Below are 53747 nucleotides of genomic sequence, written 5' to 3'. Positions count from 1 at the left end.
CGCGCGGCCGATCGCCAGCACCTTGCCGTGTGACTCCTCGGCGACCGCGACCAGGTCGCCCGGCTCGATGTCCGCGTCAGCCTCGACGATGCCGGGGCGCATCACGTCCGCGCCGTCGCTGACGAACGACACCGCGCCGGCGTCGACGGTGACGACGCGGTTCTCCGGCGGGTACTCGTTTGCGCCCCGAACCGTCAGGAACGGCTCCTCGTCGACGTACAGCACCGCGGGCTCGCCGTCGACCAGCACGAGCTCGTCGTCGCTGTCCTCGAACTCGACGAGCTCGTACGTGTCGCCGTCGATCGCCACGTCCAGCTGTGCCGCGACGTGGTCCTCGATCTCGGCGATCTCGTCGCTCCGGAGGTGGTGCCGGGACTTGACCTGCATGGACGGGGGAAACACCGCGGCGCGCATAAATCGCCCGTTCCCGCGGCGGCCGCCCCCGGCCGCCGCCGTCAGTCGGGTCCTGTCACGATTCGACCCGAAAAGGGCTAAGTACGATCCCGCCTACAGTACGGGTATGTGGTCCTCCCGGACAGACCGGGACGAGACGGAGACCTGCATCGCCTGCGGGGACTCGGTCCGCCGGTCGGACGCGCGGGAATACGACAAGTACGGCGACCGCTGGGAGCGCGAGGGCAAGGAGTTCGAGTACCTCTGCAAGCCCTGCTACCGCGAGCTCTGTCACCAGCCGCGGGACGAGCTCGAGGACCTGCTCGTGGACGTAGACGCCGGCGAACGCGGCCGCGCGGAGTTTCTGCAGTGGTACAGCGCGACCGTCGAGGAGCGGTACGGCACGCTGGAGGAACAGTAGTCCAGCGGCCTCTCCCGGTCGACGCGCGTACCCGATAGGTTAACTGTGCGACCCCCGTACCCCAGGGCATGAGCGACTCGCAAGCCGAGGCGGGCACCGCCGAGGCGCAGGGACCCGTCGAGATCGACGAGGAGATGGCCCGCCACCTGGAGAACAAGCGGGAGGAGCTCTTCGAGAAATTCGAGATCCGCGACGGCTTCCCGCAGGAAGTGCTTGACGAGGCCGAGGAACGCACGGAGGGGATCACCCAGGAGATACAGGACGAGGTCGACGAGCGCGAGGACCTCCGGGAGATGACGACGTGGACCGTCGACCCCATCGACGCCCAGGACTTCGACGACGCCATCAGCGTCGAGGAGCGGGACGACGAGTTCGTGCTGTGGGTCCACATCGCCGACGTGACCCACTACGTCAACCCCGACACGGCGATGTGGGAGGAGGCCGTCGAGCGCGGCAACACCGTCTACCTGCCGGGCTACACGGTCCACATGCTCCCGCCGGTGCTGGCCGAGACGGTCTGCTCGCTCGTGCCCAACGAGGACCGGCTGGCCCACACCGTCGAGATGCACCTCGACAAGGAGACGCTCTCCTACGAGACCATCGACATCTACAAGTCCGTCATCGAGAGCGACGAGCGGCTCACCTACACGCAGGCCGAGGACCGGCTCGACGACCCCGACTCCCACCTCCACGACGAGATATCGCTCGTCTTCAAACTGGCCGACCGGATGCACGAGCAGCGCAAGGACGACGGCAGCCTCGTGCTCAACCCGCGACGGGACCGCGCCCACACCATCATCGAGGAGTGCATGCTGAAGGCGAACAAGGCCGTCACGCACGAGCTGATGTGGGACCGCGGCGTCGAGGCGATGTACCGCGTCCACCCCCAGCCCAGCCCGGACGAGTGGGACGAGGCGCTCCGGGAGATCCAGGACCTAAACGGCGTCTCGATCCCCGGCGCGGCGTGGGACGACCCGCGGAAGGCCGTCAACGCGACCCTGGAGGAGGCCCCCGACCGTCAACTCGACAAGATCCAGTGGGCCGTGATGAAGGTGATGCCCCGGGCGAAGTACATGAACGACCCGTTCGGCGGCCACCACGCGCTGAACTTCGAGATATACGGCCACTTCACCAGCCCGATCCGCCGGCTCAGCGACCTCATCAACCACTGGATCGTCTACACCAACGACGTGCCCGAGGACCTGGTCGCGCTGTGTGACCGCGCCTCCGACCGCCAGAAGGAGGCCGAGTCCTGCGAGCGCGAGTACAAGGACTTCCTCCAGGAGGTCGGCCTCGACCCCGACGCGGTCAACAGCCGCGGGATCGAGGTCGTTGACGACGACTGAGCCCGGACCGAATCCCGCCGTTTCGGGGCCGGTAATCCGGGCTTTCCCCGCCACCTCCGCGGGCCGATAGTTCTCAGCGGCCGCCGGCCAGCGCCGCGCCGCGCCGAAACCGCCCCCCGGCCTCGATATCAGAATTATTACTAACTGAAAACCACATCCGTCGTTCCCGATATCTGGCACGTGGCAAAAATATTAACCGTGGCATTATCGTACCTGATATCGACATGGGTGGGGGGACGAACGTGGTGCTCGTCGTCGCGGACACGACGCGGTACGACGACGCACTGCGACCGGACGTGGCACCGACGATAACCGACCTGGGAGCGCGGGGGACGACGTTCACGCGAGCGGTCGCGCCGGCACCGTGGACCCTCCCCTCGCACGGCTCGCTGTTCACCGGCCAGTACCCGTCGAAACACGGCGCACACGCCGGCCACGAACGGCTGGACGCCGACCGGACGACGCTGCCGGAGCTGTTCCACGCGGCCGGCTACGACACCGCAGGGGTGTCGGGCAACACGTGGATCAGCCAGGAGGGCGGGTTCGCCCGCGGCTTCGACGAGTTCCACCAGACCTGGCAGTACGTCCAGTCCGAGACGGCGATGGGCGAACTCGTCGAGGTGACCGAGGAGAGCCGGCTCCGCGCGGCGGGCCGGAAGCTGTTCGACGGCAACCCGCTGGCGAACGCGGCCAACGCCGTCTACCGGACCCTCGTCCGTGAGCGGGGTGACGAGGGCGCAAAGCGGGCGACCGCGTGGGTCGAGAACTGGCTCGCCGAACGGGAGCGCGACGACCCGTTCTTCCTCTTCGCCAACTACCTCGAACCGCACTTGGAGTACCGCCCACCCAAGCGCCTCGCCGAGCGGTTCCTCCCCGACGGGATGAGCTACGAGGCGGCGATGGACGTGCCCCAGGAGCCCTGGGAGTACCTCGCCGGCCACGTCGAACTGAGCGACCGGGACTTCGCGGCCCTCCGCGGGCTCTACCGCGCGGAGATCGCGTACCTCGACGAGCACCTCGCCCGCCTGCGCGCGGCGCTCGAAGCCGCCGGCGAGTGGGACGACACTGTGTTCGTCCTCGTCGGCGACCACGGCGAGAACTTCGGCGAGCACGGGCTGATGGACCACCAGTACTGCCTGTACGACACGCTGCTGCACGTCCCGCTGGTCGTCGCCGGCGGCGCGTTCCAGGGCCGCGGCGAGGACGACCGGCTGGTGAGCCTCGTCGACATGCCGCCGACGCTGCTCGACGCGGCCGACGTCGCCGCGCCCGCGGCCCGCGACGGGTTCCAGGGGCGGTCGGTCCACCCCGACGCGGACGCCGACCCGAACGAGCACGTGTTCGCCGAGTACCTCGAACCGCAGCCGTCGATGGCGGCGCTGGAGGAACACGTCGACGACCTGCCTCCCGAGGTGTACGAGTACGACCGCTCGCTCCGGGCCGTCCGCACGGCGGAGCACAAGCTGGTCAGGGGCTCCGACGGCTCCCGGGAACTGTACAGCGTCGCCGACGACCCCGGGGAGCAGCGCGACCTGGTCCGCCGCCGGCCCGAACGCGCCGAACAACTGGAGTCCGTCCTCGACAGGTGGCTCGACTCCTTCGAGGCCGCCGACGCAGACGGCGAGGTCGACATCGACGCCGGGCGACAGGAGCAACTGGAACAGTTGGGCTACCTGCAGTAACGGCGCGGACCGGCGGCGGTTCGACGCGGGCCGGCCGAGTCGCTGTCCCGCCCGGAACGCCCGCCGACAGGAGTTGGTAAGTACCCTTTTGCGCCGGGGCGTGAACCGTTGCCACCGTGATCGAGTACTGTCTCACCAACGTCGACGGGGCGGCGCGTGACCGGCTCGCAGCCCGGGACGATACCCGCGAGGCGGCCTGTCTCGACCGCTGTGGCCGGTGCTACGCGGGGCCGTTCCTCGTCGTCGACGGGCGCGTCGTGACCGGCGAGTCCCACGCGGCGGTCCTCGACCGGGTCGACCGATGAACGTCCTCCTGCTCTCCATCGACAGCCTGCGCCGCGACTTCCTCACCGCCTACCGCGACGCGCCGCGCTGTCTCGACCGGCCGGTCGAGACGGACAACCTGGACCGCTTCGCCGAGCGGGCGGCGACGTTCGACGCGCACTACGCCGGCAGCCTCCCGTGCATGCCGGCCCGCCGGGAGTGGCTGACCGGGACGCGGGAGTTCCTCTGGCGGCCGTGGGGGCCGACCGAGCCGTTCGACGAGACGGTCCCGGAACTCGCCCGGCGGGAGGGCGTCCTGACCCACCTCGTCACCGACCACTACCACTACTTCCAGCACGGGAGCCACGGCTACTACGAGGACTTCAACGGCTTCGACTTCCTGCGGGGCCACGAGTACGACGCCTGGCGCACCGCGCCGCGGGACCCGGACGACCGGCTCCTCGCCCAGTCGCTCGACCCCGAGACCGACGACCCGCGCGGCGTTGGCTACGTCAACCGGGCCGCCTACCCCCGGAACGCCGCGGCGCTGGGGCTCGACGACCCCGACGCCGACGAGGCCGACTTCTTCGGGCCGCGCGTCCTCTCGCGGGCCGCCGAGTGGCTCCGCGGGACCGACCGGGACGACTGGTTCCTCTACGTCGACAGCTTCGACGTCCACGAGCCGTTCCACTGCCCCGAGCCGTACGCGTCGATGTACACCGACGAGGATCCGACCGACCCGGACCTCCCGTTCTGGCCCTACTACGGGCCGGTCGACGAGGGGCAAAGCGAACTGACCGACCGCGAACTCGACTTCGTCCGCGCGCAGTTCGCCGGGAAGGTGACGATGGTCGACCGCTGGTTCGGCCGCGTGCTCGACGCGCTGGACGACGGCGACCTGTGGGACGACACGATGGTCGTCGTCACCAGCGACCACGGCTTCTTCCTCGGCGAGCACGGCTGGGTCGGGAAGAACGAGCCCCCCTGCTACGACGTGCTGGCCCGGACGCCGCTGTTCGTCCGCCACCCCGACGGCGAGCGCAACGGCGAGCGCGTCGACGCGCTCACCTCCGCCGTGGACCTGTACCCGACCGTGCTGGACGCCCTCGACGCCGACGTGCCCGAGGGGACCCACGGCCGGAGCCTCGCCCCGCTGCTCGCCGGCGAGGCCGACGGCGTCCGCGACAGCGCGCTGTACGGCTACTGGGGGTCGTCGGTCTGCGTCACCGACGGCCGGTACGCCTACCTCCACCCCTGCGACCCGTCGGTCGACGCCGACTGCTTCTCGGCGGGGATGATGAACGCCCGCGGGTTCCCGCTGCCGCGCGAGCCGAAGGTCGACGCCGAGGCCGGCAAGTTCCTGCCGTACGCGGAGTCTCCGGTGTGGCGCTACGCCGCGCCGTCGTTCCGGCAGCACGCGGAGCCGCTGCTGTTCGACACCCGCGAGGACCCCGAGCAGACCGAGAACCTGGCCGACTGCGGCGACCCGGCCGCGGCCGAGCGCATGCGCGGCCTGCTCGTCGACGCGCTGGACGACCTCGGCGCGCCCGACGGCCAGTACGAGCGCCTCGGGCTGAACTGAGGGCCGCCGGTCAGGCGTCCGCCCCCGCCTCGGCCGCGAGCCGGCGGAAGTTCTCGAAGACGCGCCCCGTCGTCGCGTCGGCGAACGACAGGTCGGTCCGCTCCCAGTCGAAGTCGTCGGCGAGGCGCTCGCGGTGTTCGGCCCCGAACTCCGGGTGGAACTGGACGGTCCACAGCGGCGCGGTCCGGTGGCGCGTCCCGAACGTCCGGGCGTGGGGTGCCGACGCGACGACCTCCATCCCCTCCCCCGGCTCGGTGACCACGTCGCCGTGGACGGCCGGGACGACCGGCGCGACGCCGTCGAACAGTGGGTCGTCGGTCAGGTCCGCCTCGACGAGGCGGGCCGTCGTGCCGACCGCCTCGACGGTGCCGCCGAGCGCCGCGTTGACGACCTGGTGGCCGAAACAGACCCCCAGCGTCGGCACCGAGCGGTCCACGAGGTCGCGGACCAGCGCCGCCTGGTCGTCGATCCACGGCCGGTCGTCGGCCTCGTACACGCCCGCGGTGCTGCCGGTGAGGACGACGCCGTCCGCGTCTGCCGGGTCGAACCGCTCGCCGCGCGCGAAGTCGATCTCCGCCGCGTCCGGGAAGTGCGACGCGAGCGCGTCGCAGTGGTACTCGCAGTCGGCGTCGACCTCGTTGCGAACGACGTACAGCGTCGGCGTCTCCATGCCCGGTGATACGCCTCGCGGGGCGAAAACCTGCCGGTGCGGTCGGCTCCTGACGGGATGGAGTTGATAAATATTGTTAGAAATCGGAAAAGAACTTTGTATCCGCGTACTGGCCACTGTCAACGTATGACAACTGACCGATTACAGGACGTCCCCGGGTTCGACATCGACGACGTCGCCGACGCCGCCGGTGACGACCCGGAGGTCCTGCGCCTCGAGAACCTCGACGTGAACCTGATGGCGGAACTCCTGCCCGAGGAGGTGAAAGCCGCCACCCGGGACGCCGTCGGTACGTTCGACGCCAACAGCTACCTCCCGTTCATCGGCAAGGAGGACCTCCGCGCGGCCGTGGCCGAGCAGACCAACGAGCGCTCGGGCCACGACTACGACGCCGAGAACGTCGTCATCACCTGTAGCACGGGCGAGAGCGTGCTCGACTCGCTGCTCGCGATGATCGACCCCGGGGACGAGGTCGTCCTCACCGACCCCATCTACGCCGGCATGATAAACCGGACGCGCCTTGCCGGCGGGGAGCCGTCGTTCGTCCCCTACGAGAACGCCGGCGACGAGTGGCGGCTCGACGTCGACGCGCTCCGCGAGACAGTCACCGACGACACCGAGGTCCTCCTGCTGGTCAACCCGTCGATGCCGTCCGGGGCCGTGTTGAACCGCGACGAGTGGGAGACCATCAGCGAGGTCTGCCAGCAACACGACGTCTGGCTGCTCTACAACGCCATCTGGGAGTCCGTCCTGTTCGACGACCTCCCGCTGATCCACCCGTCCTCCATCCCGGGGATGGCCGAGCGGACGGTGATCGCCGGCTCCGTCACGAAGTCCTACGGCATGATCGGCTGGCGCGTCGGCTGGGTCGTCGGCCCCGAGGAGTTCATGGACGACGCCGCCCGAACGCACATCTACAACACGACGACGCCGGGCGGGATCGGGCAGGCCGGGGCGCTGGCGGCCCTCGAGTCCGACTTCGAACCGTCCGAGTACGTCCCCGAACTCCAGCGGCGGCGCGACACCGTGACCGAACAGCTCCGGGACGTCGGCGTCACCACGATCCCCTCGAAGGGCGGCTGGATGCAGTTGATGAACGTCGAGGAACTGGGCTACGACTCCGCGACCGCGTCGGACCTCCTCTTGGAGGAGAGCAAGGTCGCCGCGACGCCGATGCGCCACTGGGGCGACGAGAACAGCGACCAGTACGTCCGGATCGTGTTCAGCAACGAACCCGTCGAACGGCTGGAGGAACTCGGGGAGCGCGTCGAAACCGCGCTCCTGTAAAGCTGCCCGCACGGTGCGCTTCCACCTTCCAGCGCCTGCGCGCCGTCATCGTTTTTTCTATACTAAACGAAAGTCGCCAACCATAGATGTCGATGAATTCAATCCATTGGTATTTCAGGAAATCACCTCCATCTTAGATAGTCCCACCCAGACAGGAACTGGAGTAAGTGCCCAGACTGGGCGAAAAGGCTGGATTTTAAGAACACATTCTAGTGAGTGTGGATGCGGTCATCCACGTACGCGTTGGAGTTGAAGGCTGTCGCTCATGTTGGTATAGAAGAAAGAATTTATTGGACTCTATTTATTCAGTCATTTTCGCATGGGATACCATGGATCTCGGAGGGAGTTTTTGCTGGCCAGTAGTGCCGGGATCGGATTGCTAGCCGGATGTCAGAGTACAGATTCATCAGGCTCCGAGAGCCCCGAATCGGATTCAGAAGAATCGATGGTGAATACATCAGAATCCGGGGACTCCGAATCGGATTCAGAAGAATCGAAATTGGGGACATCTGAATGGCCCAGTCGACACGGATCGTCAGCAAACGCGGGGCTCAGTTTATCCGGTGGACCGACTGCTGACGCAACTCATAGCTTCACCGCCTCACTTCGAGATGGAATTATTTTACCCCAGAACCCCCTAGCACCGCTAATCGGGGACAATGCGATGTATGAGGTCTCGGGGAATGCGTCCCCATATGAAAGTGACCCCCCGAAATTCAAACTGTATGCATATTCGCTCTCCCGCGAAGATGGGAGCGAGCGCTGGCGGCGTACTATCGTTGAACAAGAGGGTGGGGTCCGATCCGATGCGACCCGGTCGCCGACTAGGTGTCTCGGTCCGAACAATCTATATGTAGTTTGGGGCAGTAGCAGTGAGGACAGCGAAAAACTCCACTTCGCATCGCTGTCGCGGGAAAACGGAGAGATAGGTTGGCAAACAGACTTTCCTGGAGTAGCACATGGTGGATATTATCCAGTGGTCCATGATGGTGTATTGTACGTCTTTACCGAAGGACAGGTACTCGCGGTTTCAACGTCTGATGGGAGTGAAAAATGGAGCCGAGAGATCTCTCCCAACCAGCTGATTCCATCTGTCGGGAACAACGCGATTGCAGTGTATAATTCCGGGGTCGCTGGGTCTGACGGAAATAAGCAACTGACCGTTCTGAATACGGAGGACGGGTCGGTAAAGTGGACGGAAGAAATAGCTCATTCGATATCTCCGATACCGACGATAGTTGACGATACTGTGTATATTTCCCAGAGGAGTTCCCGCGAGGACACCGCCGAAGCTCTGGGCATACCGGACCGGAAGATATACGCTCTATCGATCGAGGATGGGAGTGAACAGTGGACACACGCGTATGAGACAGACGCTATCGATGACGCTATTGGTGCTGGCGGTACATCGTTTGTGACGGTCGACCGCGACCACGTCTATTACGGACTTGGGTTTTTGACTCCGGAGGACATGACAATTTCACAGGAAGACACCGAGAGGTGGCGAGAACAGCTCTATACTGGACATAACCTCGTTGCATTAGATCGGAGCGATGGCTCCGTAGTATGGCGATCCCAGATTGGAACGTACGCTCGTGTGTTTACCCCCATGATCGTCGATAATGACCATCTCTACGCTCACGTCAGGCCATCACAAGAGCGTGAAAACTCTGAAGTCGCGGTAATCGATCGCGAAAACGGGGATGTCAAAGGCTCCTTCGGACCTGTGGAATCTCATTCCGATATCGCTGTTGCTGATGGGACACTCTACACGTTCAGCGCAGATGGGATTGTGGCTTGGAGCTAGGTCTGGTTGCGATCCCGCGTCCTTGTGATCTATCGTCCTTTTCCGATAGATCAGAACTACAATCACCTACTGCCGGAGAATTTTGGATCCTGCGACCAAGTGATCCAGAACTCCACATGGTAACGGATCTTTTTCAACGGCCACCTCGGCCGAGACATCGAATTCGACGGCGCGGGTTGACAGACTCTCGGCGATCTCTCGACGTTGCTCGAGCGTGAGGTCTTCGCGCTGGAGAACCTGCCGAGCAGCGGCGACCAGTTAACCGACGTCGCGTCCGGCAGCGGAACCCGCGTGAAGGCGTGCCCAGCAGTCACACTCGGGGCAGCGGTGCGCGCGGTCGTCTTGGTCTCCGTGGACACGCCGGAAGCGTTTGGATGCGCGTGCGCCGCAGTTGAGGCAGTTCTTCGACGGCGCTCTCGCGGCGGCGTGAGCGTCGTGGCTCACGTTGACCACCTCGTTTTCTTCGCATCTTCAGGAGTGGATCCTTCGACTGAGGCCGGGACGGCGTCGGGGTGGAAGCCGGCTCCTACAGGACTCACTCCGGAGAGGTGTTTCTGTTTCCTTGACTGGTGTTGTAAGATTCCGCGCCAGTACCCTGTAGAGGGGACTAAGCGGGGAACTCGAAATGTAAGAAATCCGGTATGGACTCGCCGGGATTTGAACCCGGGGCCTCTTCCTTGCGAAGGAAGCGATCTGCCACTGATCTACGAGCCCGCATCAACACGTAGCCCGGCGTGGTTATTTGTAGGTTGTGTTTTCCCGACGGCGGCGGGTGCCCCGGCTGACGTCGAGGACGCCGAGCCGCCCGGCGACCAGCCCGACGAGGAAGCCGGTGAAGTGGGCGACGAGCGCGACGCCGGGCGAGCCGGTGGCGACGGTGACGACCGCCGCGAGGCCGGCGAACGACGCCAGCTGCGCGCCGGGACCGAGGTCGAGCCGGGCGAGGAGGCCGCTCGCGATCCGGTTGCCCGTGAGCACGTAGCCGAGCATGGCGAAGACGGCCCCGCTGGCACCGAGCACGGGGACGGGTTCGGCGACCAGGCTCTTGGTCGCGACCTGAACGACGCCGGCGGTCGCGCCGGTGCTGATGAAAAACAGGTGGAAGCGAAACGGGGTGGTCGTGCGTTCAAGCGGGAGGCCGACGAACGCGAGGGCGACGCTGTTTGCCAACAGATGCGAGAGGTCGCTGTGAGCGTAAACGCTGGTGACGACGGTCCACGGCCGGACGTCGAGCGGCGGGGCGAGCGCGAACACGTCCACGGCGGGCGGGGCGAGCAGCGCGAGCAGCCGCTGTGCGAGGAAGACGACGGCGAAGACGAGCAGGGTGTCGACCGTCGGGCTCTTCGCGAGGAACTTCCGCATACCGGAGGGAACGACGCGGCGACACAAAACGGTACGCGACGCTGTCGCCGGGGAAAGCGCCGGTGAGAAGACGCCGACCGACTCAGTCCTCGAGGACGATCTCGATGCTGACGTCGTTCGGCACCTGGATGCGCATGAGCTGGCGCAGCGCGCGCTCGTCCGCGTCCAGATCGATCAGGCGCTTGTGGACGCGCATCTCCCAGTGCTCCCACGTCGCGGTCCCCTCGCCGTCCGGGGACTTGCGGGTCGGGATCTCCAGCGTCTTCGTCGGGAGCGGGATCGGACCGGACATCGAGACGCCGGTCTTGTTTGCGATCTCCCGGACGTCGGCGGTGATGTCGTCCAGGTCCTCGGGGTTGGTGCCCGCGAGGCGGACGCGTGCCTGCTGCATCTTAGCTCTCGTTGACGCTCAGCACTTTGCCGGCCGCGATGGTCTGACCCATGTCGCGGATGGCAAAGGAGCCGAGTTCCGGGATCTCCTGGGACGACTCGATGCTGAGCGGCTTCTGCGGGCGCACCGTGACGATGGCGGCGTCGCCGCTCTGGATGAAGTCGGGGTTCTCCTCGGCGACCTCGCCGGAGGACGGGTCCATCTTCTTGTCGATAGACTCGATCGTACAGGCGACCTGTGCGGTGTGGGCGTGGAACACCGGGGTGTAGCCCGCGGTGATCACGCTCGGGTGCTGCATGACGATGACCTGCGCCTGGAACGTCTCGGCGACCGACGGCGGGTCGTCGGCGGGGCCACAGACGTCGCCGCGGCGGATGTCGTCCTTGCCGATGCCGCGGACGTTGAACCCGACGTTGTCGCCGGGGCCGGCCTGGGGCACCTCCTCGTGGTGCATCTCGATGGTCTTGACCTCGCCGCCCTCGTCGCTGGGCTGGAACGAGACGTTGTCGCCCGTGTTGAGCATCCCCGTCTCGACGCGGCCGACCGGCACCGTACCGATGCCGTCGATGGTGTAGACGTCCTGGATCGGGAGGCGGAGCGGCGCGTCCGTCGGCGGCTCCGGCTCCTCGAGACCGTTGAGGGCCTCCAGCAGGATCTCGCCGTCGTACCAGTCCGTGTTCTCGCTCTCCTCGGCGATGTTGTCGCCCTCGAAGGCGGAGATCGGGATGAAGCTGGCGTCCTCGGTGTTGAACTGGACCTGCTTGAGGAGGTCCTCGACCTCGGAGACGACCTGCTTGTACTCGTCCTCGCCGTAGTCGACGAGGTCCATCTTGTTGACGCCGACGATCAGTTCGTTGATGCCGAGCGTGCGGGCCAGGAACACGTGCTCCTGGGTCTGGGGGGCGACGCCGTCGTCGGCGGCGACGACGAGGACGGCGTTGTCGGCCTGGGACGCGCCCGTGATCATGTTCTTCACGAAGTCACGGTGGCCCGGACAGTCGACGATGGTGAAGTAGTACTCGTCGGTGTCGAACTCCTGGTGGGCGATGTCGATGGTGACGCCGCGCTCGCGCTCCTCGGCGAGGTTGTCCATGACGTAGGCGAACTCGAAGCCGCCCTTGCCCTTCTGCTCCGCTTCTTCCTTGTGCTGCTCGATGACGTGCTCGGGAACGCTCCCCGTCTCGTAGAGGAGTCGCCCTACGAGTGTGCTCTTGCCGTGGTCGACGTGGCCGATGATGGCCAGGTTCTGGTGCGGTTTGTCTTCGCTCATTGGTATCTCACGCGCAGAGGCGCTATATCGGACTCTTTCGGCGGAAGCGGTTAAAACCATTTCGATACCGTACGCCCCCCACACCGACGCCGTCCGGCGGTTTGGTTACCTGTCACACGGATCTGCGGGGGTCGGCCGGGGGGTCAGCGCCCGAGGCGGCCGACGTCGGCCAGCACCGCGGTCGCCGTCTCCGGGCCGCCGGCACCGCGCCCGCTGACGTTCAGCCTGCCGGCGTGTTCGGTCTCCAGCTGGACGATGTTGCGCGTGCCCGTCACCGCGAGCGTGCCGTTCTCGGGGACGAGCCGCGGCCCGACGCGGACGCCGTCGGCCGCGGCCTCGCCGATGAGCCGCACCGTGCGGCCGTCCTCGGCGGCGAGTTCGAGCGCGCTCCCGGGCACGTCCGTGATCCCCTCGACCGCGGCGTCGTCCAGCGAGTACACGACGTCGTCGTCCGAGAGGACGTTCGCGAGGATGACGCATTTCAGCGCCGCGTCCGTGCCGTTCACGTCGAAGGAGGGGTCGGCCTCCGCGACGCCCAGGTCCTGGGCCTCCGCGAGCACGTGCTCGTAGTCCAGCCCCTCCGCGGCCATCCGGGAGAGGACGAAGTTGGCCGTCCCGTTCAACACGCCGCGGGCGGCGGTGACCTTCGACGGCCCGAAGTCGGCGATAGTCGACAGGACGGGGATCGCGCCGCCGACGGTCGCCTCGAACAGGGCGTCGCCCGCGCTCTCGCGTTCGAGCGCGCGCAGGTCGCCGTAGCGCTCGGCGACCGGCCCCTTGTTCGCCAGCACGACGTGGCGGTCCCGCTCCAGGGCCGCCCGGACGTGGCCGAAGCCGGGCTGTGCGTCGCCGAGCGTCGTCGGGGTCGCCTCGACGAGCGCGTCGTACTCCGCGGCGAGCGCGTCGTCGGGGTCGCCGTCGCCGACGACGCCCTCCCGTTCCTTGCGGGCCACCACCGCATCGGCGTCGATCCCGTCGGGGTCGACCGCCGCGCTCCCGGAGTCGGCGACCGCGGTCACGGTGTGGCCGTACTCGCCCGCGAGTTCGACGACCGAGCGGCCGACCGCACCTGCCCCCAGCACCGCGAGCTTCACGCCGCCTCACCCCCGCCGGTGAGCGGCTCGATGACCCGCAGGTCCTTGTCCTCGGCGACCGACCGCATCGCCGCCAGCACGTCGTCGACGCGGCCGGACTCGACGGCCAGCCGGAGCCGCGCGGCCGACGCGTCGGCGGTCCCCTCGGGCGACGACAGCGAGATGTCCGCGACCGACGCGCCCGAGCACTCCTCGATCCGGTTCAGCGTGTCCGAGAGGTCGGTGTCGATGAGGTGGCCGACGAGCAGGACGGTCATCTCCTCGCTGTACCGCTCCGCGCCGGCCTGGATGACGTTGACGCCGGCGTCCCGCAGCGCCGCGACGATGACGTCGAACCGGTCGGGCGTGCACTCGAGGTCGACCTCGACGGGGATGTGCCCCCGCGGCGTGAGGTTCCCCCGCTCATGGAAGATCGAGAGCAGGTTGCCGCCGTTGTCCGCGATCGGCTGGAGCGTCCGGAGCAGTTCGCCGGGCTCGTCGACCAGCTCCAGCCGGACGGTGTACGAGCGGACGCCGGCGACGGCGTCGTCGCCCTGCCGCCCCCCGTCGACGCCGGGTTCGGTGTCATCCGCCACGGGACCCACCCCGTACGACGTACATGTTCATGTGCCCTCTCTCTGTCCCGCCGGCTAAAGAGTTCACCCATTCGCAATTCTCTCCGCCGTCCGGCGGCCGCTCGTACACGCGCCGGCCTCGGCGCTCGCCGGGAGCCGAAGCGTCTACTCCCTCCCGCTCCAACGCCCGCGTATGTCAGCACTCAGGCAGCTGCTCGACGTGCTGGTCGCCGGCCTGATCGCCGGCAGTTCGACGTTCGTCGTCAGCGCCGTCGCGCCGGGCTACGCGATCACCATCGGCACCGTCCTCGCGAGCATGTACTACTTCTCCCGGTACCCGTGGGGGATCGAGGGTGGCGGGCGGTACAACGAGCGGATCGACGCGTTCTACGACCGGGTCCTGCCCGGCTGAGCGGTCGGGTGCCCGGCTCGGCTGCCGTCAGGCCGGTCCCGCCCGTGTTGCCGCGTGCCCGCTCAGTACCGCGGCGACTGCGATTCGATCACGTCGACGGCCGAGGACAGTTCGTCGGCGAGGACGACCAGCACGTCGTCCAGCGAGAGGATCCCCGACAGCCGCCCGTCGTCGTCGACGACCGGCACCCGGCGGATGTCGTGTTCCCGCAGCGTCCCGACGGCGTCGGACAGGTCGACGTCCGCGCCGACGGTGACGGGGCTCTCTTCCATCACCGACTCGACGGCGCGCTCGGTCAGGTCCGGCGTCTCCTCCAGGGCGAGCGCGATGTGCCGGTCCGTGATGATCCCGACCGGGCGGTCGTCCTCGGTGACGACGACCGTCCCGACGTCCCGCTCGGCCAGCATGGCGACCACCGTCGCGACGGGCGTGTCGGGGTCCGCGGTGACGACGTCGTCCGTCGACAGCCGCTCGGCCTCGACCGGCTCGATCGGAATCCGCCGTGCCGGCCCGCCCGGCTGCTGGGACATTCCGGTCGGCCGCCCGGCCGCCGCGGACTGGGGCGCGCCGGCCCGTGGCTCCGCGACCGGCGGTCCCGCCTCCGCGTGTCCGGACTGTCGCGTCCCGGATTGGCCGCCCGCTGCCTGTCGGGTCGGCTGTGGGCCGGCCGCACCGGCTGGAGGTGCCTCACGACCGCCGTCGGGCGGTCCCTGCCCGCGACGGTCGCGGCCGCCGTCGTAGCTCTCCCCGCCGGCTCTCCCCCTGCCGGCGCTTCGGTTCCCTCCGGGATTACGCGGCTCCCTCGCCCCTTGGCGGGGACCGGCCGGCCCCTGGGGCTCCTGGAACCCCCGTCCGCCCGCGCCGCCGCCGGACCCCGGCGGCCGTGACTCGGGCTGTCGTTGCGGCGGTGCGGACGCCTCGGGGTGCCCGCTCCGGGGGCGTCCGCCGTGCTGGTCGGTCGGCCCCTGGCCGCCGCTCGGGGGCTGCTGGCCCGGTTGCTCCGCCCTCCCGCCGCGGTGCCGTGTCGAGCCCGGGTCCTCCCGGAACTCGGGTCGGTTCGGGTCGCCTCGTCGGTCGGGTTCGCCCGTCGGTCGTCGGTCCGGCGTGTTGTTGTCTCTCATGAATATCACCGCTGACCCCGGCGTGGGCAGCGTCGGTGAGTGAGACGACGGGTCGGCGAATAAACCCCGCCGACCGTTTCGGTACGCCCCGCTCGAAACGGGCGGTAAGGCCGGATTAGCGCGCGGTAAGCGCGGCTGACCGGCGGGAAAACGGGAGAACGGTACCGCGGGTTAGATGTAGTCGACCGCTTCGGACAGCTCCAGCTTCATCCCCTTGCGCTCGCGGATCTCCATGATCTGGTCGCGCTGGAGGTTGTCGGCCATGACCTGGAACCCGGCGTTCTCGGTGTTCCAGGACGCGCGGCCCTCGGTGGCCGAGCGGATGTCGCTGGAGAAGCCGATCATCTCCTCGACGGGCGCGACGCCCTCGACGACCATCAGGTCGCCCTCCTGGTACATGTCGTCGACGCGGCCGCGGCGACCCTGGATCTCGCCGGAGGCCGAGCCCATGTACTCGTTGGGGACGTCGATGCGGACGTCCTGAATCGGTTCGAGCAGGCGGACCTCCGCGCGGATGAGCGCGCGGTGGACGGCCTCGCGGACGGCCGGGATGACCTGCGCCGGACCGCGGTGGATGGTGTCCTCGTGGAGCCGGGCGTCGTGGAGGCGGATGAGCGAGCCCTGAACCGGCTCGTTGGCCAGCGGGCCGTCGTCCAGCGCCTCCTCCAGCCCCTCGATGACGAGCTCCATCGTCTCGTTGAGGTGCTGGATACCCTTCGTGTCGTCGATGAGGATGTTCGTCCCGTGGATGTGCTCGACGTTCTGGGACGTGTCCTTGTCCATGCCGGCCTCCTGCAGGGCCTCGCGGCGCTCCTGCTCGGGCATGTTCATCGACACGTCGCCGAGCTGGATCTTCTCGACGATATCCTCGTTGAGCGGCTGCAGCGAGATGTAGAAGCGGTTGTGGCGGTTCGGCGAGATGCCCTCGACCTCCTCGGTCGCCTGCTGGGGGGCCTCGCGGAACACGACGATCGGCTCACCGGTGTTGACCGGGATGCCCTGGTTGCGCTCGATGCGCTGGGTCTGGACTTCGAGGTGGAGTTCGCCCTGTCCGCTGATGAGGTGCTCGCCCGTGTCCTCGTTGATCTCGATCTGGATCGTCGGGTCCTCCTTGGACACCTGGCGGAGCGTCTCGATGAGCTTCGGCAGGTCGTCCATGTTCTTGGCCTCGATGGACTTCGTGATGACCGGCTCCGAGATGTGCTCGATGGACTCGAACGGCGTCATCTCGACGCTGGACACCGTCGAGCCGGCGATGGCGTCCTTCAGGCCGGTGACGGCGGCGATGTTGCCGGCGGGGACGCGGTCGACCTCCTCGCGCTCGCCGCCCATGTAGATGCCGACGCTCTGGATCCGGTTCTTGCCGGCGGTGCCGGAGACGTACAGCTCCTGGCCCTTCTCCAGCGTGCCGGAGAAGACGCGGCCCGCGGCGATCTCCCCCGCGTGGGGGTCGACGCCGATGTCGGTGACCATCAGGACGACCTCGCCCTCCTCGTCGACCAGCCGCATCGTGTCGGCCAGCTCGGAGTCGGCGTCGCCGCGCCAGATGCGCGGGATACGACGGGGCTGGGCGTCGACGGGGTTCGGGAAGTGCTCACAGACCATGTCGAGCACGACGTCGGACAGCGGCGTCCGCTCGTGGAGCTCCTGGCGCTTGTCCGAGCGCTCCAGGTCCATGATGTCGCCGAAGTCCATCCCGGTGCGCTGCATCGACGGGAAGGAGACGCCCCACTTGTACAGGGCGGAGCCGAACCCGACCGTGCCGCCCTCGACGGAGACGGTCCAGTCCTCGTCGATGTCGTCCATCTCCTCGGTCATGCCGCGGATGAGGTCGTTGACCTCGCGGATGACCGCCAGCAGGCGCTCCTGCATCTCCTCGGGGCCCTCCTGGAGCTCCGAGATGAGGCGGTCGACCTTGTTGATGAACAGGGTCGGCTTGACGCCCTCGCGCAGCGCCTGGCGCAGCACCGTCTCCGTCTGGGGCATCGCGCCCTCGACGGCGTCGACCACCACGAGCGCGCCGTCGACGGCGCGCATCGCGCGGGTCACGTCGCCGCCGAAGTCGACGTGGCCCGGCGTGTCGATGAGGTTGATGAGGTAGTCGTCGTCCTCGTACTCGTGGGTCATCGACACGTTGGCGGCGTCGATGGTGATGCCGCGCTCCTGCTCGTCCTCCTCGGTGTCCATGGCGAGCTGTTCCCCGGCCGTCTCGTCGGAGATCATGCCCGCGCCGGCGAGCAGGTTGTCCGTCAGTGTCGTCTTGCCGTGGTCGACGTGTGCGGCGATGGCGATGTTCCGGATCTGCTCCGGCTCGTCCATCAGCCGTTCACACTGTTCGACGATCTTCTTGCGTCGGCCCATTACGTTCCCATATCGCCAGCGGGGTGAAAAGGGTAGTGTTTCGTTCGCGGGGTGTGGCAGGCCGAAACACGGGGTCAGCGCGGGGATTTGACGGGTTCCTGACTGGCTCAGCCGACGCTTCGGCGCGCGGGCGACGCGCCCCGCCTGCGAGCCACAGTTTTGAACGCGCCCGTCGTAGGTGGCTCCATGGCCGGGGAACTGCTCGTCTACGGGTCGTACGGCTACACGGGGGAACTGATAACCGACGCGGCGACGGAGCGCGGGCTGGACCCGACGGTCGCCGGCAGGGACGCCGCGGCGGTGGAGCAACAGGCGACGGAGTTGGGCCTCGCCCACCGGGTGTTCGGGCTGGACTACCCCGGCGTCGTCTGCGACGCGGTCGCCGACGCCGACGCCGTCCTCAACTGCGCCGGCCCGTTCGCCGCGACGACGGAGCCCCTCGTGCGAGCGTGTCTGGCGACGGGCACCGACTACCTCGACCTGACCGGCGAACTCGACGTCATCGAGTGGGTCGCCGAGCGCGACCGCGAGGCCGAGCGCGCGGGCGTCTCGCTGCTCCCCGGCGTCGGGTTCGACGTGGCGGCGACCGACTGCCTCGCGGCGTATCTGGAGTCGCAACTGCGCTCGGCCACGCGGCTCACGCTTGCCATCGACGGGTTCGGGTCGGCCTCGCCGGGGACGATGAAGTCGATGATCCGCGGGCTGCCCCGGGGCGGGGCGGTCCGGCGTAACGGGGTCGTCACCGACGTGCCGCCGGCGTGGCGGACCCGCGAGTTCGACTTCGGCGACGGGCCGGCACTCGCGGCAACCGTCCCCTGGGGCGACGTCTCCTCGGCGTACTACACGACCGGCATCCCGAATATCGATGTGTACGCCGCGATGCCGCGGGCCGCCGTGCGGGCGCTGCGCTGGAGCGCGCCGCTCCTGCCGCTTTTCGCGGCCGGCCCGGTCCAGTCCGCGCTGACCGCCGTGGTCGACGCCGCCGTCTCCGGCCCCACGGATCGGGAGCGCGCGAAAGGCACCGTCCGCATCCACGGTGAGGTGGCCGACGACGCCGGGAACCGCGTGGCAGCGCGCCTGGCGACGCCCGACCCGTACGACCTGACGACCGAGACGGCCGTCGCGGCCGCCGAGCGGACGCTGTCGGGCGACGCGCCCGACGGCTTCGGGACGCCGGCCTCCGCTTTCGGCGCCGACTTCGTGCTCGACGTCGACGGCGTCCGGCGGCTGGTCACCGACGCCGAGCGCGCGCCGGCGGCCCGATAGCGGGGCAAGAGTCATATCGCTCCGCACCCTGGTACGCGTAGACATGGACGTTCGCGTGCAGGGTCCGGGTCCCGCCGCGCCGTTTCTCGGCGCGCGGGACCTGTTCGAGACGGAGTACGACCTCGCCCGGCCGGTGCGCGTCCGCGTCCGCGAGGACCCGGACGAGCGGACCTGGACCGGCCACCACGACGACCACCACACCCTGAACATCTCCCGGCAGGCGGCGACGAGCGCGATGGCCCGCGAACTCGCGCTCCACGAGTACGCCCACATGCGCCGCCACGAGGCGGGCCACCCCTCCCACACCCAGTCGACGGAGGAGGCGCTGTACCTCGCGCTGGCGGGTAAGTCCGTCGAGCGCCGCCGCCTCACGCACTGCTACCAGATCGCCAACCACATGAAGGACATCTACGCCGACGACATCACGCTCTCCGTCGGCCCGCCGGACAAACTCGTCGCCTTCCTCGAATCGAGCCTGGCCCGCGCGCTCGCCGATGCGCCCGGGCGGCCGCCCGGCGGCGTGTCGCTCCCGGCCGACCCCGCGGCCGACCCTGAGATCACGGCGGTCAACGCCGCGTTCGCGCTTGCGATGGTCGAGCGCCACGACCTGGTCGGGTCGGACCACCGCCTGTACGACCTGGCCGCGGCCGCCGCCGAGGACGCGCCCGGCGTCGACCTCGACCGGTTCCGCCGCCGCTTCCGGTCGCTCGCCGACGACCCCGACACGAGCGAGTACCGGAAGGCGCTCGTCGACGCGACCCGCGACTACGCGGCCGGCGGCGGGTCGGCGGCCGCGGACTGAGCCCCCCGTCGGACCGCGTGGCGCGGCCGGCCGGCGCTCACAGTTCGGCGCGCACCTGCGACGTGAGCCGATCCGCGGCGTCGGCCCCCAGCGGCGTCCGGTCCAGCGCGATGTGGACCGTATCGTCGGCCTCCCGCGGGAGGAGGTGGACGTGGGCGTGCTCGACGTTGCCGACCAGCGGCCCGGAGGTGTGGAACGTGCTGAACCCCTCGGGGTCGAGCACCGTCTCCAGGGCGCGTGCAACCCGCTGGACCGTCCGCCATACCCCGACCGAGCCGTCGCCGACGAGCAGTTCCTCCCGGTGTCGCTTCGGCACCACCAGCGTGTGGCCCCGCACCGCCGGGTTGCGGTCGAGAAACGCGGCCGTCCGGTCGTCCCCGTACAGCAGGTCCACGTCCGACTCCCCGTGGACGACGCGACAGAACTCGCAGTCCCCGTTCATGTCGGCACCGACGGGACGAACCGTGAAAACGCTCCTCCCGAAAGCGATAGGTCGGCCCGCGAACAAGCGGTCGCCATGACGGACGACGCTGAAGACGACGGCGTGGTCGAGCACGTGTCGGCCGACGACGCCTTCGGCCTGCTCGGCGACGACACCCGCCTCGGCGTGCTCCGGGCGCTCTCCGACGCGGACGGCCGACTCGGCTTCGCCGACCTCCGCGCGGCGGTCGGCGTCGCCGACAGCGGGCAGTTCAACTACCACCTCGACCGGCTGGTCGGGCAGTTCGTCGCCAGGGACGAGGACGGCTACCGGCTGACCCCGGCTGGGCGACGGGTCGTCGGGACGGTCCTGGCGGGCCAGTACACGAAGGCGGTCGAGAGCGACCCCGTCCCGGTCGACGCCGACTGCACCCACTGTGGCGGCCCGCTCGCCGCCGACTTCGAGGGGTGGCACGCCCGGGTCGCCTGCGACGACTGCGACCGGAACGTGATCCGGCTCGAAGTGCCGCCCGGCGCGTTCGAGGAGTACCCCCGCGAGGAGTGGCCCCGCGTGGCGGAGCGCTGGACCCGCAACGAGTTCCGGTCGGTCGTCGACGGCTTCTGTCCCAACTGTCACGGGCCGATCACGAGCACGCTGCGCCGCGACCCGGAGGACGTCCTCGACGTCTACCCCTTCGGCGTGCACTACGCCTGTGACCGCTGCGACACGAGCATGTTCGCCAACGTGGAGGCCCACGTCCTGTTCCGCCCGGCGGTCGTCGCGTTCCACCACGAGCGGGGTATCGACGTGACCGAGACGGCGCTCTGGGACCTCGACTGGGCGGTCACGCCCCGCGCGGAGGCCGTCTCGACGGACCCGCTCCGCGTCGAGGTGCCGGTGGCGGTCGACGGCGACGAACTGCGGGTCACCGTCGACGCCGACGCCGCCGTCGTGGCCGAGCGCCGCGGGTGACCCGCGGCCGCCTCACTCGCCGCCGGGCGTGAAGCGGACGAGCACGTCGTCCTGCTCGGTCGGGAACCCCTCCCGCGACCGGCCGTCGCGGTTGCAGGTGATCGCGTACAGCTCGCCGTTCGGCCCCTGTTCGACGTGGCGGATGCGGCCGAGTTCGTTCTCGAACGTCCGGTGGGAGGTGGCGGTGTACGCGTCGTCGAAGTAGCCGGCGTCGAAGCGCGTGCCGTCCTCCGCGGGCGGGAGCTCCCCGCCCTCCGGCGTGAGCGTGACGACGTGGATGCGCTGGCCGGTCAGCGTCCCGATTATCATGCGGTTGGACCACTCCGGCACCGCGTCGCCCGTGTAGAACACCGACCCGCTGGGCGCGATCGAACGGGGGGTGTTCATCAGCGGCGGGTGGACGTCCTCGTTCGCCTCGTACTTCTCGCGTGTGCGCACGTCCGGCCAGCCGTAGTCGTCGCCGGCCACGAGGTGGTTCACCTCGTCGTGGGCCGACGGGCCGTGCTCGTCGATCACGGTGGTCGCGTCCGGGAGGAACGTGATGCCCTGCGGGTTGCGGTGGCCGTACGTGTACACCCGGGGGTCGCCGACGTCCGGGTTGTCCGGCGCGGGGTCGCCCTCGGGCGTCAGGCGGAGGATCTTCCCGGCGAGCGTCTCGGGGTCGCCGGCCAGCGACTTCTGTCCCGCGTCGCCCGCGCCGACCCAGAGGTAGTTCGCCGGGCCGAACGTGATCCGGCCGCCGTTGTGGATGTTGTCGGCCGGGATGCCGTCGACGAGCGTCCCGGCGTGCCGGCTCGGGTCGTCCGCGCTCACGTCGAAGTAGGCGACCTTGTTGTACCGCTCGTCGCCGTCCTGGTAGGTGTAGTAGGCGTAGACGACCGGCGGGTCCGGATACTCGGGGTGGGCGGCGACGCCGAGGGTACCGCCCTCGCCGCCCTCGATCCACCAGGTCTGTTCCTCCTCGCCCGGCTCGACCGATCCGGCGTCGATGGCGTCGACCGGTTCGGTGACGTTCTGTACCTCGCCGTCGGCGAAGGACTTGATCCGCCCGACGCGCTCGGTGATGAACACCTCCCCGTTGCCGGTGAAAGAGAGGTCCCACGGGATCTCGAGGTTCTCGACGAGCACCTCCGAGCCCACGCCGGTCAGCGGGGAGGTCGAGGGCGACTCCCACTCGGGGTCGTACCGGTCCCACGACTCGGCGTCGTGGTCGACCGACAGGTCGTACTCCGGCGGCTCCGGCTCCGCCGTCGTCTCGGTCCGGTTCGTCGTGTTCGTGGTGGAGGAGTCCGACGAGCTACATCCGGCCAGGCCGACCGCTCCGGCGACGGCGACGAAACGGCGACGGGACCAGCGTCTGTCCATGTCGAACCGGTGGGCGAGCGGCGTTAAATACTTTCCAGCCTCGAACCGCCGCCCCCGGCCCTTCCGTCACGACCCCTCGGCGACGCCGCCCGGCGACCCCGCCACGACGGGCGAGGCGAAGCGCCCGAGCAGCGCCGCCGCGACGAGGAAGGTCCCGCCGAACCCGGCGACTGCGGTCAGCGGCCCGGCGGCGTCCGCGACGACCCCGCCGGCCAGTATCAGCGGCACCCGGAGGACGGCGTACGCCATCGACGCGGCCGACAGCACCGTCGCCCGGCCCGCGCCCGCGACGCGGTCGTTGAGGTAGCCGCTCGCCATCGGCCGGAGCAGGGCGTCGGCGGCCCGCATGGCGAAAAACGCCGGGAGCGCGACCGCCGACAGCGACGCCGGGACGACGAGCGCGGCGGCGACGGCGACCGGCACGAAAAGCACCGCGCGGCGGACGCCCAGCGCGTCCTCGACCGTCCCCGCGTGGTAGCTCGCGACGCCGGCGACGCCGGTAAAGCCCGCGTACAGCACGCCGAGCGTCGCCTCCTCCGGGACCCCGAGGGCGGCGACGTGAGCCTCCAGCACGGCGACGGTCACCGGCTGGACGTACGTGTTCGACGCCGAGACGACGCCGAAGAAGAGGCCGACGTAGAGGAGGAACGTGCGCAGCGCCGGCCGGGTCAGCGCCCGCCGGACCACGCCGGCCGCCTCCGCGGCGGTGAGTCGGTCGCCCGCCCCGTCGGCGTACCCCTCGTTTCGCGGCATCGACAGCAACACCGGGATCCCGAGGGCGTTCACCGCCGCGGCCGCGACGAACGGGGCCGTCGGGTCGGCGGCGTACAGCAGCCCACCGGCGATCATCGTGACGACGCTCGCGCCGCGCCTGACCGACTGCCCCCGTCCGCGGACCCGCGTGAACGCGCCGGACTCGCCGCGCGCCGCCAGCGTGTCGTACAGCCACGCGCTGTCGCTGCCCGAGGCGAACGTCAGCCCGACCGCCCACAGCGCGTATAGGAGGACGAACGCGGGGAACGACCGCGCCCACACGAACCCGACCAGCGACGACACCAGCAGGGCCGCGCTCGCGACCAGGCTGTTCCGGCGGCCGACCCGATCGCCCACGTATCCGGTCGGGATCTCGCCGACCGTCACAAGCACCGCGACGACCGCCGACAGCGTCGCTATCTCGCTGTAGGACAGCCCCCGGGCGAGCATGAACAGCGTGAAGATCGGGGTGATAAAGCCCGCCGACGACAGCGCCTGGTAGGCGTAGTACCTTCGCACCGGCGGGGCGGCGTCACGCCACACGACTGGTCACGGCCGGGACCTCTCCCGGACGGGGAAAAAGCGTTCCCTGAACGCCGTTTTGGTAACGTACCAAACAGTTCGGGCGGCGCTCGGTGGGGCGAGAAAACGGAAGAGAGACTGCGGGCGTTACCGCGCTGCGGCGGCGACGCGCTCCTTCTCCTCTTTCTGGTTGATGGCGTACGTCTGGACGTCGTAGTTGGCCGCGCCGAGCAGCTGGTCGGCCAGCGCTTCCTCGACGTCGGTCGGCGTCTTGAACGACGCGCCGTAGACGCCCTCAGCGAGGAACTTCAGCGCCTGGTCGACGCGGCGCTGGGGCGCGACGTCGACGGCCTTCGGGACGGAGATCCCGCCGTACTTCAGGCGGACGGTCTCCTCCCGGGGCGCGGCGTTCTCGACGGCGGTGACGAGCACCTGCACGGGGTTCTCGTCGGTCCGCTCGTGGATGATCTCGAACGCGTCGCGGACGATGTTGAGCGTCTGCTGTTTCTTGCCCGTGTTCTCGTCGGTCTGCATCAGGCGGTTGATGAGCCGCTCGACGATCGAGATCTCGGACTTCTGGAACTGCTTGGACGCGTGGCGGCCCATCGTGTGGGCGACCGGCGTCACCGTGATGTACCGCTCGGTGGAGGGGTCGGCGTACTCGATGCCGGTGACCTCCCAGCGGCCGAACAGTTTCGCGCCGACTGTCTCCTCGTCCGTGCCCGCCGGTTCCTCCGGCTCGGGCTGGTCCTCTTCTGCCGCCATGGTTATCGCACCGGCTTCTCCGCGTTCCCGCGCACCAGTTCGATGAGCGAGACGCCGTTTACTTTCTCGACCTTGTAGTTCACGCCACCGATGTCGCCCATCGCGCGACCCTTCGCGCCGCCGATGCCGGCGATGGTGACCTCGTCGTGCTCGTCGATGAACGAGATCGCGCCGTCACCGGGACAGAACGCGGTGACCTGCTTCCCGTTCTTGATGAGCTGGACCCGGACACACTTCCGGATCGCGGAGTTGGGCTGTTTCGCCTCGATGCCGATCTTCTCCAGGACGATGCCGCGGCCCTGCGGCGCGCCCTCGAGGGGGTCGGACTTCTCCTCGAGCCCGCGCTCGCGTCGGGCGTACTCCGAGTCGGACCACCGGCGCTTCTGGCGGTCCCGCTTGAGCTTTCGCCCGGCGTACTTGCCGTTTGCCATAGTACCAGCCCGTAGCTGACGGAGCCACTTAAGCGTCCCCTTTCGTCGCGCCCGTTACGCGCTGAGGGAGCGCGAACGGGGTCGATTACGGGATCTGAGGGCGTTTCGGGGATCCACTAAGCCGTTCTGCGAGCGTTTCGGGAGGAAAGCGTCGGTTAGGCGTCGTCTGAGGGCGACCCGCTGTTGCCCCTCGGGCGGGCACGCCCGCTACGCCAGTTGGATGTCGTCGATGTCGTAGTGGCGCTTCGCCAGCGTCCGCGCCACCGCGATGTTCTCGCCGTCCGCGCCGATCGCCGCGCCGGTGTCCTCCTCGGCGACCTCGGCGTAGGCGACCGTCTCGTCGTCCTCGCTCACCGTCACGTTGTAGACGGCGGCGGGCGACAGCGCGTTGGCGACGAACGCCTCGGCGGTGTCGGCGTCCTCGACCAGCTTCACGTCCCTGCCGACCGCCTCCTCGACGCGCCGGACGTGCTGGCCGCCCGGGCCGATCGCCTCGGCCATCTCGCCGGCCGTCACGAGGATGACGACGCGGTCGTCGCCGTCGCGCTCCTGGACGACGCAGTCCCGCGCCGTCGCCCCCGTCTCCGTCTCGAAGGCGGCGATGTACTGGCGGGCGGCGTCGGTCAGGGTGCGGGTCGGCATCAGTCGGCCTGTTCGGACTGGCGGCTGAACGAGCCCATCTTCAGGTCCACGTCGCCGGTGCCGAGCTTGATCGGCTTGCCGACGATGACGTTCTCGGTGACGCCGTTGAGGTCGTCGACCTCGCCGTGGATCGCCGCGTCGAGCAGGTGGTTGACCGTCACCTCGAACGCGGCCCGGGCCAGCACGGAGTCCTTCGAGCCGGAGATGCCGTGGCGGCCGATGGACTCGATGGTCCCCTCGTTGGTCATGATGTCGGCGACCAGCATCAGGTGCCGGATGTTCACGTCGTCCAGGCCCTGCTCCTCCAGCGTATCCATCGTCTCCTCGATGATCGCCTCGCGGGCGGCCTCGACGCCGAGGTTGCGGTAGATCTCGTGGATGTTGTTGCAGGTGGTCCGGGAGGCGTCGACGCCCTCGATGGAGAGCACGTCGCCGAACGCCGACCCCTCGGTGTAGAGGATGAACTCCTCGCCCTCGTCGGTCTCCTCCTTGCGGATGACGACGCGGGACACCTCCTCTATCCCCTTGAACGTGATGTCACGCAGCTCCTCGACGAGCTGGAGCAGGTCGCGGTAGCTGGGCTCCTCGGGGCCGAACTCGACGTTCGTCCCCTGCTGGATCGTGTCGACCCCCAGCGAGTCCTCGATGATGCCGGCGATCTCCGTGGCGATCTCCTCGGTGCTGTCGACCCGGGGCCACCGCTCCTGGAGCGTGTCCTCGTTGAGGTCGATCTGGACGCGCATGTCCGCGACGTTCGTCGAGATGTCGCCCAGCGCGAGGATCTTCGTCGCCTCGATCTCCCAGACGACCTCGTGAGCGCGCTCGCGGTCGGCCGCGAACTCGTCCTCCAGATACACCGTCATCATCGGCGTGTCCGGCGTCTTCCGGGCGTCCACCAGCTCGATGAGCCGCGGCAGGCCCTGTGTCACGTCGATCTCCGCGACGCCCGCGTAGTGGAACGTGTTCATCGTCATCTGCGTCCCGGGCTCCCCGATGGACTGCGCGGAGACGGTGCCGACGGGGTCGAGCGGGTCGACGCGCGTGTCGAGGTAGCGGGTCTCGACCGCCTTCGCGATCTGGTCGGCCTGCTCGACGGTGACGCCGTCGCGCTCCTCGACCGTGCTGTACACCTGCTCTTTCAGCCGCTTCGGGAGGTCCGTGTCCTCCACGACGGCCTCGATGTCGTCGGTTATCTCAGTCATCGTTCACCTGGGGTTCCGCGGGGGCGGTCGGCTCGCTGCGCGGCGGGACCTCGTCGGAGCGCCGCGAGTCGGCGTGCTCCGAGAGGTTCGTCGACGGGCGCTTCTCGCCGAGGAACTCCTGGAGCGCGTCGTCGGTGTCGAACTCGGCCTCGATGACGCGGTCGGCGATCTTGTCGACGTCGATCTCGTTCTCGTCGCCGGAGGACACCTTCACCGGGCTGGTGCCGTCCTCGCCGAACTCGAACTGGACGATCGTGTCGCTGGTGTCCCGGACGGTGCCGTCGTACTGCGTCTCCAGTTCCGAGAGCGCGTTGATGAGCCGGCGCTGGAGGTAACCGGACTTCGACGTCCGGACCGCCGTGTCGACCAGCCCCTCGCGGCCGCCCATCGCGTGGAAGAAGAACTCCCGCGGGGTCAGGCCGTTCGTGTAGGAGTTCTGCACGAAGCCGTGGGCGTCGGCCGACAGGTCGTCGGGCTTGTAGTGGCTGAGGGTGCGGTCCTCGTAGCCGCGGTTGATGCGCTCGCCCCGGACCGCCTGCTGGCCGACGCAGCCGGCCATCTGGGTGAGGTTCAGCAGCGACCCGCGGGCCCCGGACTCGGCCATCACGACCGCCGGGTTGTCGTCGTCGAAGTGCTCCTCGGCGATGTCGCCCGCGTTGTCGCGGGCGCGGCCGAGCGTCTGCATGATCTTCATCTCCAGCGTCTCGTCGACGGTGCGGCCCGGCAGCGACTCGAGGTCGCCGTTCTCGTAGGTCTCGATCAGCTCCTCGACGCGGTCGTTCGCGTCGGCGATGGTCTCGTTGATGCGCTCCTCGGCGGCCTGGGGCACCGTCTCGTCGTCGATGCCTATCGAGAAGCCGAAGTGCATGATCGAGCGCATCGCCAGCGACGCGACCTCGTTGATGAACTGGCGGGCGCGGGTCTTGCCGTACACCTTCGCGATGGTGTCGACGACCTCGCCGCCGAACGCGCCGACGCCGCCCTCGTCGATGGTCCCCTCGGTGAGCGCGCCGTCCTGGATGACGACCGTGTCGCCGGTCTCGCTGGTGAACTCCAGGTTCAGGTCGTCGGGGAGCAGCTCCGAGAAGATATCCCGACCCGTCCAGTACGGCGTGCCGTCGTCCTCGGTGCCGGACGGCTCGGGCAGTTCGTCGATGCGGGTCGCACGCAGCAGGTCGAGCGCCTGCGTCTCGTTGAAGTGCGGGTTGGTGTGTGTCAGCAGGTGCGTCCCGGAGATGTGGTCCTGAATCGCCCCGATGATGTTCTCGCCGAACCGCGGCGAGAGGATCTGCTCCTGTACGCGCATCAGGACGCGGGCCTCCGCACGGGCCTCCTCGTTCTGGAGGGCGTGCATGTTCATCTCGTCGCCGTCGAAGTCGGCGTTGTACGGCGGGCAGACGGTCGTGTTCAGCCGGAACGTCTTGTACGGCATCACGACCACCTCGTGGGCCATGATCGACATCCGGTGGAGCGACGGCTGGCGGTTGAAGATGATGATGTCGCCGTCGATCATGTGGCGGTTCACCTCCCAGCCGGCCTCGACCTTCTCGGCCAGTTCCTCGCAGTTCTTCTCGGTCACCTTCAGGCGGCGGCCGTCGGGCCGGCGCACGTAGTTCGCGCCGGGGTGGCTCTCCGGCCCGTTGGCGACGTAGCGCCGGGCGTCGGCGAGGTTGCGCTCGTTGACGTTCATCGTCTGGGTCATCTCCGTCGCGACGCGGTCGGGGACGCCGACCTCGTTCAGCGACAGCGTCGGGTCGGGGGAGATGACGGTCCGGGCCGAGAAGTTCACGCGCTTCCCGGACAGCGAGCCGCGGAAGCGGCCCTCCTTGCCCTTGAGGCGCTGGGACAGCGTCTTCAGCGGGCGGCCCGACCGGTGGCGGGCGGGCGGCGTGCCGCTGATCTCGTTGTCCATGAACGTCGTGACGTGGTACTGCAGCAGCTCCCAGAGGTCCTCGATGATGAGCTGGGGCGCGCCGGCCTCGCGGTTCTCCATGAACCGCTGGTTGATGCGGATGATGTCGACCAGCTTGTGGGTGAGGTCGTCCTCGCTGCGCTGGCCGTTGTCCAGCGTGATCGAGGGACGGGCCGTCACCGGCGGCACCGGCAGCACGGTCAGGATCATCCACTCGGGGCGCGAGCGCTCGGGGTTGATGCCAAGCACCTCGATGTCCTCGTCCGGAATCGCCTCGAACCAGTCCCGGATGTCGCTGGGCATCAGCTTGTTCATGTCCTCCTCGGTGAGGTCGAGGTCGAGGGCCTTCTCGATGGCCTTGCGGTCCTCCTTGCGCGGGCGGAACTCGCCCGAGAGGATCTCGCTGACGCGCGAGCGGTCGATGCCGGTCTCAGCGGCGAGGTCGCCGGGGTTCTTCGGCACGTCCTCGGCGTCCTCGTCCTGCATCGCGGCGGCGATCTTCTGTGGGTACTCGCTGGAGAGGACCTGCTGGACCTCGTAGTACGTGGTCGGCTTCTCGTGGTTGATGTCGAACTGGACCTCGCCGCAGTGGGGACAGCGGTCCTTCTTGCGGGCCTGGCGGATCGCCGCCTTGGTCACGTCGTTGACGTCGTTGCCCAGGTCGATGGTGGTCTGGAGCTGGTCGCGGAACTCCGCCTTCTCGTCCTCGGTGAGCGCGAGCCGCGAGCACTCCCGACAGGTGCCCCGCAGCAGCCGCCGGATGAGCTTCGTGAAGCCCACGTGGATGACCGGGGCGGCCAGTTCGATGTGGCCGAAGTGGCCGTTACAGGAGCCGGAGTGCTGGCCGCAGGTCTTGCACTCCAGCCCGGGGTCTATCACGCCGAGGCGCGGGTCCATCAGCCCCATGTCGATGGGGAACCCGTCGTCGTCGTAGGTGTCGGCGGTGATGATCTTCGTGGCGCTCATGTCGCGGTACTCCTCGGGGTCCATCAGCCCGAAGCTGATTTCGCCGATCTCCTTGGGTGAGTGGTTTCGGACCATCTTAGACTGCGTCCTCCAGTTCAAGTCGCGGCGCGATGCCGAGCGCCTTCATCTCGTCTAGCAGGAGCTTGAACGCGTAGCTCATCTCTATCTCGTGGACGTCCGTCTCCTCGCCGCAGTTCGGACAGTAGACGCGCTGTTGCTCGACGTTCTCGACCGCGCTCATCCCGCAGTTGCCACAGACGTGGATGAACTCGCGGTCGGACTCGTCGAGCAGCCGCTCTTTCAGCGCCATCGCCGCGCCGTGCCCGATGAGCACGTCCCGTTCCATCTCGCCGACGCGGAGGCCGCCCTCGCGGGCGCGGCCCTCGGTCGGCTGGCGGGTGAGCACCTGCACCGGCCCGCGCGAGCGGGCGTGCAGCTTGTTCGAGACCATGTGGTACAGCTTCTGGTAGAAGATCGTCCCGACGAATATCTCGGCCTCGATCTTCTCGCCGGTGACGCCGGAGTACATGATCTCCTTCCCGCTGGACTTGAAGCCCTTCTCGGAGAGCGCGTCGCGGAGTTCGTCCTCGTCCTCGCCGGTGAAGGGGGTGCCGTCGACGCGGCGGCCCTCCAGCGCGCCGACCTTCCCGCCGATCATCTCCAGCACGTGGCCGACCGTCATCCGCGACGGCAGCGCGTGCGGGTTGAGGATGAGGTCCGGCACGAGCCCCTCCTCGGTGAACGGCATGTCCTCCTGGGGCGCGATGTGGCCGACGACGCCCTTCTGGCCGTGCCGGGAGGCGAACTTGTCGCCGAGTTCCGGGATGCGCTCGTCGCGCACCGACACCTTCGAGAGCTTCGAGCCGTCCTCGCCCTCCATCAGCGTCACGGTGTCGACGACGCCGCTCTCGCCGCTGCGCATCGTCACGCTCGTCTCGCGGCGTTTCTGCGGGCTGAGCCCGCCCATGTCGTCGGGCTCCTCCAGGAACCGGGGCGGGCTGGTCTTGCCGAGCAGGACGCTGTTCTCGTCGACCTTGGTCTCGGGGTTGACCAGGCCGTCGTCGTCGAGGTGCGTGTACGCGTCCTCGCCGCGCGCGCCGCGGACGTCCTGGCTCGGGATCTCGAAGCGGTCCTCCTGACCGCCCGGGTAGCGCCGTTCCTCGCCCTCGTAGGTCCGCAGGAAGTGCGAGCGGGCGAGCGCGCGGTCGACCGAGCCGCCGTTCATCACCAGCGCGTCCTCGATGTTGAACCCCTCGTAGGACATGACGGCGACGACGAAGTTCTGCGCGGCGGGCCGGTCGTCGTAGCCGATCTGCTCGGTGGTCTGGGTCTTGACCATCGAGAGCTGCGGGTAGTGCAGGAGGTGCTGGCGCGTGTCCGGCCGGATGCGGTAGTTCGCCGCCGGCAGGCCCAGCGACTGCTTGATCATCCCCGCGCCCATGGTAATCCGGGGGCTGGCGTTGTGCTCGGGGTACGGGATCATGCCCGAGCCGATGCTGAAGATGAGTTGCGGGTCGATCTCCAGGTGCGTGTGGTCGGCGTTGAGGTCCTCGCGGTCGACCGCGACGTAGATGTCCTCCTCCTCCTCGGCGTCGATGAACTCGACGTAGCCGTGGTCGACGAGGTCGTCGAAGTCGAGGCTGCCCTCCTTGACGGCCTCGATCTCCTCGTCGGAGATGAGCGTCTCGCCGTCCTCGACGACGAGCAGCGGGCGGCGCGCCCGCCCGGCGTCGGCGTTGACGATGACCTCGCGCGTGCGGTCCTTCACGGAGACGTTGACCATCTCGCTGACGTCGCCGCGGCGGCGCGCCTCCCGGATCTGTTCGGCGAGCTGGTGCGGGTCCGGATGGGTCCCGACCAGGCTCCCGTTGACGTACACCTTGGCCTCTCGCTGTTGTTGCTGGCTCATGTTAATCTCCCTCCGCCCGTCGGCTGACGCCCTCGATGCCGGGGATCCCCTCGACACCCATCGACGCCAGTTCCCGTTTCAGCTCCTGTTCGTCGTCGACGTTCTGTGACAGCTCCATCGCCTGCGCGAAGTTCTTCACCAGACCGCAGTTCGGGCCCTCGGGGGTCTCCGAGGGGCCGATGCGCCCCCACTGGGTCGCGTGCAGGTCGCGGGCCTCGAAGTGGGGCTGCGAGCGGGACAGCGGCGAACGCAGCCGGCGGAGGTGCGACAGCACGCCCATGAAGTTCGTCCGGTCGACCAGCTGCGAGACGCCGGAGCGGCCGCCCACCCAGTTACCCGTCGCGATCGGGTGTTCGAGCCGCTCGGTCAGCACGTCCGAGCGGACGACGGTGTTGACCGAGAGCTGGCGGTTGCGCATGTTGGCGCGTTCGAGCTGGTACTTCACGTCCCGGGCGAGCTTGTTCAGCGCCGTCCGGAACAGGTCCTTCATCAGGTCGCCGCTGACCTTCAGCCGCTTGTTGGCGTAGTGGTCCTTGTCGTCGGGCTGGCGGCGCTCCAGCGCCAGCTCGAAGCAGGCCTCGGCCATCCGGCAGAGGTAGTACGCCTTGTTGATCCGCACGTCCTCCTCGTCGACGCCCTCCTCGTGGAGATGGGGCAGGAGGTAGCGGTCGATGACGTAGTTGGCGCGTTTCAGCTGGTAGTTCTTCCCCTGGCCGCTGGCGACGCGCTTGCCGAGTTCCTCGATGGCCTCCTCCTCGGTCTGGACGTCGGCGGCCTCCAGGTTCTCCAGCATGAACTTCACGATCTCCGGGTCGTCGGAGACGCGGTGGACGATCTCCTCGTCGGACTCCAGGCCGAGCGCCCGGACGAGCGTGACGAAGTTGATGCTGCCGGACACCGACGGGAACGACACCTCCAGCAGCCCGTCGCGGGTCCGCTCGGTCAGCACCAGCGCGCGGTACCCGCGGCGCTGGGAGAACGTCTTGGCGACCTGGATCTCGTCGCCGTACTTCGTGTCGTACTCCGCGAGGATCTTGTTCGGCGCGAGGTCCTCGCTGGTCATCAGCACCCGCTCGCTCCCGTTGACGATGAAGTAGCCGCCGGGGTCGGCCGGGTCCTCGCCGATCTCGATGAGCTCCTCGTCGGAGAAGCCGGCGATGTTACACTTGTCGGAGCCGACCATGACCGGCATCCGGCCGATCTTCGTCTCGGTGCTGTCGACCACGCGGTCCTCCCCCTCCTCGGGGTCGCCCTTTACGATGCTCATCTCCATGAACACCGGGGCGGCGTACGTGATGTTGCGCAGGCGGGCCTCCTGTGGGTACAGCAGCTCCTCGCTGCCGTCGGCCTCGCGCACCCGCGGGGTCACGACACGGACGTCGCCCAGTTCGACGTGGACGGGCTCCTCGCCCTCCTTGTCGCCGATGTCCGTGTCGATGGTCTCCTTCTCGTCGACGACCTCCTGCATGCCGCGGCCCAGGAAGGCGTTGAACGAGCGGTAGTGGTGTTCTGCGAGTCGTTCCTTGCCGAAATACTCCTTCGAGATGGCGCGTCTATCTTCTCGTTCCATGTTATTCTACGACGAGTCGGTATACGACCGCTTGGTCTGTCGTTCGGGAGTCCCGGACGATCTCGATCACGTTGCCGACCTCGGCCTCGTCGGGCAGCGCCGGGTCCGCGCGTTTGATCTTGGGCAGGTCCGTCCGTTTGATGTCGTACTCTGCTAACACCTCGTCGACGGCGTCCTCGTCGACGACGTTGTGCTCGGGTACCAGGTTGTGTTGGCTTACGTCTACCATGTGTGTCTGACCGGGGGAGAAGCTGCTGTCACGAGATACTACAGGCTGTTACACACGGGGAGGATTTAAGACTTGCCAACTGCAGCGGGACCGACAGCTACGCAGCCGGGGCGAACGCGGGTCGGTCTGCGGCGGCGATGTTCCTGGTCAGGCATCCGAAAGGAGGACGTTGTGGTATAAATCGTTTGTGGGGAACTCGCACGGATTCGGCCGACGGCGGGGGAGCGGTCGGACGGACGCCGCCGTCTTCTTTGGAAAGTCTTAAGGTTGCAACCGGGAAAGGGTAGGATGCGCTCTGCCCGGGTGGTGTAGTGGCCCATCATACGACCCTGTCACGGTCGTGACGCGGGTTCAAATCCCGCCTCGGGCGCTTTTGCGACGAACGAACGCCGTAGCGCCCCGTCCGGGCGTTCAAGTACCGGGACGCGGCAACGTCGTCGCATGAATCCGTCACGTCGGGGCGACGAAACGGAGGCGGTCCTCTTACAGCGACTCCTGAGCAGCGGCGTCTCCGTCTCGGTGCCCTTCGGGGACAGCGACCGGTACGACCTCATCGTCGACGAACGCGGCGAACTGTACAGGGTACAGTGCAAAACCGGAAACTGGGTGAATGGGACGGTTCGGTTCAACCTCTATACGTCTACGGTGGACGGGGGCGAACGCGTAGACAGGGATTACACGGAGGGAGAGGTCGACGCATACGCCGTCTACTCCCCCGACACGGCGGCGGCGTACTGGGTGCCGATCGGCGACACCGGGACCGGCGAGATGCGGTTGCGCGTCGAAGACCCCCATCCGAACGCGCCGGCGTCCGCGATCAACTGGGCGGCCGACTACGCGCTGTCGGACCGGTTCGGCTGACCCGGATGAGCCGACCGTAGCGGTCGCCGTTGTTTCACGCCAACGCCCACCACGTGCAGTCGAGATCGACACCCCTTAATAAGACCCGCAGCAAGGTGAAGTTGCGTTCGAAAGCCCGGGTGGTGTAGTGGCCCATCATACGACCCTGTCACGGTCGTGACGCGGGTTCAAATCCCGCCTCGGGCGCTTCTTCGGAACTCGTTTCCCAGCGGTGCGTCCGGCCGGCGGCGTAGCGCGTTAGTGACCCGACGACCTTGTCTCAGCGACGGCACTCGCCCGCGGGCTTGCACCGCCGTGGGACGTGTCGCGCTCCCGGACCCGCACCGCGTGGACCGCCTCGGTCGCGTCGTCGACCAGCGTCACCTCGCCGGGGTCGGTCGGCGTGCGCTCGCCGAACGACGCGCCCATGTACGACGGCCGCGCCGCTTCGAGGGCGTCGCGGTCGGCACGGGAGGTGAGCCGATGGGCGAGCACGAGGTCGGCCTGCGAGACGGCCACGTCGGGCAGCGCGCTGGGGCGTTGCGTCGCCGCGACGAGGCTGACGCCGGGCTGTCGGCCCCGCGTCAGCAGTCGGCGGAGCGCCGGCGCCGCGACGCCGTCGAAGAAGGCGTGGGCCTCGTCGACAAGGAGCCACGGCAGGCGGTCGACGGCGTCCGCCACTCGCGCGTCGTACAGCCCCGCCGCGACGGCCCGGACGACGGCGTTCATCGCCGCGGCGTCGCGGCCGGAGACGTCCAGCACGGTCGCCCCGGCCGTCGCGACGTCGGCGGCGGTCAGGCCGTCGGGGTGAAAGACGTCCCACGAGTCGGCAAGGTCGAGGTGGTTCAGCGCCGCGCGGCGGTGGGCGTCCGGCGCGTCGGCGTCCCGGACGCGACGCCGCATCGCCGCGAGCGTCCCGGCGTCGGCGGCCGCCCGCCAGACGAGCGCGCCCGGTCCCGACGAGGGCTTCAGGTCCAGCATGTCGCACCACGCCCGTGGCGGGACCGCGTCGGCGGCGACCGCAGGCGTCGGCTCGACGGCCGCGGCCACGTCGCCCGCGCCGTCGGCGAGGCCGCCGAACACGCCCATCGGGTCGACGACGACGGGCGCGACGCCCCGCGTACGGGCCAGTTCCTCGGCGAGCACGCCGAGCGTGTAGGACTTGCCGTAGCCGCGCTTGCCGACGACGAGCGCGGCGTGCGGGCCGTCCACGTCGAGTCGGCAGGGCGCGCCGAGGCTCCCGTCGCGGGCGCGAAACGACCCCAAGTTCGCCGTCGGTCCTGCGTCCGCCGAGCGGCCGATGACGTCGGTCACGGCGGGGGTTGCCGCGGCTTCCCCCTTGAACCCGTGGACGAGGGTTTATATCCGAAACCGGGACCAGGGCGGGCCATGCGAACGAACCGATTCGCGGCCGACGAACGCGCCATCGAGGGACTGCCGATCCGGCTCGTCATCGCGCTGGTCGTCGGCGTCGCCAGCCTCGGGGTCATGATGAACATGCTGTCCGGCGTCGGGGGGATCGCGGTGAGCGAACTCGACGCCGAGCCGTCGCCGGACGTCGTGACGCCCGGCGACCAGGACGTCGAGGTGCTGGTCGTCGACGAGGACGGCGACCCCGTGGCGGACGCGACGGTGGTGGTGCGCGGTGACACGGCGGACCTCGAGGGGACGAAGACGGCGACGACGGAGGACGACGGCTCGGCGACGGTGACGGTCGAACCGTCGCTCGGCCCGAATCAGGACGAGGGCGAACTGGAGGTCGACATCAAGCCGCCGTCCGGCGACGAGTACGTCGACCGGCGGGCGAACACGGCGATACTGGTGGTCGAGGAGTGAGCGCGGCGGCCGTCACCCGTCCCAGTCGATCCAGTCCCGCTCCCAGCCGCGGCGGGATTCGGCCTCGCGCTCGGCGAACTCGCGGTCCTCGCGGGCGGTCCGGTTGCGCTCGATAGCGCCCGCCTGCTCGCCCTCGACCAGCAGCGGGGCGAACGCGACGGACCCGAGCGCCGTCTCATCGCCGCCTTCGACGGCGGTCAGCGTCTGCTGGTTCGATCCGACGGGCATCACGAGCCGCCCGCTGTCGGCGAGTTGGTCGACCAGTGCGTCGGGCGGGCTGACCGCCGCGGCCTCCAGCAGGATCCGGTCGAACGGCGCGTACTCGGGCAGGCCGTCCGCGCCGTCGCGGCGGTCGACGAGCACGCCGCCGTAGCCGGCGTCGGCGAGGTTCCCGCGGGCCTCCAGTACGACCCGGCGGGTGATGTCGACCGCGTGGACGTTGGCTTCGCCGACGATCTCGGCCAGTACGGCGGCGGTGTAGCCGACGCCGGCGCCGACGACGAGGACGGAGTCCCCCGGCTCGGCGTCGAGCGCCTCCAGCAGGCGGGCGGCGGTGCTCGGTGCGAGGACGCGCGTCCCCAGCCGCTCGTGGGCGGTGTCGGCGTACGCCCCGCGTACGTCGCCGACGAACTCGTGGCGGGGGACCGCGCGCATGGCGACGCTGAGGCGGTCGCTCCGGACGACCCCCTTGGCCTCGTGTTCGAGGCTGTCGACCATGTCGTCGCGCAGTACGACGGGTTCCATAGTCGAGGTACCGGCTCGACGCTAATCAATCGCGCGCTTGGTCCCGGTTACCACCTGTCGGTCGGTACCGGGCACGTCGCGAACCCCGACGCCCGCGAAGCCGGCGTCGGCGAGCCACGTGCGGTAGTCGTCGGCGTCGTACGTACCGCCGCCGCCGGTCGCCAGCGCCTCGACCGCCGCGCCCGTCGCGCCGGCCGACCGCCCCGCGAGGCGGTCGACCGCGGCGACGACCCCGTCGGGCGCGAGCGCGTCGTGTACGCTGGCGAGGCAGTCGCGGTAGGTGGCCGGGGCCAGCCGCGTCGCGAGCGCCGGGAGGAAGGCGAGGTCCGCCTCGGGGAGTTCGTCGCCGAACTCGTACTCGACCAGTTCCACGGGCTCGGTCGCCAGGAACGGCCGGGTGACTTCGATCGCGTCGGGCCGGTCGGCGAGCGCGGCGTCGTAGCCGCGGGTGGCGAACTCGGCGGCGTACGTGCCCGGGGCGCCGCCGACGTCCAGCACGCGGTCGGCGTCCGGGCGCTCGCGAACCGCGGCGGTGACGCAGGCGCGGACGACGGCCTCGTCGGTGGCGGCGACGGCCCCGAGGCGGTTCCGCGTCCAGTCGGCGGCCCGCGCCGGCGGGTCGCCCGTCCGCATGGTTTCGGGGAGCGCGGCCAGCGCGTCGAACAGGTCGATCTCCCGGGGGAGCCGTCCGATCGAGCGCACGTCGCGCTTGGCGAGCAGGCCGAGCGCGCGGTTCGTCGGCTCGTAGGCGTCGCCGACGCGCTCGAAGAAGCCCTCCGCGGCGAGCATCTCGACGGCGACCCGGGCCGCGCGCTCGGTGACGCCGGTCTCGTCGGCGACGTCGGCGGGCGTGTCGGCGCTGGTCAGCAGCGCGTCGAGCACGCCGGTCTCGCGGGCGGCCCACAGCAGCGCGACCGTCTCCACCGGCGGTCCGTCGCGGTCTCGTGTCGGCATGCGGCGGGCTTGGGGGCCGAGCGACAAAAACGGTCAGTCGTCGCCGCGGAGCGTGACGAACCGGACGCCGCCGTGGTCCTCGCGCTCCACGCCGTCCGCGGTCTTCCGGAGCAACTGGAGCGTCTGCCGGCGGGTGCCGACCGGCGCGAGGACCCGGCCGCCGTCCCGGACCTGCTCGACCACGGCGTCGGGTACCGACGGGACGGCGCAGGTGAAGTACGCGGCGTCGTACGGCGCGTGTTCGGCCCAGCCCTCGCGCCCGTCGCCGTGGCGGACGGAGACGTCGCCGTACCCGAGATCCGCGAGCGTCGCGCGCGCTCCTTCGGCGAGCTCAGCGCCGTACTCGACGCTGTACACGTTCTCCGGGCCGACCACCTCGGCGGTGACGGCAGCGTGGTAGCCACAGCCGGTCCCGACCTCCAGCACCTCGTCGCCGGGCGCGAGGTCGAGCAGGTCGGTCATGATGGCGACCATGTGCGGCGCGCTGATCGTCTGGTCGTCGGCGATCGGCAGCGGGTGGTCCTCGTAGGCGCGGTCCCGGCGGCGCTCCGGGACGAACTCGTGGCGCGGCACCGCCCGCATCGCCGCGAGCGTCGGCTCGTCGTCGACACGTCGTTCGAGCCGGTCGACGAGCTTGTTCCGGCGCCCCTCGTAGTCGGTCCCACCCCCGAACATCGTCACCAGGCCGACCAGGCGCTCGTGGTCCGGTCGCGGCCGTACAGCCGCTTGATGTCCTTCGCGATGGCCGTGTCCCCGTCGTAGTCGAGCTTGTCGAACTCGTACCCCTCGGCGTCGTCCGTGACGACGATCCCCTCGACGTCGAACTCCTCGTCGCCGTGTTCCTCGACCGCGCCGACGACGAACTCGTAGTCGCCGGGGACGAACAGCTCGACGCTCCGGGTGTCCTCGCGGTTCCCGGTCCCCTCCTTCGGGTGGATCGTGGCGTCGACGCTCACGTTGTCGACCGCACGGGTCCAGAACGTCTCGACGTCCTCGATCGCGGCCTCGTCGGCGCGGCGCTGCCCATCGAGTTCCAGGCTGGTGATCCGCACCGTCATGATCGCCTCCTCGGTGTCGAGGACGAACTCCTCGCCGACCGCGACGGTCTCCTCGGGCGGGGCGTCGACGGTCGCGGTGAAGGACTCGCCGTCCTGCGAGACGACGACGTCGCGCGTCACCTCCTCCGGCTCCTCGATGGTCGTCTTGTGAACGTGGTCGCACTCCGTGCAGCGGACCGTGACCTGTCCGCCGGGTTTGAGCACCTCGTGGACGGTCTCGATGTCGGGCGAGCAGGACGGGCACGTCGCCGGGACCCGCTCGGAAACGTCAGTCATGGGGGGTCGTACTCCCCGTGAGCGTAAAAGGGATCGGAGTCGACGGCGTCAGTCCGCCCCGGAATCGCCGGGTTCGGGTCCTCCGTCCGGCGACGCGGCGGGGCCCCCGCCCGGCCGGTCCTCGGTGCCGGCCGTCGACGTGTCGACGGTCGCAGTGCGTCCGCTGAGCCAGTTGTCCAGCGCCAGCGGCCCGCTGCCCGTGATGAACAGCATCGAGGCGAGGCCGAACAGCGAGATGTGGGCGATCACGGGGTCGTCCGGCAGGCCGAACAGCGTCGTCGTGAACAGGACGAACGCGACCGCCGCGCCGGCGCGGGTAAAGAGCCCCGCAATCAGGAAGACGCCGAGGGTCATCTCCGCGAGGCCGGCCCCGACGACCCAGAGGCCGGGCTCGACGGGGACGACCGCGGTCAGGTCGTACTTCGCGACCACCTGCAGGGCGCGGCCGGGGTTCAGCAGCTTCTCGACGAAGCCGAGGTAGACGAAGTTGACGCCCAGCGCCACCCGGACCGCCGTCGCCGCGTAGTCCTCGTACGGCGAGACGGCGGCGTCGACCCGCTTCGAGAGGCCGCGGAACGGGTCGACCGTGGAGTAGATCGTCCGGCCGTCCTCGGCCACCTCCTTGAACATCTGGTCCGCGCTGGGCCGGCCGCTCCCGACGAGGACGATACCGAGCAGCGCGCCGACGTACTCGGTCGCGAGCAACAGCTGGGGCTCGACGGCGAGGCGGGCGAGGTACGCCGCCAGCGCCACCGCGGCGACGAACCGCGTCGCGAGGCCGAACAGCAGGAGGAACCCGACGACCACCTGGAACAGCCGCGTCGTCGCGGGCACCGCCGGGCTGAAGAAGTACCCCGCGAAGCCCGCGCCGACCAGCGGGAGGCCGACGCTCAGGCGGAGCATCCACGGCACGAGGTCGACGTATTCGTGGAGCGTCCGGCGGAGGACCGCCAGGTCGTACGCCGCCGGGCGGACGCGGAGGTAGCCGGCCGCCGCCGCGGCGACGAGTGCGCCGCCGCCGAGAAACAGCCCCGCGTGTAGCGGCGTCGAGAGCACCTGTACGACGAACCGGACGGCGTCGACCGGGTCGCCAGACCCCTCGGTGACGTAGCGGACGTGCGCACGCGCCCGGCCGGTGGCGAGCAGGAGGACCGCGGTCGCGGCGAGCGGGAGCGCGGCTGTGCGTCGGTCGGTCATGCCCCCGCTACGGGCCGGGCGAGGAAAAGGCCGCGGTCAGACGCCGTCGGGGAGTTCGATCCGCTCGCCGTCGACGTACACCGTCGGGTCGCGGATGATCCCGTCCAGGTGGATCGGCGCGTCCGTGTCGCCGCCGATGCCGGCGTCGTCGCCGAGCGCGACGTGGACGGTGCCGGCCGCCTTCTCGTCCAGCAGGACGGAGCCGACGAGTTCGGTGACGGCGACGTTCGTCCCGATGCCCAGTTCCGCGAGGTTGTACGCCGCGTCGCCGACTTCCCCGGCGGCCGTCTCGACCTGCTCGCGGATCTCGTCGTCGCTGATCGACGTGACCTGCCCGTCCTCGACGTCGAACGTCAGCGTCTCGCCGTCGTCGAGCAGGCCGTGGGGCATCATCGTCCCGTCGACGACGTACCTCCCCTCGGCCGTCTCGGGGCTGACGAACACCTCGCCGGCGGGCAGGTTCGAGAACGACCCCGGCTCCCGGATCAGTCCGTGGTCGTCGCGCCACTCGCGCTCGCCCGGGTAGACCGTGAAGTCGGTGCCCAGTTCCGTGGTGACCCGCACCTCGTCGGCGTCGGCGACCTTCCCCAGCATCGCCTCGCACTCGGCGCGGATCCGCTCGTAGTCCGCGTCGAGGCCGGTCAGGAACACCTCCTCGGTGATCCCCGGCAGGGTCGCGCCGCGCGCGCCGGCCTCGCAGGCGTCGCCGCGGGCGCGGGTGTGGCTGATGCTCTTGGTCGTCGGCGCGAGGAACGCGTCGGCGTCGCGCATCGCCGCGGCGACCGGCGCGGGCGGCTCCTCGCCGTGCTGGTCGCCCGGCGGGTACCGGAGCAACACGGCGTCGTCGGTGACCTCGCTCGCGACCTCGTACAGCGACTCGCCGATCGGCAGGCGCTTGTCGTCGGTGACGACGGCGACCGACTCGTCCGGTCCGAGGTCGAGACACTGGTCGACGGCGGTCTCGGCCGGTCCGCGGAACTCCTCGTTCATGGGGGCATCTGGGTCGGGGGAGGGAATGATACTGACGGTCCCGCGCCGCGATCCGAGGTGGCTGTGCGCGCCGCGCCCGCTACTTACGCGTCCCCGATCCGCTCGAACGCCACCTCGCCGGTCCCCGTGTCGAGCACCGCGACGTGGAGCGATTCCGGCGCGGGCGGGATGGCGATCCCGCCGGGGTTGATCCGGACGGTCCCGCCCGCGTCGTGGCGGCGCTGGTGGGTGTGGCCGTGGCAGACGTAGTCGTATTCCCCGCAGTCGACGAGCGCCTCGACGATAGGGATGCTCGTGCCGTGGTACACCGCGACGTCGGCGCCGTCGAGCGTTAGCTCCGCGAGTTCCCCGTGGTACGTGCCGAACTCCTCCACCGTCGACTGGAGGTTCCACTCGCCGTCGTTGTTGCCCCGGACGGCGTGAAACTCCCAGTCCGCGTCGAACGGCGTCGCGGAGAACGGCGCGACGAAGTCGCCGCAGTGGACGACGGCGTCGACGCCCTCGCCCTCGAAGTGTTCGACCGCCCGCTCGACGACGTCCACGTTGTCGTGGGTGTCCGAGACGATGCCGACTCGCATGGCCGGCGCTACGGCGACGGCCGGGATAAGCGTGGGCGGTCGCCGCGGGCTACCTCCCCTTCCACTTCCCGGGCTCCTCGTCGTGGATCTCGCCTTTCGCCTCGCGGTCGCCGGGCCACTTCGCGACGGCGACGACCGCGAGGTAGAACACCCCGAGGGCGGTGGCGACGGCGACTCCGGGAACGCCCGGGAGCGCGGCCGCCTCCGCCCACTGTGACTCCGGTGTGAACAGCGTGACCTTCGCCGCCCACGCGACGCCGAGCATCGTGAACAGCAGCCCGTAGACGCGGCGGACGCGCCGGGAGAGCGCCTCCCGCGTCGTCACCTTGAACGTGGGGTTGCGGAGGTCGTCGCTCAGCTCCGCGCGCCAGTCGGCGTGCTCCGGGCCGACCGGGTCCAGCGCGTTCGCGAACACGTTCTCCTCGATGAACCGGACCCGCGACCGGTACAGGTCGTAGAAGCGGTAGCGCCGGACCTCGAAGGAGAGGAACGCCGCGAGGATGACGATACCCACCAGCAGGAGGTACGCGGGCATCTCCGGCCTGGAGAACACGACCGACAGCAGCGCCGCGAGCACCGTGATCGCCCAGTTCGTCGTCCCGTCGATCCGGGTCTGACTGCTGTTGGCCTGGCTCACGCCGGTCCGGTAGTAGTTCGACAGCAGTTCGAGCAGGGGGTCCGTCTCGTCGGCTATCTCGGCGGCGACCTCCTGGTCCTCCGCATCAAGGCGGTCGCCCGACCGGTCGCGGTCGTCGGACATGCACGACGTTCCCCGGCCACGGACAAAGGCGTACGCGCCGTAGCGGGCGAAGGAGAACCGTGCTGGGCCTGGATACGGCCGTTGTCAGTCCTGCCGTAGCGCCTCGACGGCGGCCAGCGGCTCGCCGGTGAGCGCGCGCAGGTACGCGCCGCCGGCGATGGAGAGGTGGTCGAAGTTCCCGCGGCCCAGGTCGTACATCTCGACGGTGCGGGAGGTGTCGCCGCCGCCGACCACCGAGAAGCAGTCGGACTCGGCGACCGCGCGGAGCACCTCGACGGTGCCGTAGCTGAAGCGCTCGTCCTCGAAGACGCCGAGCGCGCCCTTCACGAGGACGGCCTCGCTCTCCTCGACGTGCGGGACGTACTTCTCGACGGTGTCGTGGCCGACGTCCATGTACGACACCGACTTCTCGTCGATGGCGTCGACGTCGTGTTCGGCGCGCTCGCCGTCGTCGGCCTCGTAGGCCATGTCCTCGGCCAGCGCGATGCGGTCGCCGTACTCCTCCAGGACGCGCTCGATGGTCTCGGCGTTTTTCTCGTAGTTCTCGTCGTAGAGGTCGGGTCCCTCGGGCAGGTCGTGGCCGACGGGGTAGCCCGCCGCGCGGAGGAACAGTTCGCCCACGACGCCGCCGAGCAGGAACTGGTCGACCTTCTCGTCTAAGTGCTCCATCGCGGCGATCACGTCCTCGGCCTTCGTGCCGCCGAGCGCCATCGTCACCTTGCCGTCGAACTCGCGGCGCTCGACGCTGGTGTTGTACTCGTACTCGTCGACCATCACGCGCCCGGCGTAGGCGTCCATGACCTCGGGGAAGCCGACGATGGAGGCGTGGGCGCGGTGGGCCGCGGAGTAGGCGTCGTTGACGTAGGCATCGAACGCCGGCGCGAGCGTCCGTACGAAGTCGCTCTCGGCGTGCTCGGCGGGCGAACGGTCGCCCAGTTCCTCGTCCTCCAGGAAGCGGACGTTCTCCAGCAGGAGTGCCTCGCCGCCCGCGGTGTCCTCGATGGCGGCCAGCGCGTCGTCGCCGTACACGTCGTCGACGAACGCGACGTCGCGGTCGAGGTGGGAGGCGAGCACCTCGGCGTGGCTCGAAAGCGAGACGAACGAGTCGCGGCCGGGCCGGCCCTGGTGGGCCATCATGACGACGGCGTGGCCCGCGTCGAGCAGTTCCTGGACGGTCTCGGCGTGGCGCTCGAACCGGCGGTTGTCCTGTGCGCGGCCGTCCTCGACCGGCGCGTTCAGGTCGAGGCGGACCAGCAGTCGCTGCTCGGGGGCGAGGTCGTCGAGGGTCTGAAACATGGGCTGGTTCAGGCCGAGGGTTCGACCTCGGTGGACTCCTCGGTTTCGGTCTCGGCGACGAGGCCGGCGACGTCGAGCATGCGGTTGGCGAAGCCGTACTCGTTGTCGTACCACGCGAGCACCTTGATCAGGCCGCCCTCACGTTCGACCTCCATCGTGGACTCCAGGTCCACCATCGAGGAGAAGGGGACGCCGACGATGTCCCGGGAGACGACCTCGTCCTCGGTGTAGCCGAGCACGCCCTCCAGTTCGCCGTCGGCGGCGGCCTTGAACGCCTCGTTGACCTCCTCGGCGGAGACGTCCTCCTCCAGGTCGACCGTGAGGTCGGTGATCGAGCCGTCGGGGACGGGGACGCGCATCGCCATGCCGTCCAACTTGCCCTCCAGTTCCGGCAGGACCTCGGTCGTCGCCTGCGCCGCGCCGGTCGAGGTCGGCACGATGTTCTCGGCGGCCGCGCGGCCGCGGCGGGTCTTGGCCTTCGGGCCGTCGATGAGGTTCTGGGAGCCGGTGTAGGCGTGGACGGTCGTCAGCATGCCCGACTCGATGCCGAACTCCTCGTCTAACACCTTCGCGACCGGCGAGACGGAGTTCGTCGTACAGGAGGCGTTCGAGACGACGTCCTCGCCGTCGTACTCGTCGTGGTTGACGCCGTAGACGATCGTCTTGACCTCCTTCTCGCCTTTCGGCGGCGCGGAGATGACCGCCTTGTCCGCGCCGGCCTCGACGTGCTTGTGGGCGTCGTCGTAGTTGCGGAACAGGCCGGTACACTCGAAGGCGACGTCGACGTCGTACTCGCCCCACGGGAGCTTCGCCGGGTCCTTCTCCGAGAAGATCGGGAACGTGCGCTCGCCGACGACGAGGTCGCCGTCGTCGTCGAGCGAGACGCCGTCGACGCTGCCGTGGACGCTGTCGTACTCGAACAGGTACGCCATGTCCTCGGCGTCCATCACGTCGTTGATCCCGACGACCTCGACGCCGGCCGTGTCCAGCGTGGCGCGAAGGACGTTCCGCCCGATGCGACCGAAGCCGTTCAGCCCGACCCGGATCGGGTCGGACCCGTCCGCGACGCCGCTCGCCGCACCTGAATCTTTACTCATGTATGAATGATCCCGCCCCGCGGATAAAGTATTTATCCAACGCGTCGCTCATGTTGAGAACTATTTAATTTGTCGAAAGATGATGCCCTTCGTTCGACGTTCGTCAGCCAGCCGGGACGCACGTTATCCCGGCACACGTATAAGAAATCAGTCATGGTGTTCACCCACAGTTCCTATCAAATATCGCCGCTACGTCCGTCGGTATGGGTTCGGACTACTCGATTATGAGTTAAAATCTATCAGCTAAACGCGAAAAGGTTATCCCGTTCAACGTGGGAGGGGGAGATATGCTCCACGTGGGCATCAACGGCTACGGCACTATCGGCAAACGCGTCGCGGACGCGGTCCGCGAGCAGCCCGACATGACGGTCCACGGCGTCGCCAAGACGTCGCCGGACCACGTCGCCGAGAGTGCCGTCGCCGCCGGCTACCCGCTGTACGTCGCCGGCGGCAACGGGGTGGGGGAGTTCGAGGCCGCGGGGGTCGCGGTCGACGGAACCGTCGACGACATGGTCGCCGAAAGCGACGTCGTCGTCGACGCGACGCCCGGCGGCGTGGGGGAACGGAACCGCCCGCTGTACGAGGACCACGACACGCCGGCGCTGTTTCAGGGGGCCGAGGACGCCGGCGTCGCCGAGACCAGTTTCAACGCGCGGGCCAACTACGCCGAGGCGCTCGGCGAGGACTACGTCCGCGTGGTCTCGTGCAACACGACCGGGCTCTCGCGCCTGCTCGCGCCGCTGTACGAGGCCTACGGCGTCGAGAGCGCACACGCCACGCTGGTCCGCCGCGGCGGCGACCCCGACCAGTCCTGCCGCGGCCCGATAAACGACATCCTGCCCGACCCGGTGTCGCTGCCCTCGCACCACGGCCCCGACGTACGGACCGTCTTCCCCGACCTGTCGATCCACACGGCCGGCCTGAAGGTGCCGGCGACGCTGATGCACGTCCACAGCCTGACCATCTCCCTGGAGGCCGACCCGACCGTTGATGAGGTGCGGGACCTGTTCGCCGACGAGGACCGCATCTTCCTCGTCCCGCCGGGGCTGGACCTCGACGGCCCGGGGGCGCTGAAGGAGTTCGCCCGGGACGCCGGCCGCCCGCGGGGGGACCTCTGGGAGAACTGCGTCTGGGAGGAGTCGCTCCACGTCGAGGACGGCGAACTGTCGCTGTTCCAGGCGATCCACCAGGAGAGCGACGTCGTCCCCGAGAACGTCGACGCGCTCCGCGCGGTCGCGGAACTGGCCGACGCCGAGGAGAGCATGGCGAGGACGAACGAGACGCTCGGCGTCGGGATCTGAGACCCCCGCACGACCCTTCCTACGGGGCGCCGCCGCCCGTGGCGACGGTCGTACAGCCGCCAGATCGACGTCCGCCGGGACCGACCGCCGTCCGGCGTGCCGCCGACAGAAGGTTTTTGCCCGCGCTGACCCTACCTGAGTGCATGCGACGCGACGACCGCGACGAACCCTTCGACGACATATTCCGGGAGATAGAGCGGATGATGAACGAGATGATGGGCGCGGACGGGACGGACATGCGCTTCGAGGGCTCGGCCGGGTTCGGGGCCGACACCCACGTCGACATCCACGAGACCGACGAGGAGGTCCGCGTCGTCGCGGACCTGCCGGGCGTCGAGAAGGCCGACATCGAACTCCAGTGCGACGGGCAGGTGCTCACGGTCAGCGCCGCAAGCGACCGCCGCGAGTACGACGAGCGCGTCTCGCTGCCCGTCCGCGTCGACGAGCACTCCGCGTCGGCCACCTACAACAACGGCGTCCTCGAAGTGATCTTCGAGCGCGCGGACGGCGGGTCCGCCGACATCGACGTCAGCTGAGCTCCGTTATCGCGGCCGCCAGCCGGTCGTAGAAGCCGGGGCGGTACTTCGTCGCGGCGTCTATCGTCGGCCGCGCGTTCGTCTCGTTGACGACCGTCCGCTCGTCCGAGACAAGCAGGTCGACCCCGAGTAACGTGATCCCGAGCGTCTCCGCGGTCTCCTCCGCCAGTTCCCGGAGCTCCGGCGGCAGTTCGACGCCCTCCGCGACCGCGCCGCGGTGCACGTTGTGTTTCCAGCCGCCGGCTGCCAGTTTCTCCTCGGGAAGCCGGCGCTCGACCGCGCCGACGTACTCGCCGTCGACGACCATCGCCCGGTAGTCCGTCGCGCCGGGGAGGTACTCCTGGACGAGGAAGGATTTGTCGCCGGTCGCCCGGTAGTCGTGGACCAGGTCGAGGTAGTCGACGACGCCGAGGAAGGAGTCCAGGTCGCTCACCTTCGCGACGCCGACGCCCCGGGTCGCCGAGTTGGGTTTCACGACGACCGGCGGGTCGAACCGCTCGAACGCGTCGACCAGTTCGGCCTCGTCGCAGGGGTTCGACACCATCACGGTGTCGGGCACCGGCAGCCCCGCCCGGTCGAGCGCCGCGGTCACGCCGCCCTTGTTCCGCGAGGTCAGGACCGCGTCGCGGCCGTTGAGCCACGGCACGCCGAGCAGGGCGTCGACCGCCGCGCCCTCCATCTCCCGGCCGGGGAACACGAAGCCGGCGTCGACCGCCGGCAGGTCGTCGTCGGTCAGGTCGATCGTCCGCTCGCGGGCGGGGACGTGGACGGCCTCGATCCCCCGCTCCGCGAGCGGGTCGGCCATCCGCTCGAACGTCTCCTCGCGGTTGGCCACCGCCAGTCTGAGCATACCGCTACCAGCGACCGCCGGCGCAAAAAACCGCCGGCTACGGCGAGGGCGTGCTCGTCCCTGGACCCCCAACACGGATCGTCGACGAAGCGTCAGCAGACCGCATAGATAACCCGGACCTCGCCGCTCTCCCGGACGGTGATTTCGGCGTCGGCGTAGCACTCGCTCGTCGCTATGGTCACGCAGTCGGACCCGGAGTCGCCGGACCCGCCGACGAGCGACCCGCAGACCTCGAACCGCTCGACGCCGTCGGGGTCGGCCCGCTTCAGGTTGTACACCGACCTCGTGGCCCCGGCGGCGACGTCGACGGTCCGCTCGAAGACGGTCCCGCCGGTCGCCTCGCGGACGACCGTGACGCGAACCGAGCGCTCCCGGGACTGCTCGTTCCGGACCGATATCTCGTGGTCGGGGTCGGGCGTCTCCCCGGCGTGTCTGGTCGAGTCGAACGTCGATGTCGGGGGTTCGGCCGTCGTGGTGTCGGTGGCCGGGGACCCGGCGTCGGTGGCGGTCGAGGGCGTGGTCGTCGCGTCGGTCGCCGAGCCGAACCCCGGACCGGTCGTACAGCCGGCGGTCAGGACGCCGGCAGCGAGGGAGAGGACCCGGCGGCGGGACGAGGCGGGGGACATACTCCCACCGAGAGGCGGGACGGAGATAAGTCTTGTAGCGGGTGATCCGTCGGCTTCGCTCCGGGGGGAGCGAAGCGGAGAAGCGTCGGCGGTCGGCTTACGAGACGAGCAGTTCCTCGCCGCGCTCGACGACGACGCGACACGGCGGCGAGATCTTGTTGTAGGCGCGGCGGAACGCCTCCTTGGCCTCGTCGGCGTCCTCGACGGAACACCAGACGGTGAACAGGCGCTCGTTGGCCTGGATGCGGGCGGCCGTGCCGACGACCTTGCCGAACGCCTGGCGCATCCCGTCGGAGACGCGGTCCGCACCCGCGCCGGTCGCCTGCTTGTTCTCCCGGATGACGTGGTGGGGGAACTTGCGCAGGATCATCTTGTAGTTCTCCTGGCCGACCTCCTTGAGCATGTGGCGGTTGGCCGACAGCCGGGAGGCCTCCAGCGCGCCGTGGCGGAGCTGGCACTCCTCCTCGAGTTCGAGGCTGATCTGGATGGGGTAGTCGTCGGGGTCGGTGTCGACGTTGCCCATCTTGTGCTGTGCGATCTTCGAGCCGGGAATGCCGGTGATGTACTCGCGTCGCGTGTACGGCGGCTTGCTGATCTCCCGGTACATCGAGGCGGGCTTGTCTGACATGGTTATTACAGGGGACTGAGGCCGAGCGCGCGAATAAACCCTTCGAAGCCCGGACGCCACGTCACCCATTCGCGCTGGCGACGCTCGCGGCTGGGGGCTCGAAAACAATCGAAAAAGCGGCGGGGCGTCGGCAGCAACAGGTCGTCGTCTCCGAACCGGCGCTCGTCGCGTTCAGGCCGCGGCGACGGTGTCGCCGCGACGCTCGACGTAGCCCTGCGTCGACAGGGTGTCGAGGACGCCGAACAGCGTCATCTTCCGGAGGCCCAGCGACGACTGGACGTCGTCGACGGTGGTCTCCCCGGCGTCCGAGAGGTAGAGGTAGACGAGCTTCGCGCGCGGCGATTCGAGTTCGGTCGGGAGGGCGGCGTCGGTCGACTGCTGGATGGCCTGTTGCGTGCTCATGTTGACTCAACTACGGATTCGACGTTCTCGTATAAGAAGCTATGCTGCATAGAAATAATACACCCAAGATTGACCCAATGTCATTATATGTCCTGAATGTGGCCCCCACACACGCCTACTCACCAAGGGAATACCATAAATATGATACGAGTTTCCGGGCGTTTCCGCGGCGCGACGCGACGCCCCTTTAGGCGGCGGGGGAGAACGACGGGGCATGCAACCGACGACGAGCGGGACGTTCCGCGTCCTAGCGGGGACCCGCGACGCCGAGGAGTGGCTGTTCCTCGACGTGGAGACGGCGGACCCCACGTACGTCCCGAGGGACGCTGTCGATGCCGGGGACGACGACCTGCGCCCGGGGTACCGCGTCGACGCCACGGTGGCGTGGGACGGCGGCGACCCGCGCGTGACCGACGTCGAGGTCCGGGACCGGACGCTGTTCGAGTTCGTCGACGGCGCGGACACCGTCTTCGAGGCCGCCGAGGAGACGTGGCGGGACGCGCGGGCGGACGGCGCGGGGATGAACGCCGACGTGACGTACGGGACGGACGGCGAGGCCAACGGCGTCGTCTACACGTTCGCCGAGCAGGCGGGCGAGCGCGACCTGTTCGCGGAGTTCCGCGACGGCGTCAGGCCGCTGGAGCCGCTGCTCGGCCGCCTCGCGGAGGGCGAGGACCCGCCGTTCGAGGCGTTCGTCATCCGGCCGGTCGCCGAGCCGTTCGTGATCGTCTACCTCGTCGTCGAGAAGGGCGGCCTGCTGGCCGACACCGTCCGCGACACGTACGACTGCCCGCGGGAGTCATGACGGACGACGGGGACGACGGGGACGACGGCGACGCCGCTGACCCCGCTGGCGTCACGGTCGACGTGGCCGGCCGCGCGGTCCGGGGCGTCGGCGTCGGGTCGGAGACCCGCTGTGCCCACTACGGCGGCCCGCGGGACGTGGTGGCGATCCGCTTTGCCTGCTGCGACGCCTACTACCCCTGTTTCCGCTGCCACGCCGCCGTCGCCGACCACGACGCCGAGCGGGTGCCCCGGGCGGCGTTCGACGCCGCCGGGGTCCTCTGTGGCGTCTGCGGCGCGACGCTCTCGGTCCGGGCGTTCGTCGAGGGCGACCACGCCTGCCCGGACTGCGGCGCGGCGTTCAACCCCGGCTGTGCGGACCACTACGACCGGTACTTCGAGATGGGCGGGTGAGGCCGCCGGGGGCCGCGAGGACGGGCGTCGATGCCCCGAGCGTTGACGCTGCCGCGTCGGTTCCTGGTTCGGGGAACCAGGTCGGCGGCGGGACCAGCCCCGCGACGACGCCGGCGGCGTACAGCACGAGGACGGCGAGCACCAGCAGGAGGAACGCCATCAGGTAGCGGAACACGCCCCCGGAGGTGGTCGGGTTCGGGAGGTCCATGTCGGATCCTCCCCGACGCGATTCCTTAGGCGTTCGCACCCCTCGATCGCCGGACGTGTCGGGGGTGCGGCCGGTCACGGGGGAGCGCCGTCGGGGTGGTCACTCCTCGGGTTCGAACTCCAGCGACGCGGAGTTGACGCAGTAGCGCTTGCCGGTCGGCTCCGGGCCGTCGTCGAACACGTGGCCGAGGTGGCCGCCGCAGCGGGCACACAGTATCTCCGTGCGCGTCATCCCGAGGCTCGTGTCCCGCCGGGTCTCGATCCGGTCGTCGTCGACGGCGTCCCAGAAACTGGGCCAGCCGGACCCCGACTCGTACTTCGTCTCGGAGTCGAACAGCGCGGCCCCGCAGCCGGCGCAGGCGTACGTGCCGTCGTCCTTCCGGTTCAGGTACTCGCCGCTCCCGCGGGGCTCCGTGTCGCCCTCGCGGAGCATCCGGTACTCCCGCTCGCTCAGCCGCTCGCGCCACTCGGCCTCGGTCTCGGGCAGGTCGTCGGCGGTGTCCTGTGACATGGCGGTGCGTACGGGCGCGAGGGGGATGGGCGTTCCGCCCCTCGCGGCGGGGCCGACGAACGCCACGGTTCTGGGGACGCGAGCCGTTGGTCGGCCGCGAAACCCTTTTGCCGCGGTCGGGTGGATCCGACGGTATGCCCCCGTCCGACGACGCCGTCGACCTCCTCGCCCTCCTCGACGAACTCCGCGTCATCGCCGGGAACGGGCTGGAGTACGCCGACGACCCGTACGACCGGGAGCGCTACGAGCGTCTCGACGAACTCGTCGACGAGTACTACGGCCGGACGCTCGACCTGCCCGCCCCGGAGGTCCGGGAGCGCCTGGCCGGCGAACTGGGCCACGTCACGCCGAAGCTCGGGGCGACGGGCGCGGTGATCGACGATGAGGGGCGACTGCTCACGATGCAACGCCCCGTCGGCGAGTGGTGCCTGCCGGGCGGGCACGCCGACCCGGGCGAGGCTCCGGAGGAGACGGTCGTCCGGGAGGTCCGGGAGGAGACCGGACTCGACGTCCGCCCGGTCGAACTCGTCGACGCCTACGAACTGCCGCCCGGGTCCGGCTACGACCCCCACGGCGCGGTGACGCTCCTCTACCGCTGCGAGCGGGTCGGCGGCGACCTCGAACTGTCACACGAGGGGCTGGACCTGCGATGGCAGGAGGTCGACGCGGTCGACGACTGGTACACCGACCACGAGCGGTACGCCCGGGACGCGCTGGCGGCGGCGGACGGGTGAGGCCGTCCTGGCCGGGGAACGGTCCCAACCTCCGTCGAGTTAGCGGATTTCTCCCAGAACGCCTATTACGGTGTCGCCGACATGCAGGATATGAACAGCGATGCGGCCGCGGCGTACGCATCGTGGCTGTTGTCCGCGGTCGGTGCGGTTCTGTTTTCGGCCGCCGTCGTCCAGCACCTCCTTTTGGAGCCGGTCGCGATCGGGTCGCTCCGCGGCCCGCTGCTCGCGCTCGCGCTCGACGGCACGCCCGCGCTCGTCCTCGTGTACGGCGGGCGACGTCTCGCCCGGACGGACCTCTCGCCCGAGCGACGGCTGACCGTCGTCGTGTGGTGCGTCGTCGGCGCGGCCGCGGCGCTGTCGGTGATGGGCGTGAGCGTCCTCATCCGCGAGTTCGAGGGGCGGGCCGTCGCCGAGCCGGCCTTCACCCTCCTGCTGGCCGCCGACACCGGCGCGATCGGCGGGGCCGTCGCGGGCTACTACAGCGCCAGCGCCCGCGAGGACGCCGAGCGGGCGAACCGCGCGACCGCCACGCTGTCGTTCGTCAACGAGCTGCTCCGCCACGACGTTCGCAACGGGCTGGCGGTCGTCGACGGGCTCGCCCTGGAACTCGAAAACGAGACGGACGGGGACGGCATGGCGACGGCGATCCGGGACCAGGCCGAGGAGACGCGGGCGGTGATCGAGAACGTCGGCGCTATCGCCGAGGCGCTCGGCGACGACCCCGACTTCGAGGCGGTCGACCTGGTGCCCATCGCCGCGGAGACGTCCGACCGGGTCGGCGACGCCTTCCGGGTCGGCGTCGAGACGGACCTCCCGGAGCGCGCCCCCGTCGTCGGCAACGCGGCGCTGCGCTCCGTCGTGCGGAACCTCGTCGAGAACGCCGCCGAGCACAACGACACCGACGACCTGCGGATCCGCGTCGCCGTCGAGAACGGGGACGACGCCGTGACGCTCCGGGTTGCGGACGACGGCTCGGGCATCCCGGACGACGAGAAGCGATCGGTGTTCGAGCCGAGCGCCGGCAGCGAACACGGCGGCGGCCTCCACATGGTCGACACGCTCGTCGACCGTTACGGCGGCCGCCTGTGGGTCGAGGACAACGAGCCCTCCGGGACCGTGTTCGTCGCGGAACTGCCCGCGGCCTGACCGCGGACCCACGCGGGGTGTGACGGCCCGCGCGCCGGGGTCGGCGGCAGCGCCGCCCGGCGTTCGCCGGGCCGCACCAGCCTGGGGAGGTCCGCCGCACCGCCGGCCGTAACCGGTGGCTAGCGACCGTTCGGAACGGCATTACAATGCGGATACGGGCGCGACCGCCCCTCATGTCGAACTCGGAGTCGACGCTCGACAGGCGCACACTGCTTCGGTCGGTCGGCGGCGCGGCCGCG

Annotated in this window: 58 protein-coding genes, 3 tRNA genes and 1 pseudogene (2 of these 62 running past the window's edge); 22 read left to right on the top strand and 40 right to left on the bottom strand. The window is 69.4% G+C overall.

The window, feature by feature from the left end; translation table 11 throughout:
- Window positions 1-387, bottom strand: the 5' portion of a protein-coding gene (locus tag EYW40_RS04805) for an RNA-binding protein (RefSeq protein WP_135820455.1). Its footprint begins 93 nt before the window's first position; 387 of the gene's 480 nt are visible here — the first part of the coding sequence; its start codon is at window positions 385-387; the stop codon falls past the left edge of the window.
- 133 nt (window positions 388-520) lie between these two features.
- On the opposite strand from EYW40_RS04805, the gene EYW40_RS04800 reads away from it, so the two are divergent.
- The 5 genes from EYW40_RS04800 to EYW40_RS04780 all read left to right on the top strand — a co-directional run bounded on the left by EYW40_RS04800 (window position 521) and on the right by EYW40_RS04780 (window position 5688).
- Window positions 521-814, top strand: coding sequence for a DUF7562 family protein (locus EYW40_RS04800; RefSeq protein ID WP_135820454.1), 294 nt, complete (start codon window positions 521-523; stop codon window positions 812-814).
- Between the two features lie 68 nt (window positions 815-882).
- Window positions 883-2160 carry an RNB domain-containing ribonuclease gene (locus EYW40_RS04795; protein ID WP_135820453.1) on the top strand — a complete coding sequence of 426 codons (1278 nt, stop codon included), beginning with the start codon at window positions 883-885 and terminating at the stop codon, window positions 2158-2160.
- 224 nt (window positions 2161-2384) lie between these two features.
- Complete coding sequence (locus EYW40_RS04790; RefSeq protein ID WP_135820452.1) at window positions 2385-3842, top strand: sulfatase; 1458 nt, start codon at window positions 2385-2387, stop codon at window positions 3840-3842.
- Window positions 3843-3958: 116 nt separating this feature from the next.
- Window positions 3959-4147, top strand: coding sequence for a DUF1450 domain-containing protein (locus tag EYW40_RS04785; RefSeq protein WP_135820451.1), 189 nt, complete (start codon window positions 3959-3961; stop codon window positions 4145-4147).
- Window positions 4144-5688, top strand: coding sequence for a sulfatase family protein (locus EYW40_RS04780; protein WP_135820450.1), 1545 nt, complete (start codon window positions 4144-4146; stop codon window positions 5686-5688). Before EYW40_RS04785 ends, EYW40_RS04780 begins: the two co-directional genes overlap by 4 nt.
- Window positions 5689-5698: 10 nt before the next feature.
- Here the strand turns inward: EYW40_RS04780 and EYW40_RS04775 are convergent, their stop codons facing one another.
- Window positions 5699-6358: a type 1 glutamine amidotransferase gene (locus EYW40_RS04775; RefSeq protein ID WP_135820449.1), complete on the bottom strand. Its 660-nt coding sequence runs from the start codon at window positions 6356-6358 to the stop codon at window positions 5699-5701.
- Window positions 6359-6484: 126 nt separating this feature from the next.
- Between EYW40_RS04775 and EYW40_RS04770 the strand changes: the two genes are divergently transcribed.
- Both EYW40_RS04770 and EYW40_RS04765 read left to right on the top strand, forming a co-directional pair.
- Window positions 6485-7645: a pyridoxal phosphate-dependent aminotransferase gene (locus EYW40_RS04770; RefSeq protein ID WP_161973164.1), complete on the top strand. Its 1161-nt coding sequence runs from the start codon at window positions 6485-6487 to the stop codon at window positions 7643-7645.
- A gap of 664 nt (window positions 7646-8309) precedes the next feature.
- Window positions 8310-9452: an outer membrane protein assembly factor BamB family protein gene (locus tag EYW40_RS04765; protein WP_161973163.1), complete on the top strand. Its 1143-nt coding sequence runs from the start codon at window positions 8310-8312 to the stop codon at window positions 9450-9452.
- A gap of 66 nt (window positions 9453-9518) precedes the next feature.
- Here EYW40_RS04765 and EYW40_RS20425 read toward each other — a convergent pair.
- From EYW40_RS20425 to EYW40_RS04725, 8 genes and pseudogenes are all read right to left on the bottom strand, one after another.
- Window positions 9519-9707, bottom strand: a pseudogene (locus EYW40_RS20425) (hypothetical protein); the annotation flags it as partial.
- Between the two features lie 3 nt (window positions 9708-9710).
- Window positions 9711-9896: a DUF7563 family protein gene (locus tag EYW40_RS20500; protein WP_135820446.1), complete on the bottom strand. Its 186-nt coding sequence runs from the start codon at window positions 9894-9896 to the stop codon at window positions 9711-9713.
- Window positions 9897-10094: 198 nt separating this feature from the next.
- Window positions 10095-10166 (bottom strand) — tRNA-Ala (locus EYW40_RS04750).
- Window positions 10167-10190: 24 nt separating this feature from the next.
- Entirely contained in the window at window positions 10191-10814 is a 624-nt protein-coding gene (locus EYW40_RS04745; protein ID WP_135820445.1) for a rhomboid family intramembrane serine protease, read from the bottom strand.
- Window positions 10815-10896: 82 nt separating this feature from the next.
- Window positions 10897-11205: a 30S ribosomal protein S10 gene (gene rpsJ / locus EYW40_RS04740; protein ID WP_121821740.1), complete on the bottom strand. Its 309-nt coding sequence runs from the start codon at window positions 11203-11205 to the stop codon at window positions 10897-10899.
- A gap of 1 nt (window position 11206) precedes the next feature.
- Window positions 11207-12475 (bottom strand): translation elongation factor EF-1 subunit alpha, encoded by a 1269-nt coding sequence (gene tuf / locus EYW40_RS04735; protein ID WP_135820444.1) that lies wholly within the window; start codon window positions 12473-12475, stop codon window positions 11207-11209.
- Window positions 12476-12618: 143 nt separating this feature from the next.
- Window positions 12619-13569 carry a homoserine dehydrogenase gene (locus tag EYW40_RS04730; RefSeq protein WP_135820443.1) on the bottom strand — a complete coding sequence of 317 codons (951 nt, stop codon included), beginning with the start codon at window positions 13567-13569 and terminating at the stop codon, window positions 12619-12621.
- Window positions 13566-14144, bottom strand: a complete 579-nt coding sequence (locus tag EYW40_RS04725; RefSeq protein WP_375137144.1) for an amino acid-binding protein — start codon at window positions 14142-14144, stop codon at window positions 13566-13568. The genes EYW40_RS04730 and EYW40_RS04725 overlap by 4 nt, the downstream gene beginning before the upstream one ends.
- Window positions 14145-14316: 172 nt before the next feature.
- Here EYW40_RS04725 and EYW40_RS04720 point away from each other — a divergent pair, with 172 nt between their 5' ends.
- Window positions 14317-14535, top strand: a complete 219-nt coding sequence (locus EYW40_RS04720) for a hypothetical protein (protein ID WP_135820442.1) — start codon at window positions 14317-14319, stop codon at window positions 14533-14535.
- A gap of 62 nt (window positions 14536-14597) precedes the next feature.
- Here EYW40_RS04720 and EYW40_RS19525 read toward each other — a convergent pair whose 3' ends face one another.
- Window positions 14598-15065, bottom strand: a complete 468-nt coding sequence (locus tag EYW40_RS19525) for a CBS domain-containing protein (RefSeq protein ID WP_161973162.1) — start codon at window positions 15063-15065, stop codon at window positions 14598-14600.
- A gap of 762 nt (window positions 15066-15827) precedes the next feature.
- Window positions 15828-18017 carry an elongation factor EF-2 gene (locus EYW40_RS04710; RefSeq protein ID WP_135820440.1) on the bottom strand — a complete coding sequence of 730 codons (2190 nt, stop codon included), beginning with the start codon at window positions 18015-18017 and terminating at the stop codon, window positions 15828-15830.
- Between the two features lie 186 nt (window positions 18018-18203).
- Between EYW40_RS04710 and EYW40_RS04705 the strand changes: the two genes are divergently transcribed.
- The gene (locus EYW40_RS04705) at window positions 18204-19283 is read left to right on the top strand and encodes a saccharopine dehydrogenase family protein (RefSeq protein WP_135820439.1); all 1080 of its coding nucleotides are present in this window, start codon (window positions 18204-18206) and stop codon (window positions 19281-19283) included.
- 43 nt (window positions 19284-19326) lie between these two features.
- Window positions 19327-20085, top strand: a complete 759-nt coding sequence (locus tag EYW40_RS04700) for a DUF5781 family protein (protein ID WP_135820438.1) — start codon at window positions 19327-19329, stop codon at window positions 20083-20085.
- A 37-nt stretch (window positions 20086-20122) separates the two neighbouring features.
- On the opposite strand, the gene EYW40_RS04695 is transcribed toward EYW40_RS04700, so the two are convergent.
- A complete protein-coding gene (locus tag EYW40_RS04695; protein WP_135820437.1) occupies window positions 20123-20527 on the bottom strand; it encodes an HIT family protein in 405 nt (134 codons plus the stop codon).
- A gap of 75 nt (window positions 20528-20602) precedes the next feature.
- Between EYW40_RS04695 and EYW40_RS04690 the strand changes: the two genes are divergently transcribed.
- Window positions 20603-21478, top strand: a complete 876-nt coding sequence (locus tag EYW40_RS04690) for a winged helix-turn-helix domain-containing protein (RefSeq protein WP_135820436.1) — start codon at window positions 20603-20605, stop codon at window positions 21476-21478.
- A gap of 12 nt (window positions 21479-21490) precedes the next feature.
- Here the strand turns inward: EYW40_RS04690 and EYW40_RS04685 are convergent, their stop codons facing one another.
- From EYW40_RS04685 to EYW40_RS04640, 10 genes are all read right to left on the bottom strand, one after another.
- The gene (locus tag EYW40_RS04685; protein ID WP_135820435.1) at window positions 21491-22843 is read right to left on the bottom strand and encodes a PQQ-dependent sugar dehydrogenase; all 1353 of its coding nucleotides are present in this window, start codon (window positions 22841-22843) and stop codon (window positions 21491-21493) included.
- 66 nt (window positions 22844-22909) lie between these two features.
- Entirely contained in the window at window positions 22910-24115 is a 1206-nt protein-coding gene (locus tag EYW40_RS04680; RefSeq protein ID WP_237560559.1) for an MFS transporter, read from the bottom strand.
- Between the two features lie 150 nt (window positions 24116-24265).
- Window positions 24266-24883 carry a 30S ribosomal protein S7 gene (locus EYW40_RS04675; RefSeq protein ID WP_135820433.1) on the bottom strand — a complete coding sequence of 206 codons (618 nt, stop codon included), beginning with the start codon at window positions 24881-24883 and terminating at the stop codon, window positions 24266-24268.
- A 2-nt stretch (window positions 24884-24885) separates the two neighbouring features.
- Window positions 24886-25314, bottom strand: coding sequence for a 30S ribosomal protein S12 (locus EYW40_RS04670; RefSeq protein WP_121821753.1), 429 nt, complete (start codon window positions 25312-25314; stop codon window positions 24886-24888).
- 207 nt (window positions 25315-25521) lie between these two features.
- On the bottom strand, window positions 25522-25956 hold the full coding sequence (locus EYW40_RS04665; protein ID WP_135820432.1) for a NusA-like transcription termination signal-binding factor: 435 nt from the start codon (window positions 25954-25956) through the stop codon (window positions 25522-25524).
- A complete protein-coding gene (rpoA2, locus tag EYW40_RS04660; protein WP_135820431.1) occupies window positions 25956-27158 on the bottom strand; it encodes a DNA-directed RNA polymerase subunit A'' in 1203 nt (400 codons plus the stop codon). Before rpoA2 ends, EYW40_RS04665 begins: the two co-directional genes overlap by 1 nt.
- Window positions 27151-30111 carry a DNA-directed RNA polymerase subunit A' gene (locus tag EYW40_RS04655; protein WP_135820430.1) on the bottom strand — a complete coding sequence of 987 codons (2961 nt, stop codon included), beginning with the start codon at window positions 30109-30111 and terminating at the stop codon, window positions 27151-27153. Before EYW40_RS04655 ends, rpoA2 begins: the two co-directional genes overlap by 8 nt.
- A 1-nt stretch (window position 30112) precedes the next feature.
- Window positions 30113-31945 carry a DNA-directed RNA polymerase subunit B gene (gene rpoB / locus EYW40_RS04650; RefSeq protein ID WP_135820429.1) on the bottom strand — a complete coding sequence of 611 codons (1833 nt, stop codon included), beginning with the start codon at window positions 31943-31945 and terminating at the stop codon, window positions 30113-30115.
- A gap of 1 nt (window position 31946) precedes the next feature.
- On the bottom strand, window positions 31947-33515 hold the full coding sequence (locus EYW40_RS04645; protein WP_121821758.1) for a DNA-directed RNA polymerase subunit B'': 1569 nt from the start codon (window positions 33513-33515) through the stop codon (window positions 31947-31949).
- A 1-nt stretch (window position 33516) separates the two neighbouring features.
- On the bottom strand, window positions 33517-33744 hold the full coding sequence (locus EYW40_RS04640; RefSeq protein ID WP_135820428.1) for a DNA-directed RNA polymerase subunit H: 228 nt from the start codon (window positions 33742-33744) through the stop codon (window positions 33517-33519).
- Between the two features lie 297 nt (window positions 33745-34041).
- Between EYW40_RS04640 and EYW40_RS04635 the strand changes: the two genes are divergently transcribed.
- From EYW40_RS04635 to EYW40_RS04625, 3 genes are all read left to right on the top strand, one after another.
- Window positions 34042-34114: transfer RNA gene (locus tag EYW40_RS04635), tRNA-Asp, on the top strand.
- A 71-nt stretch (window positions 34115-34185) separates the two neighbouring features.
- On the top strand, window positions 34186-34605 hold the full coding sequence (locus EYW40_RS04630) for a group I intron-associated PD-(D/E)XK endonuclease (protein WP_135820427.1): 420 nt from the start codon (window positions 34186-34188) through the stop codon (window positions 34603-34605).
- A 113-nt stretch (window positions 34606-34718) separates the two neighbouring features.
- A tRNA-Asp gene (locus tag EYW40_RS04625) sits at window positions 34719-34791 on the top strand.
- Between the two features lie 51 nt (window positions 34792-34842).
- Here the strand turns inward: EYW40_RS04625 and EYW40_RS04620 are convergent.
- Entirely contained in the window at window positions 34843-35898 is a 1056-nt protein-coding gene (locus EYW40_RS04620) for an ATP-binding protein (protein ID WP_135820426.1), read from the bottom strand.
- Between the two features lie 75 nt (window positions 35899-35973).
- Here EYW40_RS04620 and EYW40_RS04615 point away from each other — a divergent pair, with 75 nt between their 5' ends.
- Window positions 35974-36420, top strand: a complete 447-nt coding sequence (locus EYW40_RS04615; RefSeq protein ID WP_135820425.1) for a DUF7382 domain-containing protein — start codon at window positions 35974-35976, stop codon at window positions 36418-36420.
- Between the two features lie 12 nt (window positions 36421-36432).
- Here the strand turns inward: EYW40_RS04615 and EYW40_RS04610 are convergent, their stop codons facing one another.
- The 10 genes from EYW40_RS04610 to gap form a co-directional block, all read right to left on the bottom strand.
- Window positions 36433-37164, bottom strand: coding sequence for a protein-L-isoaspartate O-methyltransferase family protein (locus tag EYW40_RS04610; RefSeq protein ID WP_135820424.1), 732 nt, complete (start codon window positions 37162-37164; stop codon window positions 36433-36435).
- A 21-nt stretch (window positions 37165-37185) separates the two neighbouring features.
- On the bottom strand, window positions 37186-38118 hold the full coding sequence (locus EYW40_RS04605) for a methyltransferase (protein ID WP_135820423.1): 933 nt from the start codon (window positions 38116-38118) through the stop codon (window positions 37186-37188).
- A 33-nt stretch (window positions 38119-38151) separates the two neighbouring features.
- On the bottom strand, window positions 38152-38793 hold the full coding sequence (locus EYW40_RS04600) for a protein-L-isoaspartate(D-aspartate) O-methyltransferase (protein WP_135820632.1): 642 nt from the start codon (window positions 38791-38793) through the stop codon (window positions 38152-38154).
- 2 nt (window positions 38794-38795) lie between these two features.
- Window positions 38796-39452: an HVO_0476 family zinc finger protein gene (locus EYW40_RS04595; protein WP_135820422.1), complete on the bottom strand. Its 657-nt coding sequence runs from the start codon at window positions 39450-39452 to the stop codon at window positions 38796-38798.
- A 48-nt stretch (window positions 39453-39500) separates the two neighbouring features.
- Window positions 39501-40649 carry a DoxX family protein gene (locus tag EYW40_RS04590; RefSeq protein ID WP_135820421.1) on the bottom strand — a complete coding sequence of 383 codons (1149 nt, stop codon included), beginning with the start codon at window positions 40647-40649 and terminating at the stop codon, window positions 39501-39503.
- A 36-nt stretch (window positions 40650-40685) separates the two neighbouring features.
- Window positions 40686-41639, bottom strand: coding sequence for an aminopeptidase (locus tag EYW40_RS04585; protein WP_135820420.1), 954 nt, complete (start codon window positions 41637-41639; stop codon window positions 40686-40688).
- An 83-nt stretch (window positions 41640-41722) separates the two neighbouring features.
- Complete coding sequence (locus tag EYW40_RS04580; RefSeq protein WP_135820419.1) at window positions 41723-42217, bottom strand: metallophosphoesterase; 495 nt, start codon at window positions 42215-42217, stop codon at window positions 41723-41725.
- 49 nt (window positions 42218-42266) lie between these two features.
- Window positions 42267-42977, bottom strand: coding sequence for a DUF2270 domain-containing protein (locus EYW40_RS04575; RefSeq protein WP_135820418.1), 711 nt, complete (start codon window positions 42975-42977; stop codon window positions 42267-42269).
- Window positions 42978-43061: 84 nt separating this feature from the next.
- The gene (locus tag EYW40_RS04570; RefSeq protein ID WP_135820417.1) at window positions 43062-44273 is read right to left on the bottom strand and encodes a phosphoglycerate kinase; all 1212 of its coding nucleotides are present in this window, start codon (window positions 44271-44273) and stop codon (window positions 43062-43064) included.
- An 8-nt stretch (window positions 44274-44281) separates the two neighbouring features.
- Window positions 44282-45370 (bottom strand): type I glyceraldehyde-3-phosphate dehydrogenase, encoded by a 1089-nt coding sequence (gap, locus tag EYW40_RS04565; RefSeq protein WP_135820416.1) that lies wholly within the window; start codon window positions 45368-45370, stop codon window positions 44282-44284.
- Window positions 45371-45657: 287 nt separating this feature from the next.
- Here gap and EYW40_RS04560 point away from each other — a divergent pair, with 287 nt between their 5' ends.
- Both EYW40_RS04560 and EYW40_RS04555 read left to right on the top strand, forming a co-directional pair.
- Entirely contained in the window at window positions 45658-46671 is a 1014-nt protein-coding gene (locus tag EYW40_RS04560; RefSeq protein ID WP_135820415.1) for a type II glyceraldehyde-3-phosphate dehydrogenase, read from the top strand.
- A 143-nt stretch (window positions 46672-46814) separates the two neighbouring features.
- Entirely contained in the window at window positions 46815-47207 is a 393-nt protein-coding gene (locus EYW40_RS04555; protein WP_135820414.1) for an Hsp20/alpha crystallin family protein, read from the top strand.
- Here the strand turns inward: EYW40_RS04555 and EYW40_RS04550 are convergent.
- The 4 genes from EYW40_RS04550 to EYW40_RS04530 form a co-directional block, all read right to left on the bottom strand.
- Window positions 47200-48057 (bottom strand): ATP-grasp domain-containing protein, encoded by an 858-nt coding sequence (locus tag EYW40_RS04550; RefSeq protein ID WP_135820413.1) that lies wholly within the window; start codon window positions 48055-48057, stop codon window positions 47200-47202. The two genes, EYW40_RS04555 and EYW40_RS04550, sit on opposite strands and share 8 nt — an antisense overlap.
- Before the next feature lie 92 nt (window positions 48058-48149).
- A complete protein-coding gene (locus EYW40_RS19520; RefSeq protein ID WP_161973161.1) occupies window positions 48150-48683 on the bottom strand; it encodes a hypothetical protein in 534 nt (177 codons plus the stop codon).
- A 97-nt stretch (window positions 48684-48780) separates the two neighbouring features.
- Window positions 48781-49311, bottom strand: coding sequence for a 50S ribosomal protein L16 (locus EYW40_RS04535; protein ID WP_135820410.1), 531 nt, complete (start codon window positions 49309-49311; stop codon window positions 48781-48783).
- Window positions 49312-49482: 171 nt separating this feature from the next.
- Window positions 49483-49713 carry a helix-turn-helix domain-containing protein gene (locus EYW40_RS04530; RefSeq protein WP_135820409.1) on the bottom strand — a complete coding sequence of 77 codons (231 nt, stop codon included), beginning with the start codon at window positions 49711-49713 and terminating at the stop codon, window positions 49483-49485.
- 214 nt (window positions 49714-49927) lie between these two features.
- Between EYW40_RS04530 and EYW40_RS04525 the strand changes: the two genes are divergently transcribed.
- Together EYW40_RS04525 and EYW40_RS04520 are read left to right on the top strand one after the other, a co-directional pair.
- Window positions 49928-50518, top strand: coding sequence for a DUF6663 family protein (locus EYW40_RS04525; protein ID WP_135820408.1), 591 nt, complete (start codon window positions 49928-49930; stop codon window positions 50516-50518).
- Window positions 50515-50910: a CHY zinc finger protein gene (locus EYW40_RS04520; protein WP_135820407.1), complete on the top strand. Its 396-nt coding sequence runs from the start codon at window positions 50515-50517 to the stop codon at window positions 50908-50910. The genes EYW40_RS04525 and EYW40_RS04520 overlap by 4 nt, the downstream gene beginning before the upstream one ends.
- Here EYW40_RS04520 and EYW40_RS04515 read toward each other — a convergent pair.
- Together EYW40_RS04515 and msrB are read right to left on the bottom strand one after the other, a co-directional pair.
- On the bottom strand, window positions 50858-51118 hold the full coding sequence (locus EYW40_RS04515; protein ID WP_135820406.1) for a hypothetical protein: 261 nt from the start codon (window positions 51116-51118) through the stop codon (window positions 50858-50860). The genes EYW40_RS04520 and EYW40_RS04515 overlap by 53 nt on opposite strands.
- Before the next feature lie 99 nt (window positions 51119-51217).
- The gene (msrB, locus tag EYW40_RS04510) at window positions 51218-51628 is read right to left on the bottom strand and encodes a peptide-methionine (R)-S-oxide reductase MsrB (protein WP_135820405.1); all 411 of its coding nucleotides are present in this window, start codon (window positions 51626-51628) and stop codon (window positions 51218-51220) included.
- A 134-nt stretch (window positions 51629-51762) separates the two neighbouring features.
- Between msrB and EYW40_RS04505 the strand changes: the two genes are divergently transcribed.
- The 3 genes from EYW40_RS04505 to EYW40_RS04495 all read left to right on the top strand — a co-directional run.
- Entirely contained in the window at window positions 51763-52362 is a 600-nt protein-coding gene (locus EYW40_RS04505; RefSeq protein WP_135820404.1) for an NUDIX hydrolase N-terminal domain-containing protein, read from the top strand.
- 90 nt (window positions 52363-52452) lie between these two features.
- Window positions 52453-53508: an ATP-binding protein gene (locus EYW40_RS04500; RefSeq protein ID WP_161973160.1), complete on the top strand. Its 1056-nt coding sequence runs from the start codon at window positions 52453-52455 to the stop codon at window positions 53506-53508.
- Window positions 53509-53681: 173 nt separating this feature from the next.
- Window positions 53682-53747, top strand: partial view of a hypothetical protein gene (locus EYW40_RS04495; protein WP_135820402.1) — the 5' end (the start) only. The gene runs 1479 nt beyond the window's last position; 66 of the gene's 1545 nt are visible here — the first part of the coding sequence; its start codon is at window positions 53682-53684; the stop codon falls past the right edge of the window.

The sequence above is a fragment of the Halostella litorea genome (assembly GCF_004785955.1).
GTDB classification, from domain to species: domain Archaea; phylum Halobacteriota; class Halobacteria; order Halobacteriales; family Natronoarchaeaceae; genus Halostella; species Halostella litorea.
Note: the sequence above shows the minus strand (reverse complement) of the source record. Positions and strands in the feature narration are given on the sequence as shown.

What these genes read in the sequence shown, in the direction of transcription:
- EYW40_RS04700 (WP_135820438.1), top strand. Translation starts at nt 19,327, where the DNA reads ATGGACGTTCGCGTGCAGGGTCCGGGTCCCGCCGCGCCGTTTCTCGGC.
- EYW40_RS04560 (WP_135820415.1), top strand. Translation starts at nt 45,658, where the DNA reads ATGCTCCACGTGGGCATCAACGGCTACGGCACTATCGGCAAACGCGTC.
- EYW40_RS04615 (WP_135820425.1), top strand. Translation starts at nt 35,974, where the DNA reads ATGCGAACGAACCGATTCGCGGCCGACGAACGCGCCATCGAGGGACTG.
- rpsJ (WP_121821740.1), bottom strand. Translation starts at nt 11,205, where the DNA reads ATGCAGCAGGCACGCGTCCGCCTCGCGGGCACCAACCCCGAGGACCTG.
- rpoB (WP_135820429.1), bottom strand. Translation starts at nt 31,945, where the DNA reads ATGAGCCAGCAACAACAGCGAGAGGCCAAGGTGTACGTCAACGGGAGC.
- EYW40_RS19525 (WP_161973162.1), bottom strand. Translation starts at nt 15,065, where the DNA reads ATGTCCCAGCAGCCGGGCGGGCCGGCACGGCGGATTCCGATCGAGCCG.
- EYW40_RS04780 (WP_135820450.1), top strand. Translation starts at nt 4,144, where the DNA reads ATGAACGTCCTCCTGCTCTCCATCGACAGCCTGCGCCGCGACTTCCTC.
- EYW40_RS04580 (WP_135820419.1), bottom strand. Translation starts at nt 42,217, where the DNA reads ATGCGAGTCGGCATCGTCTCGGACACCCACGACAACGTGGACGTCGTC.
- EYW40_RS04710 (WP_135820440.1), bottom strand. Translation starts at nt 18,017, where the DNA reads ATGGGCCGACGCAAGAAGATCGTCGAACAGTGTGAACGGCTGATGGAC.
- EYW40_RS04605 (WP_135820423.1), bottom strand. Translation starts at nt 38,118, where the DNA reads ATGCCGACACGAGACCGCGACGGACCGCCGGTGGAGACGGTCGCGCTG.
- EYW40_RS04795 (WP_135820453.1), top strand. Translation starts at nt 883, where the DNA reads ATGAGCGACTCGCAAGCCGAGGCGGGCACCGCCGAGGCGCAGGGACCC.
- EYW40_RS04695 (WP_135820437.1), bottom strand. Translation starts at nt 20,527, where the DNA reads ATGAACGGGGACTGCGAGTTCTGTCGCGTCGTCCACGGGGAGTCGGAC.
- EYW40_RS04690 (WP_135820436.1), top strand. Translation starts at nt 20,603, where the DNA reads ATGACGGACGACGCTGAAGACGACGGCGTGGTCGAGCACGTGTCGGCC.
- EYW40_RS04770 (WP_161973164.1), top strand. Translation starts at nt 6,485, where the DNA reads ATGACAACTGACCGATTACAGGACGTCCCCGGGTTCGACATCGACGAC.
- EYW40_RS04720 (WP_135820442.1), top strand. Translation starts at nt 14,317, where the DNA reads ATGTCAGCACTCAGGCAGCTGCTCGACGTGCTGGTCGCCGGCCTGATC.
- EYW40_RS04670 (WP_121821753.1), bottom strand. Translation starts at nt 25,314, where the DNA reads ATGGCAAACGGCAAGTACGCCGGGCGAAAGCTCAAGCGGGACCGCCAG.
- EYW40_RS04640 (WP_135820428.1), bottom strand. Translation starts at nt 33,744, where the DNA reads ATGGTAGACGTAAGCCAACACAACCTGGTACCCGAGCACAACGTCGTC.
- EYW40_RS04500 (WP_161973160.1), top strand. Translation starts at nt 52,453, where the DNA reads ATGAACAGCGATGCGGCCGCGGCGTACGCATCGTGGCTGTTGTCCGCG.
- EYW40_RS04775 (WP_135820449.1), bottom strand. Translation starts at nt 6,358, where the DNA reads ATGGAGACGCCGACGCTGTACGTCGTTCGCAACGAGGTCGACGCCGAC.
- EYW40_RS04765 (WP_161973163.1), top strand. Translation starts at nt 8,310, where the DNA reads ATGTATGAGGTCTCGGGGAATGCGTCCCCATATGAAAGTGACCCCCCG.
- EYW40_RS04665 (WP_135820432.1), bottom strand. Translation starts at nt 25,956, where the DNA reads ATGCCGACCCGCACCCTGACCGACGCCGCCCGCCAGTACATCGCCGCC.
- EYW40_RS04585 (WP_135820420.1), bottom strand. Translation starts at nt 41,639, where the DNA reads ATGAACGAGGAGTTCCGCGGACCGGCCGAGACCGCCGTCGACCAGTGT.
- EYW40_RS04555 (WP_135820414.1), top strand. Translation starts at nt 46,815, where the DNA reads ATGCGACGCGACGACCGCGACGAACCCTTCGACGACATATTCCGGGAG.
- EYW40_RS04705 (WP_135820439.1), top strand. Translation starts at nt 18,204, where the DNA reads ATGGCCGGGGAACTGCTCGTCTACGGGTCGTACGGCTACACGGGGGAA.
- EYW40_RS04570 (WP_135820417.1), bottom strand. Translation starts at nt 44,273, where the DNA reads ATGTTTCAGACCCTCGACGACCTCGCCCCCGAGCAGCGACTGCTGGTC.
- rpoA2 (WP_135820431.1), bottom strand. Translation starts at nt 27,158, where the DNA reads ATGACTGAGATAACCGACGACATCGAGGCCGTCGTGGAGGACACGGAC.
- EYW40_RS04590 (WP_135820421.1), bottom strand. Translation starts at nt 40,649, where the DNA reads ATGACCGACCGACGCACAGCCGCGCTCCCGCTCGCCGCGACCGCGGTC.
- EYW40_RS04515 (WP_135820406.1), bottom strand. Translation starts at nt 51,118, where the DNA reads ATGGACCTCCCGAACCCGACCACCTCCGGGGGCGTGTTCCGCTACCTG.
- EYW40_RS04530 (WP_135820409.1), bottom strand. Translation starts at nt 49,713, where the DNA reads ATGAGCACGCAACAGGCCATCCAGCAGTCGACCGACGCCGCCCTCCCG.
- EYW40_RS04790 (WP_135820452.1), top strand. Translation starts at nt 2,385, where the DNA reads ATGGGTGGGGGGACGAACGTGGTGCTCGTCGTCGCGGACACGACGCGG.
- EYW40_RS04655 (WP_135820430.1), bottom strand. Translation starts at nt 30,111, where the DNA reads ATGGTCCGAAACCACTCACCCAAGGAGATCGGCGAAATCAGCTTCGGG.
- EYW40_RS04595 (WP_135820422.1), bottom strand. Translation starts at nt 39,452, where the DNA reads ATGACTGACGTTTCCGAGCGGGTCCCGGCGACGTGCCCGTCCTGCTCG.
- EYW40_RS04610 (WP_135820424.1), bottom strand. Translation starts at nt 37,164, where the DNA reads ATGGAACCCGTCGTACTGCGCGACGACATGGTCGACAGCCTCGAACAC.
- tuf (WP_135820444.1), bottom strand. Translation starts at nt 12,475, where the DNA reads ATGAGCGAAGACAAACCGCACCAGAACCTGGCCATCATCGGCCACGTC.
- EYW40_RS04575 (WP_135820418.1), bottom strand. Translation starts at nt 42,977, where the DNA reads ATGTCCGACGACCGCGACCGGTCGGGCGACCGCCTTGATGCGGAGGAC.
- EYW40_RS04550 (WP_135820413.1), bottom strand. Translation starts at nt 48,057, where the DNA reads ATGCTCAGACTGGCGGTGGCCAACCGCGAGGAGACGTTCGAGCGGATG.
- msrB (WP_135820405.1), bottom strand. Translation starts at nt 51,628, where the DNA reads ATGTCACAGGACACCGCCGACGACCTGCCCGAGACCGAGGCCGAGTGG.
- EYW40_RS04535 (WP_135820410.1), bottom strand. Translation starts at nt 49,311, where the DNA reads ATGTCAGACAAGCCCGCCTCGATGTACCGGGAGATCAGCAAGCCGCCG.
- EYW40_RS04745 (WP_135820445.1), bottom strand. Translation starts at nt 10,814, where the DNA reads ATGCGGAAGTTCCTCGCGAAGAGCCCGACGGTCGACACCCTGCTCGTC.
- EYW40_RS04525 (WP_135820408.1), top strand. Translation starts at nt 49,928, where the DNA reads ATGCAACCGACGACGAGCGGGACGTTCCGCGTCCTAGCGGGGACCCGC.
- EYW40_RS04630 (WP_135820427.1), top strand. Translation starts at nt 34,186, where the DNA reads ATGAATCCGTCACGTCGGGGCGACGAAACGGAGGCGGTCCTCTTACAG.
- EYW40_RS04675 (WP_135820433.1), bottom strand. Translation starts at nt 24,883, where the DNA reads ATGGCGGCAGAAGAGGACCAGCCCGAGCCGGAGGAACCGGCGGGCACG.
- EYW40_RS04800 (WP_135820454.1), top strand. Translation starts at nt 521, where the DNA reads ATGTGGTCCTCCCGGACAGACCGGGACGAGACGGAGACCTGCATCGCC.
- EYW40_RS04520 (WP_135820407.1), top strand. Translation starts at nt 50,515, where the DNA reads ATGACGGACGACGGGGACGACGGGGACGACGGCGACGCCGCTGACCCC.
- EYW40_RS04685 (WP_135820435.1), bottom strand. Translation starts at nt 22,843, where the DNA reads ATGGACAGACGCTGGTCCCGTCGCCGTTTCGTCGCCGTCGCCGGAGCG.
- EYW40_RS04505 (WP_135820404.1), top strand. Translation starts at nt 51,763, where the DNA reads ATGCCCCCGTCCGACGACGCCGTCGACCTCCTCGCCCTCCTCGACGAA.
- EYW40_RS04645 (WP_121821758.1), bottom strand. Translation starts at nt 33,515, where the DNA reads ATGGAACGAGAAGATAGACGCGCCATCTCGAAGGAGTATTTCGGCAAG.
- gap (WP_135820416.1), bottom strand. Translation starts at nt 45,370, where the DNA reads ATGAGTAAAGATTCAGGTGCGGCGAGCGGCGTCGCGGACGGGTCCGAC.
- EYW40_RS19520 (WP_161973161.1), bottom strand. Translation starts at nt 48,683, where the DNA reads ATGTCCCCCGCCTCGTCCCGCCGCCGGGTCCTCTCCCTCGCTGCCGGC.
- EYW40_RS04600 (WP_135820632.1), bottom strand. Translation starts at nt 38,793, where the DNA reads ATGTTCGGGGGTGGGACCGACTACGAGGGGCGCCGGAACAAGCTCGTC.